The following is a 43,856-nucleotide window of genomic DNA, read 5'->3' as shown; positions in this document are numbered from 1 at the left end:
ACTACTGCTATAATCACAACTTGTAAGACTTACAGGACATCCATAGGCGTTTACTGTGGTGCCCAAGGCTGTGTTAGGACACAAATCCTTGTCATCAGTCACGCCATCCCCATCCGTATCTGGAGCTACTGCTTGTGCATAAAGCCTTAATGATAAAGTCATTATCATTAAAACTGGCAACCAGAACTTCAATATTTTATAATTAATTATCATCAAATTAATATTTATGAGGCTGCCCTCTATTGCCATTAACTATAACAAACAGATTGCAATTCTTAACTGTATTTTAGGGTTTTGATAACTCCGGTGCTGTAATGTTACATGGATTACACTGGGTACCTGTATTATTATAATTTGATTGATAATATTCTACTCCTGCTCCGGCTTCTAACGAATTTTTAAAATCACTTCCACTCATACCTGCTGCGGATGACGATGGGTCTGTATTATTAATAAATAATCTTACTCCATCAGCGCATGTACCTCCGGGTAAAGTGAAAGTAAATAATAAGGTCTCTACCCCACTTGTAAAATTGATACCCGCACCTGCACTAGTAATTGGATGGAAATCATTTGCAGGTTGAGCAGCCGGAGCATATACTGGTACTCCTTCTTCTGACCAAGTTCCTCCTGCTATTGGTGTGACAGTTAGTTTTGAGTCTGCCACGGAACTGGGTACAACTATTGAAATTTGTGATGCTCCCAAGTTAAAGTTACTTTGTGTAAAACTTGGTTTTGCATAAACTTCATATTGGCTATTTGTTGAATTCCATTTCACGGTAAGCTGAACATTTGACTGCCCAAAACTTGTTAAACCAATCATTATTAATACAATAAACAATATATTCTTTTTCATCTTTTTTAAAGTTTTTATCTGAATAACTGATTTTTTACAACTTAATTAATACAGTATTAGGTCATGGAATTTGCTCTAAAAACAAGTCATAATTATACGCTTTGGCTATGTTAAGCCCTACATATAGATTTATTACGTTGTTTAAAATAAAATTAGCATCGTTACCAGAGCCTCTATATTTTACTTTTGCATCCATATTAATATCTCCTAATGAATACACTGGTGTAGCCAAATCATAATTATATGTTTGTGCAGAATTGGCCGGATATGTCAAAACTTGATTTAATATGAGACTCTGGTCGTTACCACTGCCAGTATATTTGACTTTAGTATTTGCATTTGCATTTCCTGCCCATAGTGCCTTCTTGCCATTTACGTCTACTTGTTCATATCCGTCATATGAAGCACTGTTATATAATTGTGTTGAGCTCATAGTTGTGAAATCAATAGTAGTAACTGTTGAAGTCATCGATATTGCATTTGCAGTCATTACACCTAAGTGATTACGATGTTTGATTGCTACATAATAACTTTTACCTGCTTCTCCTATGAAAGACAATGGAGAAACACCGTCTATTGCCTCCACAACATCACCATCTCGTTGTACTAATGCAGCTTTTGTAACCATAATTACTGTCGGATTAGTGGCATCTCTCAACTCTACCAAAACCCAATCAACAATCGCATCATTACCCGTTACATTTAATACGCCTGCTCCCACTACTTCATTACCTGTATGATTTAGCCGAGGATATGTTGCTCCCAAGTTGGTATATGGCTGCGTATTAGGAATTACTCCTGTTGCTCTTAAATCGTCTCTCATGATTGTACCAGTCGTTCCAAATAAAGCTCCTTGAAGTAATACTTTTACACCCAATTTTGCATTTGCTGTAGCATCTCCTCTGGTATTGGGTAATCCATCTACCGGAGTTAATATCCCATCTCCATCCGGATCACAATTACTGACACAATCCACTCTCCCATCTCCATTAGCATCCAGTGAACTCGATATGCCCCCTTCTGCCAAATCACTTGTCCCATCATTATCACTATCTAAGTCATAGGGGTCTGAACCGCCTGTACCATCCGTATTAGGTGGGGTCAATCCATTCCCTGCCGTAGAAGCAATACCTGCCGAATTTACAGCACCATCAGCCATACCATCTCCGTTCGTGTCTGTTCCATGTGCCTCTATTACATCATTGATCCCATCATTATCAGAATCTAAATCCAACGAATTCGGTACCCCGTCACCATCACAATCCGAATTCGACGTGGTTGACCCTGTTATACCCGTACAACTCGCTGAAATCTCTACAGTGTCTAAAATACCATCGTTGTCATCGTCCAAATCTATGCTATCTGCTATCCCATCTCCGTCTGTGTCTGTAGCATCTCCTCTGGTATTGGGTAATCCATCTACCGGAGTTAATATCCCATCTCCATCCGGATCACAATTACTGACACAATCCACTCTCCCATCTCCATTAGCATCCAGTGAACTCGATATGCCCCCTTCTGCCAAATCACTTGTCCCATCATTATCACTATCTAAGTCATAGGGGTCTGAACCGCCTGTACCATCCGTATTAGGTGGGGTCAATCCATTCCCTGCCGTAGAAGCAATACCTGCCGAATTTACAGCACCATCAGCCATACCATCTCCGTTCGTGTCTGTTCCATGTGCCTCTATTACATCATTGATCCCATCATTATCAGAATCTAAATCCAACGAATTCGGTACCCCGTCACCATCACAATCCGAATTCGACGTGGTTGACCCTGTTATACCCGTACAACTCGCTGAAATCTCTACAGTGTCTAAAATACCATCGTTGTCATCGTCCAAATCTATGCTATCTGCTATCCCATCTCCGTCTGTGTCTGTAGTATTACAATTATTAATCGTAACTTTCACAGGGGTTGATGTTGGACTATAACAGTTATTAGTCGCATCAAAATATGCAGCATAATATGTTCCTGCTCCTACTGATGATGGATTTGATACTTTATTGGATGCGGTAGCTGGTGTACCTGTGTGCCAAGTAATAGTTGTTCCGTTCGGAGCTGTACTTGTGCTATGCGTTGTTAAATCAACCGTTGTAGCCGAACAAGCATTTTGTGCACATACTGCTACATACACAGGTTGAGATGTCGGACTATAACAATTATTAGTTGCATCAAAATATGCAGCGTAATAAGTACCCGGACCTACGGAGGCCGGATTGAGTACTTTATTAGCCGAGGTTGCGGTACTTCCTGTATGCCATGTAACCGTTGTCCCGCTTGGAGGAGTTCCAGAGCTATGTGTTACAAGGCTTGCAGTACCTGAAGGACAGGAATCTACAATTACCTGCCCGAAAGTACTCCAACTATAACAAAATAGTAAAAGTATCCCCCAAAGTACTCTTCGATATTTGTATAAATATTTATTCATTTTAAAATCGGTTTATTAACTTAACCAGCTAAGATTTAATGCCTATTTGCTATTCTTCGCTGAGTTTTTCGGCACAATTAAAACCCTTGTTTTGATAAGAACTTAATTCACGCTTGGCGGTGTAGTTCCTGCTGCACAACTACTTGTTGCCCCTAATACATATAGGTAGTAATTGTTTGATTGTACAGTACAAGAACTTGTAACAATACTAACATTGTAAATACCACCCGTAGATGTGGAGTAAGAAGCCGATGTGGCTCCGCCTATAGGTGTAGCTGTACCGCTTGTTGCATTATTCCATTGATATGATGTACCAGAGGTATTACTTGCATTAAGCGTTACGCTTGTGCCTGAGCTAACAACAACCGATTGCGGTGTTTGTGTATTACAGGTTCCGTTGTTAAATGCTGCGTAGTATGTTCCCGGAGTACTGGTTGTATACGTGTTTGATGTTGCGCCAGAAATGGCAGCCCCATCTTTATACCACTGATAATTAGTACCCCCAGAAGCAGCTTGTAATACTACTGAGCTCCCCCCACTGAATTGCGCAAAGCTTGTTACAGAGAGCAGAAAAAATGTTATTAGTAAAAAGAATCTTTCCATGTTTATAAATGCGTTTATTTGTCTATAACTAAAGATTATTATATATAAATTTGTGTTATATTCTTCATTGATGTACCTCCAACCATTTTTTCAACTCCTCTACACTCTTGGGCTTTGCTACTATATTCATGGCTTCATCAACCAAGAAAAACGTAGGTGTGCCGTATACATAATAACTTTCTGTGGTTGGTGCTTTCCAGTTTCGTCCTACGTAATGGCTAATCCAAGGATTGGTACTTGCTATAAGCTTATGTATATCTGCGTTATCCTCCATTCCCATAGCTACCACTTCTACATCCTGTTTCTTTAATTGGGAATAATATGCTTTTAGCTGGGGGATTTCTTGCTTACAATGGTCACACCAGCTACCCCAAAAAACAATAAGCTTATATTTGCTATTTATATCACTTATAAATTTGCCATTATCCAGCAGTTGGTCAGGCGCAGGGCTTCCTATACGCATAATGCTTAGTTGTTGCATTTGGCGTTTTATTCTTCCTGAAATACCATCACCATTTTCCTGAAAATCATCGCATTCTTCTATGGTGGCCAAGGCTTTTTGACTAAAATATTCTGCTATATCTGGCCTCCCTGAAATATTTTGCAGAACAGTTATAATTTCCTCAATATATTCGTTTCGGAATGGGCTATTTGATAACCGGCTAACTATAAAATCAGTTGAGTGCTGGTGCCCCCCTGGTAAAACATTCGACAGGCTATAGTAGCTATAAAAAAATCTATGTATGATACCCCAATGCATAAGAATATCTGTTTGCAAGTCAATACTCTTTTCCATCTCTTTTTGAGCAACTCTTAGTTGCTCCTGAGAAGGGGGGCTTTGTACTTGCAACAGGGCGTTTGTGGATTCTAACGCTGTTTCTGCTCGTAAATAAGTGCGAGCCATGTCAGGGTAAGTTTCCATAGTAGCATAAAATTTATTTTTTTCTACCTGCAATTTGCCTAGTTCGGATAATACCGATTTTTTGAAACTACTACTATCCGCATAAAACTCTTTCAGTTTTACTAAGCTTTGTTCTTGCTCATTATACAAGCCACTAACCTGTTTATAAAAATTATAAAAACTGGTTGGACTGTTTTTAGTAAAGGAGATTCTATTTTGTTCTATACTCACATATAAACTATCTCCTTGTAGTAATAGGGGAATCTCTTGGGGTTGACCTTGCTGTTGATATTTTATCCAACCTAAACCTCTATACCCAGTCGGGTATTTAAGAGCAATTTCATTGTTTATATCCGATACACTTGCTGTATCAAAAGTTTGAGTATTATGCCCATTATATCCACCTAATACTACCTCCTTGAGGCCTTTTATATACACTTGTGCATAGCTACTGATTGTTACTTGTAAAATAAGCGCTATTACAAAGACACCCCTTTTCATATCTTTTCTAATTTTATAATTTACAAACCCTTAGATCTGTCACGTATGCTGGTGTTGTGTAGACATTACGACCCGTTATATAGAAAGTCGACGATGTAAACCCTGCAGGAATAGACAAATTTATCGTAAAAAGACTCCAAGTATCTGCAGTTAATGACAGTGGGTCTGATACACTAACCGCTTGACCAAAAGGATTGTTGTTCTTTGGATCATCACTTGGTGTTGGTGCTAATACTTGTCCAAAAGCTGCCCAAAGCTGAACTCCTGCGCCTGACCCTCTACCATAAAATGAAACTTGATAATTGACTGAGACAGTACCTGAATTTGTAATAACAATTGGTTGGGCAACTACCATCTGTGTGGGTACATTAGATGAAGATGGTATGCCATTCCAAATAAATTTTATAGGGGTCGTAGCACCTATTAAGCCTGAGTATTTTGTACCGCTAGGAGGTGGTGGTACTCCAACTGAAGAAAGCAAAACACCCTTATACATCATAACCAAGCCAGTCATGCTATAGTTAGTTCCTGATAATGTGTACCAATCAGGGGTAAAAGTATTTGTGCCTGTTGTGTAGGTTAGAAATTTAGGATTACATATTAGGTTATCGCCCGAGGCACAAGTTCCGTCACTTGCCTGACAACTATACGTTCCATTAGCGATAAGTGCATTGTTTTTTACCTCTGTACCTGAACCCGCCGGAAAGGCTCCTGTGGAACTAATTGCTGTAAATGTGCCGTCTGTTACGAACTGACAACTGTTACTCGCTTTGGTTGACCCACTCGCACTATTGGCTATTACTGTCCAGTAATAAAAAGTACTGGCTTTCAGAGCATTGCTTGGTATGCTTAGGCTCGTGCCAGTAACTGTTGTTGTGGCTAAATTCTGTGTGAAGTTAGCATCAGTAGCTATCATAATTGTGTAGCTAGTAGCACCCGTAGCAGCTGCCCAAGATAAAGTTAGCGGTGAGGTTACCTGCCCACCGCCACAAGTAGGCGATGAGATAGTAAAACTACCTGGCCCATTACAGGTTGAACATGGTATGGTTGGTAAGGTTACCGTTGTTTGGCCCATTGTGTATATTCCAAAACACAATGTCAAGAAACTTATTAATGATAATCGTAGAAAAATATTTTTCATACTTATTTGTAATAATGCTTTGTAAATAAATCGCTTACCTAATTAACCTGCCGGCAGGCTATCTTAACTTTATAATTTACAAACCCTCAAATCTGTAATATATATATCTGCGCTAGCGTTTGGACTATATAAGAAAAAAGCTGAGGTTGTAAACCCTGCAGGAAAACTAATTGTAGTTGTAGCCAGAGACCAAGAAGATGTTGAAGTTGTAACTGCACTAGAGGATGTACCTCGTTGGGTATATCCAGCGGTTTGTGTTGGTGTTGCATAAAAATAATCTATTGAAGGCAGATTACCTGTTATAGCTACTACACGGCTAACAAAACCTCCTATGACAGAACCACCGCCTTTTCCGTAAAAGGAAAGTTGATAATTATCAGCAACTGCTTTTGAATTTGTAAGAACCATAGGTTGTGTAAGTACTCTTACTGCATATACGGGGGCGCTTAGAACGTAGCTAGGCCATATATAATTCATTGCAGGGGTAATAGCAGTTTGAGTGGAATTATTCCCCTGTATTATTCCTGCTGATTGAGTACCACTTGGAGGGGGCCCTTGCGCTAGTGCAGATAAACTCGACCCACAACACGCAATTGATATGCCCCAAAAACCATTCTGACCAGTAGCACCTGACGTCCAATAAGGAGTATAAGTTCCGCCCCCTTGTATATAGGTACTAAATTTAGGATTACATACTAGATTATCTCCTGAGGCACAGGTACCGTCTCCTTTTTGGCATGACATAGACCCGCTTGCAAGAAAATCAGTAATCCCCTTTTCGTCTGGAGAACCTGCAGGAAATCCGCCTGTCGGTGTGGTTGACGTAAAAGTGGCATCTGTCACGAACTGGCAATTACTACTCGCTTTGGTTGAACCACTCGCACTGTTGGCTATTACTGTCCAATAATAAAAAGTACTGGCTTTCAAGGCAACACTTGGTATGCTCAGGCTCGTGCCAGTAACACTTGTTATGGCAAGGTTTTGAGTAAAATTAGCATCGGTAGCTATCATAACTGTATAACTACTGGCACCCGTAGCTGCTGCCCATGACAGTGTTAATGGGGAGGTTACCTGCCCACCCCCACAAGTAGGCGATGAGATAGTAAAACTACCTGGCCCATTACAGGTTGAACACGGTATGGTTGGTAAGGTTACCGTTGTTTGGCCCATTGTGTATATTCCAAAACATAGTGTCAAGAAACTAATTAATGACAATCGTAGAAAAACTTTTTCCATATTTATAAATTTTATGAATTATTACTATTAATCTTAAATAAATGGCAAGTTGTATGAGTTCTTATAACAATGTGTGAATAGAGAGAATACTAGGGATATAATGTTCAAAACCCAAGTTTTTTACGTATAGGGGCATATAATGCTGATAGCAATACCAACACCTCCTAAAAGTAGGATAAGAAAGTTTTTTTTTCTTTTTGGGTTTGTCTGTTAAAAAATACTCTTAACAAGTATTAGATAACTAACTTAAGACGAGCAAATGTATGCCCGAACATTTTGCAAAAAAGACATAAGTACAAACCAATAAGACCAAAGGAGGAAAACAGCAAGTAAAAAGAACCTACAATATGGCACACACCCAATTAAAAAGTAGCTTGAAACATATTTTGAAGCATATCAACTAAAGAACGAGAGAAGGGAGGGCAACCGACAAAGAATCTGCCAAAAAGACAAAAAAGTCTTTTCTGAGAAAGGTTTTGCCCGATACGATTTTTCGGTTTTTTCGCAAAAACTATACCATATTATATAAAAAGAGCGAAATATCCGCTCTTTTATATCGTTCTGATCCCTAATTCCATTAAATCTAAATGGACGTTTTGAAGTTCTTAAGTAAACCAATAAATTGGGATCTAATACAGGTGAAATACAAACTTTTAATTTAAATGCCTATGTATGTACTTACATATTTACTTTGCACGGCTTTTTCATATACTGCTTGCTTCTTTTAAAGAGGAGTACATGGTAATAACCAACATTTATTGACTGTTTTGGAGGCGTTTATTGTAAAAGCTTACAAAATCTTCACAAAGCCTTTACAATATTTTTAGTTATCGCATCAATTTTCTTAAATTAAGAAAGAGATTTTATTTATCTCTTGAAAAGGTGCTATTATCACCTGCGAAAATTATCTGTAAAACTTTTGGGCATATAGCAGATTCACGTATGGAGGGATACTCTATAAGAGTGTATTATGAGAATCCCCCATACATTAGTTGTTATGGATATGCAGCCCCGCGTTACTATTTACTATCAATTATACCCCATTACTATTTGTTGCAAAGCTATGGAGCATACACTAAAAAAAAAGACATTTAAACACTTAAAAAAGACATATTTTATTAGCATGGGATGTTTTATCATTCACGAATGAATAGAAATATCACCCTAATTAACAAACGAGTAGGTATTCAGGAGTTATCAAAGAAGCGTGTATTATTTTATGAATTTTGGGTAATCTGTTTTAAAAAAAGAGCTATATAGGGAATCTTATTTTGCTACACCATCATTTAAGTTCAGTATTCCTTTTATAGAATTTCATAACTACCCGAATTTTTTCTTCTGGCATTAATTCCATTTTAAGCATAGTATTATTTTTATTAGCGTAAGTTTTCATTAAGATTACGCCTAAACCAATGCCATATTGGCCAACAACAGTATCGAGTTGGTTATTAAATATCTTATTTATTAAATCTACCTTTAAATTATCTATGGTTTTGTAGTTGTTTTCGACTATTACTTCAGCCATATTCTCATCACTAGATTCAACGATTACTTTTATAGATGATGCTTCTTTTGAGTGTTTTTTCGCATTTGTAAGAGCATTTCTAAAAACTACTTCAAAACACTTCTGGCTTGTATTAATAAAGGTTTCTTGGGCACCTTTCTCAAAAGAAATTGTGTTATTTTTTTTCTTTAATGCAGGTTTGATTTCTTCTATTATACCCTGAATTTCTTCAGTAATATTAACTATGCTAGGAGTTGTATCAATATTATAACCATTGTTAACTCCCCAGTCAAGCACATTATTAACTAGTTGGCTAGCATGGCAAGAAAGCCACCCTATTTGATTTGTAATTTTGGTTATCTCTTGAGGTTCGTTTTTAATAATTAAATAATTTAGTACCGTACTTGCTTTTAAGAGGGAGTCTATCGAGCCTCTAATATCATGTGTAAAAATAGTATAGAATTGATCTCTAAACAGATTCAGCTCCATAATTTTACGATTTGTTCTCCGTATCTTAAATAATAGTAGTAATAGTAATGAGATTAGAAAAATAGTTATTATTAAAAAAAATAAAAGCCTTTGTTTCTTGGTTGAAAGATTTTTGATTTCCAGTTCACTTTTTTCATAGTTATACTTAGCTCTCATTTCTATCAATGATTTATCCTTCGTGTCTTTAGCATCTAAAGTTTTATAATAAATAATACTGTCCGAAAGAGCTGTGGCTAATTTATAATCTTGTGTATTCTTAGCAAAGTTTCTGAAATTATTAAAAATATTTAGTATACGTTCATATCGAGTGATATTGGCATGATGCGATTCAAAGTCTTTGGGGATCTGGTAATAGTAATTCAAAGAGTTAGTAAAAGATTTTAACGCTAATTCATTTTCTTTTAGTTTTTCATATCCTGTTCCCATAAGGTTATAAACATAACTTAACAGGTATGGATTTTTTTTATCAATTTCTTTAATTAAATCTTCACCTAAAGCTACGGCTTGTAAATATTTATTGGTAATTATTAAATATTCCATCTTATAAAGATCAATCCAAACCTTCGCATAATGTAGTTCTGGAAACTTTTTAGTTAATAACTCCATATCATTTAATAATGTAGCTAATTTATCTTGATTGATATGGCTTTGACGAATAACTAACATTGTTTTCATCATAAGTAATGCTATCTTATCATGTGGGTTATTTGAGGTTTTAAGTAGTTTTTCTGCATAATCTATATATTTATTAGAAATTGAATTATCCTCAAGTGACCTTGAATTGAAGAAAACTAAGCTTTGATATAACGCTACATAATATTGTGTATGGAAATCATCAAATTCAGAAAGTAGTAGTTGCGCTTTTGCAAAATATTTTTGTCCTTCTTCTACTTTCAAAGCATTATTAAAGAGAAGTGCTTTTATATAATAATAGAAAATCTGTCCACTTTTGTTGTTTAGCTTGATGCTTAATTGGCCAATTTCCTCAATAACATTATTGGGATACGATTGCCAAATATATGTTTTTTGTAGTATAATCAGGTTTTTTAGTCGCTGTGGAGTAGGTTTTATATTATTATGTAGCCATAGTTTAATGCTATCTATATTATTAGTTGGGTTTGTATCCTTAAATAAATTTTCCTGAGCTATTGAGCTATTTAAAGAAAGACAAAAAACAAAATAAGAAGTTAATAGTGGCTTGCTTTTTCCCTTTAACAAATATAACATTTTAGATTGAGGATTTAATTTCTGATTAAAATAGTTGATTCAAGTAAAATAAAAAAAGATTCGTAAAAGTTCAATTTTGTAGCTTTCTTACCTTACTTCCTACAACAAACAAACATCATACTAACCCTGAGCAAAGATAGTACAAAAAGACATACAGTCCCATACCCATAAATAAAAAACGAGTTTATACCCTCATTTTTAATCTATACGTACAAAAACGTTGGCATGTTGCTATAAATGTGTTGGTAAGTAAATATTAAATTTAAGAGTATGTAATATGGTACTCTCTGAAGATGAAGACCTTGAGCGAATTATTAATGAAGTAAGCAAAATATCACTAACATACTTGCCTATTATAGTAGTAAAATATACGTAATTATTTATTAGAAGACTTTTGTTTAATCTGTAACTAAAAAACACTTCTAGCTAAGAATGCGATTAAAAATCTGGCTACTTTATTTAATACTGAATCGTTTTTTTATACTCAATAATCATTTTTATTAATTTATCACAATCATCAATAGTATTCATTGATTTTGCAAAACTGATTATTTTTTCTTTCGTTTTATTAGTACTATTTTCTCTTTTCTCTGTCAATTTTTCTTCTTTATCTACTTTATTCAAAATGTCTTTAGCAACTTCCTCTGCTCTTTTTTCATCTTTGAGTTTTCCTATTTCGATTATATCAGTTTTATTAAAATTTGCTTTGCCTTGTAGTACTTTATTTTTTAAATCGGTCGGTAATAAATCAAGGCCTCTGGCAAAGTCAGCATCTCTTCTAATGGTTTTTTCTCCTACATTAAATTGTTCAGCCAATTTTTCAGAAAGAGATATTTTTCTTACCGAGTGGTCATTTTGACCATCCGGTAATTGCACACTACTTCCAGTTAAATTCTCCGGTTGGTCATTTTGACCACTCGGTAAATTTTCGGATTGAAACTTTCCACTTTTATCTCGTTGAACATTATTTTTTTTCAAGGAATTATACTTTAATCCTCGTAAATATGACATTTGCTCTGGAGAAAGGTTTCTACGCCCTAACTGGTGGTCAATCATGAAATCATGTACCTTATCAAGGTTTTCAAACTCAACTACACTTATCTTAAAATCGACCTTGAATTTTTGGCAAATTTCATACCGGTTATGACCATCTATTAGTATATAAAGCAGCTCTTCCGAATCCTGAGAGGTAGCATCTATTACGCCTTTATTAGTTTCCCAAATAATAATCGGGTCTTTGCACCCAAACTCTAAAATATTTTGCTCTAGCTGTTTTTTTTCTTCTGGTAAAAGAGGCGGAATAAACTTTTTTATACTTTCCAGTATTGTTATATTTTTTTTAACTCTTTCCGTTTGTGAATATGTAGGTTGTGGCGTAGAGGCTTTTGTTTCTATCATCGCCGACATAAAATTCTTTCCCATTGCTATTTAATAATTCTAGATATTGAAAAACTCTTTAGCTAATTCGGTGTATTGTTGCGCCGCCGATGACTTAGGAGCGTAAGTAAAGATGTCTTTTTGTGCTACTTGTGACTGCTGTATTATTGTAGTCCTTTCAATAAATACATTAAAAATCGGAATATGCTTATACTCTTTTTTCACATAGTCAATAATTTGCCGGTGAACCAACGTGTTTTCTGTAACCATTGTAAATAAAATACCTTTCACAATCAATGAAGGGTTAGATTCTTCTCTTACCTCGTAGATTCTATTGAATAAACTGTCTACTCCATACAATGCGGAGACTTCAGGCTGGAGAGGAATAATACAAATATCTGATGCGACAAGCGCATTTGTAGTAAATATATTTAAGGCTGGGGGGCAATCAATGATAATAAAGTCAAACTGGTCACTTACTTTCTGAAGTCTATTTTTGAGTCTCTTTTCATTACCTATTGAATTAATCAACTCAAGCTCTCTGTATGCCATTTTAATATTTGAAGGAGCCAAGTATAAATTATCCTCTAACATTTGTATAGCTAACTCCTCTTTTCCCAGCATAGCGTCAATTACCTGAACCTCTGGATTATGCACACCACAGCATTGTGAAGTATTTCCTTGTGAATCAAAATCTACTAATAAAACTTTAAATCCTGACAAGGCAAGTGCCTTACCAAGATTAATTGTAGTAGTAGTTTTTCCTACTCCACCTTTATGATTAACGATTGAAAGAATCTTTGCTTTAGAAAATAAAATATCAGCGTAACCATATTCTCGTAATACAGGTTCTAATAACTGGCAGTGTTTTTCGTTTAATTTTAAAGTACCACTAACCGCTTTATGCAACGTACGAGATGGTAAACCTGACTCTTTTTCAATCTGCGAAAGATTTAGAGCAGATTTCTGTTTTAGAAATTTAAGGGCTTTTTCAGGAGTTATCATTTTAGGAATACTTTTACACAAAAGTATAAAAAATATCCTAAATATTTTTTTTTGTACAAATTTTATCTTGTCTTTTTCCTTCCTTTCTCACTAAAACCTAAACTTTTCGCAATGTATGCCGTTGGGTTATCAACATCCTTTCTAAGTCCATTATAGATTTCACTATCAATTTTCAAAAATAAAGACCATTTTTCAGGATCCGCCATGATTTCAGCCTGCTGTTGACGGGTGAAAGAATACTCATTCAATAATCGCATAATATAGTCTTTTTGTTGCATCGGAGTTGCTTGCTTGAAAGTCTCGGCTTCAGTAGTAATAGCTTCAAGTGCAAGTTCAAGTTCTGATTTTACTTCAAACAATAATTCAACAATTCGCTTCCCTTCTTTTTTTGAGGGTTTATAAGTAAATATAATCCCTGCTTTTTCTCTGAGTTCCTTCTGTGAAGAATCTAAAGCCCAACGCCTTATTTCGTTGAAAGTATAACTATCTGGGCAGTTAAACATAAATTTTAATTTATTAACCGAATAATTGAACTTTCTTTGTTTACGACCAATATGTAGCATTATTATCTCATACATACGCTGTGCATATATTGAGCCTAATGATAACATTATATCAATGCTATATTTTGTAAAATGCTTCCCTAATTCAATAAAAAATGGCACAACTGAACTATTCATTACTACTTCTAAAAAATCTTTTTTATTAATTTTTCTAAGAAGTACTTCTGTAAAAGGGACTATTAAATGATAATATGTTTCATCAGACGATGAGGACGCTTTATCTATCAAAGTAATTCTTTTAGTAAGAATTGATTGAGCTGCCTTTTTTACTTTTGCATGATTGGTTTCAGTTAGCTCAGTAAATGGAATTACAAAATGAATATTATGCCCATTCCATGTTTTAGCAACATTCCCTAGCTGATTAATTACATTTACTACAATCTTTTTCTCAATTTCACTGAACTCCTGACGGCTTTCAGTAATTGGATTAGGCTGGTAATTATCGGGACGTTTAGTAAAATGTATTATTGGCGCTTTGATTATTTTCATTCCTTTAAATTTATTTAATAGTTATTCCAAATCTCCGTTTTTGTAAGTTTTCAGACTTAATATTTTACTTTAAAACACTGAGTTTTGGGGCCTATTTGTTTAATTTTAAATCAATATGGGTATTTATTTTTTTTCTTATTCTAAATCTCCGTTTTACATACTTAATATTTCACTTTATACATGCGATTATTAATCGCCTAAGAGCCTTAAAATGCAATATATTCACAAAAACGGAGAAAAAAAATCAACATCTCCGTTTTTAAATAATAAAATATATTCCAAACCTCCGTTTTCTCTATTCCAAACCTCCGTTTTAATCAATACATATCTTATTCCAAATCTCCGTTTGTATTATTCCAAATCTCCGTTTTCCCTTTATAACTCACTAATTATTAAGTAGTTACAGGCCTCCTAAATCATCAAATTATTTTATATTGATAAATAATCTAAATCTTGATGGTAATGTATTTAAGGTAAAAAAGGTATAAATTTTTAGAGTTATCCACAGATTTTCAAAAAAACAACACAAGTTCTACAACATCAAAAAAGGGGAGGGGGGCCGGGGCGCACCTAGAGCTAACCCTCTTTTCAACCCTCATAATTTATAAACTAATGGCTAATAGGTTATTGCTAAACTTTTTTTTAGCTCTTTTACATAGCTTCTTCCAATATCAATTCGAATATCATTAGACAAAACAATATGATGGCTAGATAAGGCCTTTATATGAAAGCTATTAACCAAAAAACTTTTATGAACTCTAATAAAAGCTTCATTCAGGTTTTCTTGAAAACTTGCCAAAGATTTCTTCAATGCCAGCTTCCTTTTTCTGGTATATAAAAAAGTATAATTTCTTTCGACTTCTATGTATAGGACATCATCCAAAAAGATTTTCTCGTATACGTTTTCAAAATTCTTTATTAAAATATATGGCTTATTATACTTACTCGCTTTATTATTTTCAATGTCATAAAAAATATTCTCAATGGAAGAAATTAGAGACAACGCCTGAAATGGCTTTACCAAATAATTTACCTGTTGAATACTATTAATTTTCTTATACAACTCTTTATCTTTCGAGTTAGTAATGATAATAATTGGGATATTATAGCCCTGTAACTTTTTCACTAAGTCAATACCTGTAAGTTTTCCTTCCAAGAAAATATCAGAAATTATTAAATCAGGTGGGGCAGTGGCACACTCATTTAGTGCATCTTCAACAGTTTTTACACTTGAGAAATTAAGGAAAGACGCTTCTTCTAATACAATTTTTATCCATATCGTATAGATATCATCGTCCTCCACAAGTAAGATTTTTTTAGCAGTTAATGACATAGCCTTAGCAATAGTTAATAATCTCAGCTGTTTTTTGACTATTGATACTCATTGCTTAAATTTTTGAGGATCAGAACCACAAAATTAAATTGGCTCAACCTCTAACAATTGTATCAAATAACTTTTTTGTTTCTCTTTGAAAATTAAAAACTTCCATTCATCGCCAATTTTAGGCACTTCATCCCCAAATTAGGTGCGAACGTATTTATTATTTAGACCAAAAAAACAAAATTTGCCCTTATCAAAATGGACAAATAATATATCAAAAAGAACATTATCTATCCTATGGAACATCTTAATATAAGCTTTATAAATAATACGTGCGAAATATTTTCTGAGCATCAGAAAATACCTTTTAACATTATTACAACGGGGATTCTTGGTTCTTTTTCTTATACGAATGAACCATTTATACAGAGTATAAGCTCTGATAGCTCTGGGTTTGGAAATACATTATTAATACAAATTAGTAAAATAATTGGGAAGAAATATTCCCCTTTAAATTCAACAGAAAAGAAACATTATTTGAACTTACGTTTGGCATTAAACGAATCCTTTTTCAATCAAACTATATCAGAAGTCTTCAAGTTTGACACAAAAACTACTTCATTTAGTTTTGAAACATTAAAAGAAAATAAAAAACAACTAGAAAAGTTAGTTGTCGATACGCTAAACAATAGGCTTTCCGATATTGAAATTACACTAACTAACATTAGGCTAAAGGACGCTTTTTTCAAATTATGGTGTACTCAGTTTACCTACGACCTAATTAATGAATCGGTTGATTACTTTATGCCAGAAATAAGTGCTAATTATAGTTTCAAAATAGAAGACATCCAAAATATAAAAAAATTGGAAAAAGAACTAAGGGGACCTACCAATAAATCTATTCCAACAATTTCGGAAATGTCTGAAATTGTTGGAATGAGTTCAACGAAATTTAAAAAGATTTTTAAATGTGTACTAGGTTACAGCCCTCACCAATATGTTTTAGAAGTAAGAGCAAAGAGAGCAAAAGAGTTATTAGAACTAAACCAATTTACGATTACAGAAATAGCTTATAAAGTAGGATTTAACTATCCATCAGGATTAACGCGGTTGATTAAAAATAAATATAGAGTATCTCCACAAGAAATCGTGAAACGAAGAAGTATTGAAAAAACTAAATAAATGAGATACTGCCATTAAACGGTTTACCTAACTATGCTCAAGGTGCATAAACTAAAAAAAGCAAATTAGGTTTTATTAAGTCATGCGTTTATAGGTATACGTTTTTTGCAAAACGTAGTGGATATTCTCATTTTAAAGTTATAACCTATAACTAGTAACTTCTTGGAAAGGATAATACTAAATCAGGATACAAACATAAAATTGTGATAAAAATAAGATTTGGTTTTACAAACAAACTATCCTAATACTTAATCTAGCTTTCAACTATGTCAGTTTTTATCTATGATTTCTTAGCAACAAAGAATATGAGAAAAATTATTATAAAGTTTCTCAAGCAATTAGCCAAGTTACTCCTCTTAGCTATTATAGCCCCTATAAGATTCACATATAGATTTATAATAAGGTATCTCAAACAATTTGCTTGGTTAATCCTTTTACTTATAATTGGGACTGCGTTACTGGGTTTGTAAAATACTGTGCTAAAGCCAATCTTATTTAATGCAATTTATCGGCTTTATTAGCAAAAAATAAGCCTTTTTTGTTAATAATTAATTGTTCCATATAAAATAACTTTGTATACAAAGTAAATCTTCGCCCATTATAAAATTGGTAGAAGAGCACTCAATTTGTAACAGGTGAAATCTGTCTATTATTGATGGTAAAGAGCAATATATTAGAAATTTATATTGCTCTATTCCCTTTATTTACCGAATTGATTTTAACCATCTTTATTTCAATTTCGAAGGGTTTGCTACACCATTATTATATCTACTTTAAAGCAATTTACACTCTTTTAATAATGAATCTATGCTTTACTAATTTATATAAAGTTTAGTAAAGTTTTTGATACCGAGATTACACAACAACCCATCAATACAAGAAATTTATTAACATAAAATATTCTTAAGAAAAGTAAAAAATGAAAAAAAACATACTAACCAGTTATATTTTTCTAGTTTTGAATCTTCTAACTTATAACTCAATTGCACAAAAAATTTCCTTAGAGAATTTGTTAGATAGTACTATTACACTCTCTAAAAATGGGAATAATATACCATTAACAGAGACAATGAAATCAGCTAGTACCACACTTAAAGTCTGGGCTCATACCAGAGGTTTTGATATGCAAGACAAACTTTTATATCAAGTTGAATTACTAAATGGGCTTATTCCTATAGCTGAAGCAGGTAATCTTAAAACAGAGGAGCTAAACAAGGTAGTAAATACTATTAAATTATTAGTAGGAATTAATCAGATAAATAATTTACTGAGTGAAGGTAAAAATGCTTTATTAGGGAATGCCAAGAGTATTACAAGTAGTATCAATTTATTGCAACTAGGAAAAGTTATATTAGATAGCAGGCAGCAGAACAGATTAGGAAGTTTATTAGACATAGCTTCTAAAACGGTCAAAAAACTAGATGAAAAGGATGCAGGTGCTAAAATGGCTGCATCATCTATTAAAAATACTTTAGAAAAAATAGTTAGTTTAGTAAAAGATGCTACAAAAGTTCAATAAATACTTTATAACTTTTAAATCTTATTTTTAAGCTAGCCTAAATACCTATTTTGTTGTTATTAGAATCTATATCTCTAAATATAGGAAGAAGTAATGGAAATTTTTTTCGAGAAACCTGAATTATCTGGGTATCTTTTAGTATAATAGTTTTACTATGAAAATTAATAGATTGGATAAAATCAGTACGGATGATAAAGGATCTATTAGGTCTAATAAATCCTTTATCTGATAAAATATTTTCATAATGCTTTAATGTTATGGCAGCTATGGTTTTCTGATTAGCCATAAGATTGAAAATAGTATAGTTTTCGGACGCTTGTAAATAAAGTACCTCAGTAATAGGAATCGATTTATTTCGAGCAATTTTAAGTTCAATATTGGTGTCCATGTTCGGTAGAATTCAATGACAAAACGCAACAGGAAATAGGGGAGACCTAGGAGAACATTATGCTTTATTTAGTTACAACCGCCTACTTCGGCTTTAAAGACTGTTCCAGAGTCAGCTTTAAAACCATTGTCTAACAAAATACTCTTAGCCTGATAAGTTACGACCGTACCCACACCAGTTATCTTATTAGTAGCCGAGATATTTGCGTTCGGAGCTACTGAAACAGTTGCAGAGGCTTGTTTCGTAATGTTACCGCTTGAATAATCATCTGCAGTGCTTGTTAATGTTAAACTGGATACACAATTGCTAATAATTAGGCTATAGTCTTCAATTTGCCCCGATTTATACGTTGGGTTTCCTACAATGTTACAAGAGCTAGAAGATGACGATACATCTGCTAAGACCCTAACTCTTAATAAAGTATTTGAAACGGCCGTGTTTGGAATAGTTATATTACCACTTAGTATATTTCCGCCTGTAGAGCCACTTGTATTTCCCGTAAGAACAGTTTCTCCGGTATCCGTAAATATTCCATTATTATTATAGTCTATATAAACTTTTACAGCATGAACATTGGTAAAATACCCACCTACACTAATCGAATATGTGTTATTTGCCTGAACAGTAGTTGTAGTATAGCAAGATTTATCTATATAAGTATTTCCGTCTTGGCTTGATGTCCCTGATGATGAATTAATAGAATTAAAAGTAAAATTAATTATTCCAAAATACCCGCCTACTCCATTTGACGCAGTAGGGGTACAAGCAACTATCGGAGATGTTGTAACATTAACGGTCGTTGTTGTACTAGTTGCTACGCAGGTACCCTCGGTACAACTGACAGTATAACTAGTAGTGGTTACAGGACTAACTGTTTTTGTTGAACCTGTTCCTAACCCATTAGACCAATCGTAAGTGCCGCTACAATTTCCCGCGGTAAGTGTTACCGAAGACCCTGCACAATTTGGAGTAGAGGCGTCGTTAGTTGCTGTTGGTTTTGTAGAAACGGTATTACTAATTGTTACGGATTGAGAGTAAGTACAATCATTTTTATCGGTAACTGTAACAGTATAGGTGCCTGGAGCCAAATTAGTAATTGTCTGTGTTGTAGCCCCATTACTCCATAAATAACCTTTAGCTCCTTTAGGAAAGTTCGCTGTAGCAGTCGCATTATTCATTCCTTGTCCACAGTTCGGATTCGAAGAAGTAATGGTTAATGTAGCATCTGTGGTAGCATCGGTAGCAATTATATTATATACATAAGGACTTTGTGTAACTCCACCGATTTTAACTCCGGTAACTGTTACTTTGTAGAGCACATCCGCACTACCTGAAAAGGTAGGAGCATTAGTTAAATCCCATACTATGGCATTATCTCCGTACCCATTGGCCAAGGTATTTACGGTTAAACCCACTGAATTATTATTTTCATCTAAAACAGAAACTATCGCAGCTGAGAAATCGGCGTTTGGAATACTAAAAGACCATCTTTGCGGGATTAAATTTCTGGGCATGTAACCGGCTACTGGCCAAGCTATAAATGCTGGAAGGTTTGTAGGTGTTCCAGTAGCTCCATTAACCCACAGGGCATCGCTATTATCTGTACTCCCATGACCAAAAGTTAATGCCCTTGAGTAAAGTACCCACCTTCTGTGTCCGGCCATATAATTTCCTGAACCAGCATCCGTCATGTAACCATCAATAGCCCCAGAAGCATATGCTCCTAGCGAAAGATTCGAATTTCCGGCTCCATTATAGCCATTAGTTGTATAACAAGTCCAGGTATTAGGAGGGTAGTGATTAAGACTGTTATTGGCTTTCATCATTAAAGCGGCTTCTTGAGTTTGAACATCATAGCTATTAGTGTATGTTATATTTGCCAGCCCCACTAAATTTCTATAATAATTAATTCTTTGGATTGTTTTATCTTGGGCAGTAGCTGATATAGATCCCGCAATACAACCAGTTACATTCCCGGTCCAACCCAAGGTAGATAGATTTACAGTTGAACCAAGATAGTCATTATTATAGTTATTAACGACTGTTGTACGATTGCAAGTACTATTAATATTCGTAACTCTAGCTTTTATATTAAGATTGTTTTCCTCAATATTTTCCAATTTTAGCAAGGGTGGTTCACCAAGAGTTTGCGCAATAATTGATATCCGTGATACAAATATTATTAATACTGTGATAGAGAATATAAAATATTTCATGATGTTTTAAGCAGTTTTTAGAGTTATAAATAAAATTGTTCAGTGTTTAGAGCTTGAATTTTATTCAATAAGCGATTTATATTGAGAAGCTTAAAGATTTCTTCTGTTGAGGTATTTGTATATTTAGAGCGGGTAGAAAATAAAATATATATAAATGTAAAATTTTAATTTTTTAAAAGTCAAGACTACTTAACTACTTAAGTCTGTTTTACTAACAAACCTGCCTTTTTGAGAAACATATTCTTAAAACAGATGCCTCAACAGTATATTTTATGTTATAAATGTAAGTGTTAGGCTAAACTTAAAGATTTACATCTTTCATCCTTCAGACATTTGATTAGACATATTATACTCTAAAGAAAATGTCTAAACTATAATCTATATACGTATTTGTTTGATGATTAATGCAATTTGTCATCCTTTTTTTGTTGTTTGTCACCTTTGTTTGGTTTATATAAGTGACAAAACTTTTAATACCACTAATATTACGCTTCATCTGGTCATTATAAATATGACTTTTCTATAGCCCAACCTTAAAGTTACGTACTGATACCCTTTTTTATAAATGTTCCATTTCTTAGTTAAAAAAGATAACTTTTCTTTTTTTAAAAATATTCAAGTTGATATGCACTCTCATTTAGTTCCAGCTATAGATGATGGGTGTCAGAATATATCAGAAAGTATCTCCTTAATTAAGAAAATGACAGATTTAGGGTATCGTAAAATAATAACAACTCCACATATCATTTCAGACTTATATCCTAATAGCAGAGACTCTATTCTTGCCGCCTTTAAAGAGTTAGAACAAATAATAATATCTGAAAAAATACCTATCACACTTAATGTTGCTGCCGAATACTTTTTAGATAATTATTTTAATCAATGTTTAAGCCAAAAAGAAATACTGTCTTTCGGAGATACTAAATATCTATTATGTGAAATCTCCATTGCGGCTCCTCCGTCAAATCTTAAGGAAACTATTTTTAATATTTTAACGCAAGGGTATAGACCTATACTAGCTCACCTAGAGCGTTATTTATATTGGATAAATGATAAGTATATAATTCCTTCATTGATAGAAATGGGCTGTTTGATGCAAGTAAATATTTCTTCATTACTTGGCTATTATGGAAAAACCGTAGAAGATTATTCATATAAGCTAATTAAAAATAATTATGTAAGTTTTTTAGGAACAGATATTCATAATAAGAAGCATTTAGAGTTTTATATTAATCAAAGGAACAATCTTAAGATTTATAACATCATTGAGAAGTATCAATTCTTAAACATCTCTTTATTATAAATTAACTAAAGAACATTATTGGCTAAAAGGAGAATAGATTGAAAAATATATACAAAGCTAAGGCGTAAAATCTAAATAAAATATATATGTATACTAACCTATTGAAAAGCATTATAGTTGCATTTTTATTTTTTGGAACTATTTCTTGTATAAGTAATAAGAATATAAAGTATTTTCAATCAGCAGATACTTCGAAGATAATATCTCTAAAAAATATTATACCTAAAAATCCTAAGATTCAGCCTAATGATATTTTAGCGGTCATTGTAAGTACATATAACAAGGAGTCAAACGAGATTTTAAATTTCGCTAATATTAGCACACTATCATTAAGTGTATTTTCTGGAAGTAATGTTATGTCTCAGGGAAGACAACCACTAGGATATAGAGTAGATTCAACAGGGTTTATATCGATGCCATTTATAGGTAAACAAAAGGTGGCTGAACTGACTCTTGAGCAAGCAGAGAGCCAGCTAAAGGTAGAAATAGAGAAGGTGTTAAAAGACCCTTCGGTTAGTATTCGTTTTTTGAATCATAAGTTTACGGTATTGGGCGAGGTTAACAAAGTGGGTACATATAACTTAGTAGATAATAAGACGACACTGATAGAGGCTCTGAGCAGCGCAGGCGATTTAACCGTTTATGGAGATAGAACAAATGTTATGGTAATTAGAAATAATAATGGTATAAAAGAAACAGCAAAACTAAATCTTTTGACTTACGAAATTTTTAATTCGCCTTATTTCTATGTACAAAATGAAGATATAATCTATATTGAACCTACTCGAGGTAAGGTAACTTTTACAGATCAACGTATACAACTAATTCCTATTATTACCGGTGTTGCAACAACTTTTGTGCTATTGTTAAACTTTTTGTTTAAATAACTAAAAACCTATTCATGCACTCAGGGTAATAGAAAAAAATAAAAGTATTCTTCTAGTATTCTATAATTAAATCAAGCAGAGAAGGCGTAGGTTATGGGCGTTCATAGCGTTCTTTAATATTCCATCCGGCTAACGTATAATCTTAGTAAGACAAATAAAATTTAGCAATTATAATTTTAACATATTTTTAAAAGCGAAGAGAGATGCTAAATAAAGAATTGAATGTTGGCCAAGAAACTGAGGAAGGGATCAACATTGGCTTTTTTTTAAAAAAGTGTATGCAACATAAGTATTGGTTTTTATTATCTTTAATTATTACCGAGCTTATTTGTTTTTTATATTTAAGATACACTACACCTATTTATACAATAAATGCATCTATTTTGATAAAAGATGAAAACAAGGGTGTAAAAAGTGATATAGAGGCTTTAAAAGACTTGGATTTAACAGGTGGAAATAAGTTAGTAGAAAATGAAATAGAAGTATTTAAAAGCAGAGGCTTAGCCGAAAAGGTTGTTGATAAACTAAATCTAACGGTTTCGTATTGGAATGAAGATGGCCCTATTGATAAAGAATTATTTATTGAACCTGAAATATCAATAAACGTAAGTGAATATTCGCAAAAAGGATACAATGAGCCTTTCTATATTTTGCCTGAAAAATTAGGTAAGTTCCAAATATTAGATAAAAAAAAGAAAGTTTTAGGCGTTTTTAATTACGGAACAAGTATAACTACCCCTTATGGTCGTTTAAGAGTTTTTACAAAGAAGACATCTTTACATATTTCCGAAAAGCCAATAAAAATACGATTATATAATAAAGAAGCCTTAATTACACATCTTATTGGCGACCTGAATATACGGTTAGTAAACCCTAGAACTACTGTAATTGCATTTAGTTTTAATCACCACTTACCCGAGAAAGGAAAAGCTATATTAAGTAGCATTTTAGAAGAATATTCATTTTTATCCATTGAAGATAAAAATAGAGAAGCAGTCAATATCTTACGTTTTATAGAAGACCGTTTAAAATTAGTAACAAACGAGTTAGGTTCTGTTGAGCAAGATGTAGAAAACTACCGTACCTCAAGAGGAATTACAGATTTAAGTACGGAGTCTAATATTTTTTTAGAAAAAGCTAAAGAAATAGACACAAAACTTAATGAAACAGAAATTCAACTTAAAGTTTTAGATAGTATAGAGCGTTATTTACAGGGAGACCAAATAAAAAACATATCGCCTTCTACTCTTATGGTTAATGACCCTGTAATTATAGGGTATTTAAATCAGTTGTCTAATTTAGAATTAGAAAGAGAAAAGATGGCTCTTACTGTGCAATCTGGTAATCCTTATCTGGAAACTATTATAACTCAGATGAAAAATGTTAAGCTAGCGATTCGGGAAACTATCGCTAATCAGAAAAAGAGCATCTTATTATCACGTACTGAGCTATTAACCTTAAATAATAGATTAAGTGCTTCTATCAATAGTATTCCAAAAAAAGAGAAAGAATATGTAGAAATAAAACGTCAGGCAAGTATTAAAGAAAGCCTGTATTTATTATTACTAAAAAAACGTGAAGAAACAGCTCTTTCTTATGCTTCGACAGTAACAGATAGCCGTATGATTGATAAGCCATTTAGTAGCGCAACCCCAATATCGCCTAATAGGAGTCGTATTATTTTGTTAGGTTTTTTATTGGGTTTTGTCATTCCAGCGGTAGTTATTGGTATCAAAGGGTTTTTGACAAAAACAATACAAAGTAAAGATGAAATTGAGAAAGCAACAGGGTTAACCATATTTGAAGAAATCGGGAAAAAAACAAAAAAAGACCTTGGGGATATTATTAGCATTAAAAGTAGAAGTCTTGTGGCTGAACAATTTAGGATGTTAAGGTCAAATATTCAATATTTATTTGCTAATACTCAATCTGAAAAGTCCAAGGTTATTGCTGTTACCTCTTCAATTTCTGGTGAGGGTAAAAGCTTTATAACAGCCAATTTAGCATCAACGTTAGGGATGCTTGATAAAAAGATATTAATCATTGGATTAGATTTACGTAAACCTAAAATACAGGAGTATCTTAATGTTGTTGCTTCAAAAGGTATTAGTAATTACTTGATAGATAAAGCAACAATAGATGAAATTCTATATAAAACAGATGTAAAAAATGTATATTTAATACCTGCGGGGCATATTCCACCTAATCCTTCTGAGCTTATTGCTAATGGTAGAATAAAATTGCTTTTAGAAGAAGTAAAAAAAGATTTTGATTATATAATAATAGATACTCCTCCGTTAGGTTTAGTAACTGATGCGGCACTTTTAGGTTCTTATATTGATACTTGTTTGTATATAGTAAGGCACGAGTATACTCCTAGAGTGTTTTTATCAAACCTGAAAGAAATAAACTATAAGAAAGTTTTCCCATCTATATATATCATATTTAATGGTGTTAGTTATGCTAACTCATCTTACTATGGGTATGGATATGGTTATTACGAAGAAAAAGGTCAGAGTGATAATTTGATAAAAAAAATAAAGAAATTAATTGAAAAAGTCTTTCCGAAATTGAAATTACCCAATTTCAATTGAAATGAAAAAAATAGAATATTCGACTGTACTTCAACAGTATTGTCTAGTGTAAGATACTTAAAATCTAATAAGAAGGACTAGAAACTATAAGTTTTTGGTCCTTCTTGTTGTAATATACGGATAACTTTTACTTATTAAGGAATAAGGATTCCCCTTTCTTTGGATACATTCAAATTATTATATAATTTTGAATGTATTAACTCTGGTTTGGCTTATAAAAGCCTCTAGGTCTTTCTCCTAAGTAAATAAACTGCTGATATAAAAGAGAACAAACAATTTTATAAACTGAAATTTGTAAAGTTTCTCTAATACTTGGAGGGTTAGACCTGTAAAAGTTCTTAATTGTTAAACCTTAATACCCAATTCTTCGCCCACACTTCATTTGCGAAAGTTGGAACAAAATCTTAAATATACAAAATACGCTTTCCATAATTGTATTGTTTATTTGGCAATACAACGTTACCTGCTATTCTACGAGAAACCCTATAACATTGAAATAAATGCGAAATAACAGCAAACTATTGTTAGCGTTGAAAGCTGAAAAATCGAATGTTGAAATTCATAAACATTCCGCTTTCCAAATTGTATTTACAGTGGATAACCCTTTTGATACAACAATTGAAAAAGAGAAGCATACAGGTATTTTTGGGTTTGTAATAAAACCTCAAGTGGCACATTCATGTGTGTGTAATCACAGTAATCTTATTATTTTAAACATCGAGCCATATTCATTTTTGGGAAAACTCATATTTACGAAATTAGGCCAGAAAAATGCTAAAATTTTTTATGATAATAATGAATTTCAACAGTTTTTTGAAATTTCGCAAAATGAATTTTCAATTTATAATATGGTTAATTCAAATAGCCAAAATCAAGTTATGCAACTCATAGATGAAAGAATACAGCAATCAATAGCTTTCATTAATGAAAATTTTAAAGTAGATAATATTTCAACGCAGGATGTTGCTGAGCATATCTTTTTATCACCTTCTCGATTAGCTACATTGTTTAAGCAACAAATTGGAAGTAGTATCAGCAAGTACCTTTTATGGACAAGATTAAGAAATGCCATTTTTCTCATTCTAACTGAAAAGGATAAATCCTTAACTACTATTGCCTTGGAAAGTGGATTTTATGACTCTTCTCAAATGAACAAATATATGTATCAGCTGTTTGGAATCTCTCCCTCAAAGCTGAAACAAAAAAGTGATTTGATACAATTTTTAGATGTTGAGCCAAATTAATTTTGCGGCTCTAATTCTTAAAAATTTAAGCAATGAGTATCAATAATCAAATAATTGAGGAAAATAGAGCCTTATATGACAGTGTAGGAGATTTTTATCCAACCCACGAAGCCGTAGCCATCACAAAAGAAACCATTAACAACATCGTTTGTCATTGGTTTACACCTACTAACTCCAAACCAAATGAATTGGTTATTTACGTGCATGGCGGTGGTTATGCCATTGGGTCTTTCCAATCGCATAAAGCTATGGTTTCTCATTTTGCCAAAGGTTTAGAAAGAACTATTCTTTTTGTGGAATATTCGTTAGCTCCCGAAAAACCATACCCAAATGGTTTGAATGATGTATTGAGCATTTATAAATGGGCTACTCAAATGTTTACGGATTATAATTTCTATTTAATGGGCGACAGTGCAGGTGGTGGTTTGGTGATTGCGTCTGTATTTGAAATATACCAACATAAATTGACCCCGCCTCAAGCCGTGGCTTTAATTTCGCCTTGGTACAATTTGGCAACAAATAATCCTTCCTTAGAAAGCCGTCAACATTTAGACCAAATTTTGAACAAAGAAATGGTTCAGAATTTTGCTTATGCTTATGCTGGAGCCAACATCTCAAAAGCAGACCCAAGCCAGTTACATTTTGAAAACTTTCCGCCTGTTTTTGTTGGCGTTGGAACGAATGAAGTTTTATTTGACGATGCTATTAATTTTTTTGATATGGTTTATAAAATTCAAGAAAATTCACAACTAAAAATTTATGGTGGACAAGGACACGTTTTAACGCAGTTGGATATTTCGACTAAATCCGCACAAGACTTAATTATTAATATCAATCTTTTTTTTACTAACACACACAATGCTTAGAATTTTAGTTTTCATCACCTTATCTGATAACGGGATAGAAACGATAAAATCAAATCCCGAACTACCAAAAAAAGAAACGGAATTTGTGAATCTTTGGAAAGGAGAGAACATTTTGGAAAATTTTTATATTTCCGTTTCAAAAAAAAGTGCGGTTTTAATTTTTAAAGACATAGATGAAGCCAAATGTAAGGAATTAATAGGGATTTTGCCTTACTTTCCATATATGTCTAAAATTGAATACCATGACTTGAACAAGCAATTTTAACTAAAAGTTTTTGTTCACATTGCGCATTAAATACTTTTATAAAGTACAGCATATAACAAGGTAAGGTATTGTCAAAAGCGGGGTTGAAGTTTTTGGCAATACCTTTTTCAGTTAATTTTCTAAAGAACAAGTTTCTTTTTTAATTCTTCATTTTCTGCAATATAATGTTGCACCTGTCCTTTGAGAAAAGCTACTTGAGAAAGTAAAGCGTCAACAGTACGTTGTTCTTCATTCCAAGGTGCAGCCTGATTAAGATTTTTAGCTTGATTAGCGTACCCTCGGCAAGTTGAAGAACAATATTTAGCAGTTGAGCGGTTAGCGTAATAAGGGGTTCCGCAGTACAAACAAGTTTTTTCAAAGACCTTAGCATTGTATTTATATTTGCTTCTATCTAACGATGGCATTTCTTTGATTTTGTTGTATACAAAGTAATGTAGAAGATTTTAATTTTCCAATATTATAACGCAATTATTACGTTATAATATTGGAAAAAAATTTCTACCAAATACTATTGCAATAAATCTTATATCTATCTTAAAATTTCAGAGTATATAATCCGTAACTTCTAACAATTCAGTCTCCAGATATTTACTAGCTCATGAAATTGTACAAGCATTTCTAGCACTAAAGCCCAATCACTTATCAGTTCAGACCGTTTCTGAGACCTTCGTCACTTTTTAAAGTCTACACTCTGATATCTTTATTTTATATTAATCAATAATCATAGTTATGAAAAAAACATTAAATTTATTGTGGTTTTTTTTGGTTTTTTTGCTATCCTGCAAGGACGATTCTATGGAGAAAGCCCAGAGTGAATCTAAGCAAATTAACCATTCTAATGCTCGCACGAGTGCTGCTTCTTCTCCAATCGTATTAGGTTATTTTCCCTCATGGAGCGATACATGGGCAAGTACCAGTAATGTTTCAAGCAGTAAGTTGGCTTCATTACCATCACATATTACGCATGTTTTTTTATCTTTTGCTAAACCTAATTTAAGTTATCAAAAAGGGTCTTATGACATTTCCCAAACGGGTATTCAAGTTCCTTATGATGGACCAACACTAAAGGCCGTTATTAGTTACCTCAAGCAAAAAGGCACAAATGTCATCGTTTCATTAGGTGGAGAGACTTACTGGGGAGATGCCAGTGCCTATAACATAAATTATCAACAAATAAAAGACTTTGTTGATGACTTTGGTTTTGCTGGAATAGATTGGGATTTTGAACCTAATGGTGGGTTTGCTGAGATTGGAAACGCAACTAATGTGCAAAGATTTATTGATTTTATTAATAAGTCTCGTGCTTTAATGCCAAAATCAGCAGGATATATAATAGCTTGTGCTCCTGCAGGGTGTGGAGCATTAGGCGGATTAAACAACGACGATCCTACATCTAAATATTCCTATAGCAAACGTAATACCCTTACCGGTGATACAGATAGTTTTCTTTATAATTTTTCAGATCCTAACCACAGTATTTCTCTTTTTGGCTTTGCATCATCAGGGCACATGATTCCTGTTTTTAAAGCTGCTGGTAGTAACATAGATATAGTTGCATTCCAAGGTTACAATGTTGGAGCGGCAAAAGATAGAACATTAATGTTTGACTCTTATGCTTACTATGCAAATATATATGGTTTTAGAGTTGCTGCCGGAACTCATGTGCCAAATGAGCCTTGGGGCCCTTATTACACTTACTCAGCCCAAGTATCAGCAAATTTAGCTTATTATATTTATGGGGGCGGAAGAGAAACTCGTACAGGAAAAGGTGATGGTATTATGATTTGGCAATTACTGGCAACTACGTCAGTTGATGCTAATTATACTGGTATTACCTACCTGAATGTTGTTTCAAAAGTTTTAAACGGGAAGTCTACCTCTGAAGCTATTAGCCAAGCTTTCGATTACCTCAATGCTGTTTCAGCACCAGCAGTAAGTAAAACAACAGGAACAGTTAACACACCTATTACAGGTACTGTCGCATCTACGGGTACACTCTTAATTTTCAAAGATGGTGCACAAGTATCTACTCAAACGTTAACTTCTACTAGTTGGAGCTATACGCCTACCGCAGCTGGTAGTTATACATTTAAATTACAAACCACGGCTGGTACATCTGCTAGCTCTCAAATAGTAACCGTAACTACTGGCACAACAACGGCACCGGCAGCACCAACAGTAAGTAAAACAACAGGAACAGTTAACACGCCTATTACGGGTACTGTCGCATCTACGGGTACACTCTTAATTTTCAAAGATGGTGTACAAGTATCTACCCAAACACTAACTTCTACTAGTTGGAGCTATACGCCTACCGCGGCTGGTAATTATACATTTAAATTACAAACTACGGCTGGTACATCTGATAGCTCTCAAACAGTAACCGTAACAAGTGGGACTACTACCAATGGTTGTGGGTATCCAGCTTATGATGCAACAAAATCGTACCCAACTGCTGGAACAAGAGTTTACTACAATGGAAATATCTATGAAAATAAATGGTGGATAAATCCTGGTGATGCGCCTACAAATGACACTTATGGAGGCTGGAAATTTATTCAAGCCTGTACAACGACGAATGCACCGGCAGCACCAACAGTAAGTAAAACAACAGGAACAGTTAACACGCCTATTACAGGTACTGTCGCATCTACGGGTACACTCTTAATTTTCAAAGATGGTGCACAAGTATCTACTCAAACGTTAACTTCTACTAGTTGGAGCTATACGCCTACCGCAGCTGGTAGTTATACATTTAAATTACAAACCACGGCTGGTACATCTGCTAGCTCTCAAATAGTAACCGTAACTACTGGCACAACAACGGCACCGGCAGCACCAACAGTAAGTAAAACAACAGGAACAGTTAACACGCCTATTACGGGTACTGTCGCATCTACGGGTACACTCTTAATTTTCAAAGATGGTGTACAAGTATCTACCCAAACACTAACTTCTACTAGTTGGAGCTATACGCCTACCGCGGCTGGTAATTATACATTTAAATTACAAACTACGGCTGGTACATCTGATAGCTCTCAAACAGTAACCGTAACAAGTGGGACTACTACCAATGGTTGTGGGTATCCAACTTATGATGCAACAAAATCGTACCCAACTGCTGGAACAAGAGTTTACTACAATGGAAGTATCTATGAAAGTAAATGGTGGATAAACCCTGGTGAAGCTCCTACAAATGACCCTTACGGAGCTTGGAAATTTATTCAAAAATGTAATTAAAAACTTTATGTACTCCTATAAACTAAGATTATGGAAGTACTAGTTTTTTCTAAAAATCGGTATCGAGATTTTTCGGTGCCGATTTTTAACTTTATAGACCTCATTTTGAGTTGCTACTTATAAATAGTGTTGTTCATATCTGAAACCACGGCAAATCAAAGATACAATACTAACATGAATCGTTGAGAATCCTAACGAATCACGAACGAATCCTTAGACAGGACAATGCTTACAGCTCTAACGAATCCTGCATGAATCGTTGAGAATTCTAACGAATCACGAACGAATCCTTAGACAGGACAACGCTTACAGCTCTAACGAATCCTGCATGAATCGTTGAGAATCCTAACGAATCACGAACGAATCCTTAGACAGGACAACGCTTACAACTCTAACGAATCCTGCATGAATCGTTGAGAATCTTAACGAATCACGAACGAATCCTTAGACAGGACAACGCTTACAGCTCTAACGAATCCTGCATGAATCGTTGAGAATCCTAACGAATCACGAACGAATCCTTAGACAGGACAACGCTTACAACTCTAACGAATCCTGCATGAATCGTTAAGAATCCTAACGAATCACGAACGAATCCTTAGACAGGACAACGCTTACAGTTCTAACGAATCCTTAACAAGTCATATAATTCTCTAAACCCTGCTGGCCGCTAATTTTTTATACTCTTGAAGCACTAAAAGGTTTATCAGTAAAAAATTGTTTTGTGCTTAAACTTGTTTTATTCTTTTATAAAGTCTACTAACTGAAATAGGATTAAATAACTTACCTTGTGAAGTTTTAAAACCGTTTTGATTTAATTCATCTGCAATTTCTTGTAAGGTCTTGTTTTCTCTTTTACATTTCTCAATCAAAGCAGTAGCTACCCTATTATATGAATTCCTTTTGGCTTTTGCCTTTATTGCTTCTACTCCTTTTCTTCTGGCTTCTGCAGTTAAATTCTCAGGCTTACCAAGTTTAACACCTTGCTTTTTTTTAGCTTCCAGAGCAAGTTTAGTACGTATGCTTATTATTTCTCTCTCTCTCTGCGCTAATCCTGCAAATACAGATAAAGTAAGTGCATCTGTTACTGGCAAATCACAACTTTTAAACTTATCTCCTAATCTTTTATGAATATTAAAGATATGTTCAACATCTCGGCTCAATCTATCGAGTTTTGCTACAACTAAAATCGTATTATGCTTTAAACAGTAATTAATTGCCTCGTTTAGTTTAGGACGGTTCTCAATTTCTTTTCCACTTTCAGTTTCAATAAACGTATCTATTACAATAGCATTTTCAATATCAGCATAATAGTTAATTATTGCCTTCTGTGCTTCGAGACCTAAGCCGGAGCGCTCTTGACCTTTGGTCGACACTCTAATATATGCTAGATATTTCTTCATTTATGAACTCTTACAATCTTCCGACAATCTTCAAACTAGAATTACAAATAAATCATTTTTGTTCTTGATACCGCGTTAATTCTTTTTCTATATCCTCAATACTTGGTAAACTGCCTTTAAGATTTTCCGGTATTGATTCTGCAATTTTATATGCAGAAACACCAATAGGCTTATTAATATCTTTAAGTGCATATTCTGCCACAACCTTATTCTTATCTTGGCATAAGAGCAAACCTATACTCTCTTGGTCGTAGTCTCCTCTTAATATAGCATCTACCGCTGATAGGTAAAAATTCAACTTTCCTGCATACTCAGGCTTGAACTCCCCCTTCTTGAGTTCGATGACGATATAAGAATGTAATTTGATGTTATAAAATAATAAGTCTATATAGAAGTCTTGGCCTCCTATTGATATAGGGTATTGTTTCCCTACATAAGCAAATCCTGCTCCCAGTTCTAACAGAAATTTTGTAATATGGTCTGTTAAAGCATTTTCAAGGTCTTTTTCCTGATAATCTTCCGTTAAGGTCAAGAAATCAAAAATATATGGGTCTTTAAATGTTTGTTGAACTAAATCCGAATTATTAGTTATTGTTTTCGAAAAGTTACTAATGCTCTTACCTTGTCTACTATGTAGGTTCGACTTTATTTGTAGCGAAAGTATATCACGAGACCACCCATTTTCTATTGTCTTATTTATATAAAAGATGGCTGTTTCTGTATCTTTCACTTTGTCTATTAATAGTATGTGATGCCCCCAAGGAATTTGTGCAGCAAACTGCTGCATAAATTCTTTATCTGTATATCTTTCAGCAAAACGACGCATATACTGGAGATTTCTTTGTGAAAAACCTTGCATATCAGGAAATTCACTACGTAAATCAATAGCTAATTTTTCAAGCGTTTTACTACCCCAATTCGCTTGTTTTATTTGTCGGGAAATTATATCCCCAATAGTCCAGTACAGAGAAAGTAATTCGGCATTTACAGATAACAAAGCTTTATGCCGGCTATTTCTAACGGTAGCTTTTAAATCATTTAAAACTTGTATATAATTTTCCCCTTCTTTAAACAACATTATTTTTAAAATAAGAATAAAAAAAATTAAAGAATTATTACAAATCGCATTCGTTGTATAAGCATTTATGTTAACATACCAACTTAAAAATAGCGACTGAAAGTTTTGTTTATAAAACTAAAGAATTCTCCCTGTGATGAATCAATAACTATTCTTTTACCCTCGACATCTTTCAGGATTCCATTCAATGGCTTCTGGCCTCAAAACTGTTTCATGAGTAAAGTAAGACATAGCTAACTTTAGACTTGTAACCATCAAAAATACAAAACAAAGTAAATATTTCATAATCATAAACGCTCGTTTATGATTTGATAAATCAAACAAAAATCTATAACACATACGAGTGTCTTATAATTTTTTAAAATTTTTCTATTTTCAGATTAATGAAAATGGTGGGAGAACCTCTAAATAAAAATACCCGTCAAGTGGCGGGTATTTTTATTTTAAACGTTTGCTTTTCTAAAGCGAGATGAGGGTATAAATATAAATGTATTAAAAACGGCTAGCAAAAAAATGGCGTTTTTTGGACTTTTACATAATAAATATACCCTTTTAAGAAAATACTCACGCTTTTTAAACTTGAGTAAAAATGCCTACATCATTAGTTAAAATAACTAATGATTTTTTCAAAATAAAATACTATAAAGCATAAAATTTAAACAAGTTTTATAGTATTTAACTATTACCATCTTTTGATAACTGAAACAAAAGAACCAAAATTATCATTAATAAGGTCGCCGTGGTCAACGGCTATATTTATTTTCAAATCAGCTTTTAATCTACTTAAAGGAATAATAGTATTGATACTGTAAGAAATTTGCGTAACCGGACTAATAGGCTTACCGATTACATCATACGAACCAAAATTTTTACTGAATGATATTCTATTGGTGAAGTTAATAATGCCAATCTGGTTTATTAATCCTAAATAACAAACCCAAACTCGATTATTATTAACAAAAATGTAGCCATTATCAACTTGCTTTTCAGACCTGAGGTTTTCTTCAGCTGTCAAAAATGGTGTACCAATTGTACTTCGGTTATAAGACCATCCATCAAGATATTGCTGATGATTAAACAAAAAGTTTTCTTCATTCGGATGTCTATCAGGTAAGCCTAAGAGCCTACCGAAGCCAGAGACATAGTGCCCTTGGTTTTTAGTATACAGATACTCAAAGACTATTTTTTTAAAGACTGATTTAGCAGGCGTAAAGCTTATTCCATATAAACCGTCATCGGTATTTGTCAACCCAAAAAGTTGACCATCTTCAAAGATAAACTGTTTATATAATAGTAGTTTGCTTCTTTTTATGGTTATTTCGGCACCAGCATCTAATGAGCCTAAATGATTTCCGAAACGGTTGCCTAATTCAAATTTATTATAATTTTGATATTTAGGTATTTCGCCCCATAATTTTTTAAATGGAAGAACCACATTTCCATAAACGAACCAATCCTCTGGAAATTTACCATTATACAAGCGGTCATCTCCTTCAGGAAGTTTAACTTTTGGCGAGCCGCCCCATTGAACGTTATGTACAATACCTCCATACAATTTCAACTTGGCTGTTGGAGTACCAATCCTTAAAAAGAAGGATTTCTGATGCAGATAATATCCTTTTGCAAAGGTTTGATCTCCAAACCACCCATGCGCGAAAGTTCCCTTGATACTCAACCATTTGAAAAATAGTTTAGTGTAGTTTGGAATACTTATCTGAACTCTGGGAATAGGAAGTGCATTCCCTGACCATGAAATTGAACCTGAGCTTAACGTGGTATCTACTAAACCATATATTTCCTTTTTACGCCCTGCGTATACCTGAAAAACCCCTACTTTGGCAGCAATAAAGCCTTCAGGAACAATTAATTGAGGTTTTTTTCCAAGAAGAGTTACCAATTCAATTCCATAGTTGAATCGGAAAAATTTATTGAGAGTATCTATTTTATTTCTTAATACTTGGCGACAGAGAAAGGCTGGAAGCTCTTTAGGAATACTTCCGTATTGATTAGTGGCTTGCCAGAAGGGTAGCTTATTAGTCAGTGAGAAATAGCCTCCAATCTCAAATTCATAATCGAATTTGTTTTTAAACTGCTTTTCTTGACCAAATACAGAAGTAATAATTAGGAAAGTAAGTATGGTAATACAAAATTTCATTACAGCATTTTTGAGAGTATTTTTGAGGTCATGTAATCATAAATTATTTGAATTTTTGCGCTTATGTACATACTTCAGGATTTTACGAGAACTAAGCAAGAAAAAATAAATATCTAGCCCATATATTTTGTAAGATTATAGTCTATTTTCATATTTTTGTTTGTTCCATACTATCCGCAAATCGGGCACCCTTCTTCTGGATATCGGTACAACAGTATTGTCTTTTAGAACAATATTTTTATTTCTAAAGTTAATATTCCTGATAAAATCTTGCCGAACAATGAAAGACTTATGCGATCTTACAAAATGTGTCTTTGGCAATATAGATTCAATTTTTTTAAGGGGATATGCTATTAACATTAACTTTCCTGAAAAACCATGTAGGATTGTATAATTAACCTTTGCTTGAAAAAAAGAAATTTCATTAATAGCAATCTGTTGTTTTTGAGACAGTTGGATATGAGAGGTTTCGTTCATAAATACTTATATTCTTTTGGGTTATGTTGTTATTTTTTTCGGGTATTTTCTTACAGTAGAAAATGGAATGCAGGCTTCTTACGGATGACAACTCCCTCTTGATATTTTTAAACAACCTAGCAAAATAGTAAATCATACTACTGCCTCTCGTCTTAAAATATCTCAATAACTCAGGGAATATGGTTAAGGAAGGTGATTGCTTTATAGATAACCCACGAAACCTTCATTGGCCGAAGCAAAATGCCATCAATACATATAATTTGAATCCATGACACCCTTCTATCGGAATAACATAAGCTTTCCAAATTTCTGATATCTAAATCCATTCTTATCTGTCAGAGTAACTTTATAGGCATAAGCACCCGGAGTTGCATATTCTCCATTTACTTTTCCGTCCCAAGAATTTCCAAGGTCATCGCTCTCAAACAATATATTTCCCCATTGATTGAATATATATATATGGTACTCTAGTACATACATATCTGATATCTTTATAACAAACAAATCATTAACTCTATCGTCATTTGGAGTAAAGGCATCAGGAATATATATATATGTAGTGTCGGCCACATGTGTCACATTCCATTTTCCACTTTTTATATCTTTCCAGCTTTTAAATTGATTTAAGTATCGACAATTGTTTTGTCTTGTTCTATCTGAATTCCATTTACTATTAACATTTTTCTCAATAACAGTACGTGTTAACTTCTCTATTGAGTTCTGAAAAAAAAAACAACTCAAAGACTCATTTAACAGATATGCACCCCGAGCATTAATGGTCACACTGAAACTTTCAGTTACTTTGCAATCATTAGAAACACCCAAGCAAATATCCGGTGATAAGAAAGTATAATTCAGAAGTATAAAAAAAATCCCAAAAGCCCGCATTTTCATTTCCTTAACCTTGTAATATAAGTTAACTATATCTACTTAGTTTATCTCTTTAGTGTAATAAAACCTACTCGTGGTTTTGATTCACCAGCAATTTTTATTGAATAATAATAAGTCCCATCAGGTACAGAATTATTCTTAGGATTTACCAAAATACCTACGTTTGCAACCCCATTCCATCCTTCAGTGAAAAGCATGTTTTTGTCATCTTTAAAGATGAGGAAACCCCATCTATTATAGATTTCACTATATTCTATCTTCACACCATCAGGAGCCTTAGCTATTAATACATCATTTTTGCCATCACCATTTGGAGAGAATGCTTCAGGAATAAATAAAACTCCGCTTGTATTCAATGGCAATGTCAATATGGTTGGAGATGTTAAATTAGGCTTCACTTCCATACCTGCATTTGACTTATCTGAAACAAACTGGTTATTTCCTATGGCTTTTGCATAAGCATAGCTTTCATAAGGCCCTTTATGACCATTATGGAACACTTTCACTGTATAGAATATTGAATCTAGTTTGCCTACTGCCAATTGACTGGTTGTATCGGCTATCAATAGATTAACATCTTCTTTTCCATCAAAGTTAGGATTAACCTTCAAGGTAGAGTTCAACCCTACTGCTGGCTTACCAACCATTACGTAGCTCGTACTATCAGCAAATGTTTTGCTTAAACTATCAGATACTTGCACATTAGCTAGTCTAGTTCTTCCAACATTTTTTACAAGTGCCAAATAAGTGACTGAATAAGTTGTTTCGTCCAATTTCGTAGAATCTGTTATCGCTAGCGATATACCAATCGCCGGCTCTGTCGGATTCATATCAATTTGCACTTCAATCGGTGTTGGGTCATTATTATTAGTAGGGTCTCCGTCATTATCTGGATCAGGATCTACGCCATCTGTTGATTCTTCTTTTTTCTGTCCATTTACATATAACTCTGCTTTGTTATAGTACATGTCTGCTGTCGCTTCAGAGAAGTCGACTTTTACTTTAAAGGTAAGTTTTGAAGTCGTACCCTTTTTAATACTACTTAATGAATCAATCAACATATTTTTGTTAGCTCCACGACCAGTATAACTCGGGTTTACTACTAGGCCAAAATCAGCTGTTACCTTCACTGTATCATTCAGAATTTTGGCACCACTACCAAAGGCTTTTTCTAAATCGTCAACTACCTGTACACTTGTTACATCTTCATTACCCATATTTTTCACATAGATGGTAAACGGTATTGTATAGGTTTTTCCGCTCACTAACAAAGGCTCACCTGATATTTTACTCATTCCTAACAAGCTTGTTTCTTGTCCTGGGTCATTGATAGTATATTCGCTTACATTGTTCTCAGTTATATTATCAACTTCATTTACTTTAGACAACTCAGCCTTATTGATAATCTTACCTCCTGCTACTACTCTTGTTTTATAAGTAAATGCCACACTATCTCCTGCGCTCAAGCTATCAAGTTTTAGTTTAACAATACCATTTATATAAGTAGCATTCGCGCTAGCAGAAATAAAGCTTAGTTTATATGGTAATATATCCCTTACTTCAATTCCAGTTGCTTTTTGTGTACCCACATTTTTAACGGATACTTTGTATTCAACTTCCTGATCTATCGCTACTTTGTTTGCCGAAGCTGTTTTCTTCACAGCAAGGTCGACAATTGGTGTACTCGGCGTTACTCCGCCGTCACAAGTTGTAATCACTACTTTAATCACCGAACCTGCCGAGTAGCACCCTGCTGATGTACGTTCAAATACATAATAAGTCCCTGCACCTACGGCGGCTGGATTCGCAATAATTGGTGATGACGATGAGTTAGCCGTATGGAATTCAAACTGACCTCCTACTGTTGATATATCTGTCAGAATAGCTGTATTTAGGTCTGCGGTATTGAATGGGCAAACATTCCTGATTTCAGCAATTACAGTCGGAGCAATGGCTGCTTTACCTACTGTTACAGTTACCTCATTTGAACGTGGACTTTCACACTTACCACTCAACGACTGACATTTAGCCCAATAAGTAGTAAACTCTTGGGTTGGTGTCACAGTCAATACAGCTCCTGTGGCTCCGGTCGACCAAACTACTAGGCCTGTACATCCTGTGGCTGTCATCACTGTACTTTCACCGGGACATATCTGTTTTTTGCAGTGTATAAATGGTTTATTCGGACTTCCGTATGGTATCATTACTGGTTCAGTTACACCGCTTTCACATTCTCCAACTTTACATTTTGCAGTATATTTCACAGTACTATCAGGAACTAATGTAAGGGTTTCACCTATTTCTCCCGTCGACCAGACTACTACACCTTCGCAACCACTAGCCTTAATAGTTACTGATTCGCCAGTACAAACAAAATCTGTTAAACAAACTAAACTTGGCAAAGTAACATTAGCCATTTTTATTTGTACTGCATTTGATAAACCACTGCTACATACATTAGACTCTTTACAAACTGCAGTATAGATTGATGTAGCTGTTGGCTTCACCGTTATCGAACTGCCTATCTGACCTGATGACCAAATAACTAAGCCTTCACCGCACCCTATTGCTGTAAGAGTTACATTTTCTGGCTTACAAATACTTGTTTTATTAGCTGATATTACTGGATTCACCACATTGCAAATACTACAATCTGTTTTAGAAATGATAACAATTTCATTTGATACCACACTTGTGCCACAATTAGTTGTACAAGTAGCCGTATAAATACCTGACTGCGTAACTACTAGTGGGTTTGTGTTGCTGTCTGGTGCTCCATTCAATAACCAATTTATCGTTCCACTACAATTGGCTGCTGTTAAAGTTGCTGACTCTCCAGCACACAAGCTCGTCTTGTCCGCTGTAATAGTCGGTGCATTTGGAATGCCGCCTGTGTTGATTTGAATACTGTTGGATGCCACACTTGTGCCACAACTAGTTGTACAAGTAGCCGTATAAACTCCTGACTGCGTAACTACTAATGGGTTTGTGTTGCTGTTTGGTGCTCCATTCAATAACCAATTTATAGTTCCACTACAATTGGCTGCTGTTAAAGTCGCTGACTCACCAGCACACAAGCTCGTCTTGTCGGCTGTAATCGTTGGTGCATTTGGAATGCCGCCTGTACTAATTTGAATACTGTTACTAGCCACACTTGTCCCACAACTAGTTGTACAAGTAGCCGTATAAACGCCTGACTGAGTAACTACTAAAGGGTTTGTGTTGCTGTCTGGTGCTCCATTCAATAACCAATTTATCGTTCCACTACAATTGGCCGCTGTTAAAGTTGCTGATTCGCCAGCACACAAGCTCGTCTTGTCGGCTGTAATCACTGGCGCATCTGGAAGGCCGCCTGTATTGATTTGAATGTTGTTGGATGCCACACTCGTGCCACAGCTAGTTGTACAAGTAGCCGTATAAACGCCTGACTGAGTAACTACTAGTGGGTTTGTGTTGCTGTCTGGTGCTCCATTCAATAACCAATTTATCGTTCCACTACAATTGGCTGCTGTTAAAGTTGCTGACTCACCAGCACACAAGCTCGTCTTGTCCGCTGTAATCGTTGGTGCATTTGGAATGCCTCCTGTGTTGATTTGAATGCTATTAGATGACACACTTGTGCCACAGCTAGTTGTACAAGTAGCTGTATAAACGCCTGACTGAGTAACTACTAGTGGGTTTGTGTTGCTGTTTGGTGCTCCATTCAATAACCAATTTATCGTTCCACTACAATTAGCTGCTGTTAAAGTCGCCGATTCTCCAGCACACAAGTTCGTCTTGTCGGCTGTAATCACTGGCGCATCTGGAAGGCCGCCTGTGTTGATTTGAATGCTATTAGATGCCACACTTGTGCCACAACTCGTCGTACAAGTAGCCGTATAAACTCCTGACTGCGTAACTACTAATGGGTTTGTGTTGCTGTTTGGCACTCCATTCAATAACCAATTTATCGTTCCACTACAATTGTCTGCTGTTAAAGTTGCTGACTCGCCAGCACACAAGTTCGTCTTGTCGGCTGTTATCACTGGCGCATCTGGAAGGCCGCCTGTGTTGATTTGAATGCTGTTAGATGCCACACTGGTCCCACAACTAGTCGTACAAGTAGCTGTATAAATACCTGACTGAGTCACCACTAGTGGGTTTGTGTTGCTGCTTGGTGCTCCATTCAATAACCAATTTATCGTTCCACTGCAATTGGCCGCCGTTAAAGTTGCTGATTCCCCAGCACACAAGTTCGTCTTGTCGGCTGTAATCACTGGCGCATCTGGAAGGCCGCCTGTGTTGATTTGAATGCTATTAGATGCCACACTTGTGCCACAACTTGTTGTACAAGTAGCTGTATAAACGCCTGACTGAGTCACTACTAGTGGGTTTGTGTTGCTGTTTGGTGCTCCATTCAATAACCAATTTATCGTTCCACTACAATTGGCTGCTGTTAAAGTTGCTGACTCTCCAGCACACAAGCTCGTCTTGTCCGCTGTAATAGTCGGTGCATTTGGAATGCCGCCTGTGTTGATTTGAATACTGTTGGATGCCACACTTGTGCCACAACTAGTTGTACAAGTAGCTGTATATACGCCTGACTGCGTAACTACTAAAGGGTTTGTGTTGCTGCTTGGTGCTCCATTCAATAACCAATTTATCGTTCCACTACAATTGGCCGCCGTTAAAGTTGCTGATTCCCCAGCACACAAGTTCGTCTTGTCCGCTGTTATCACTGGCGCATCTGGAAGGCCGCCTGTGTTGATTTGAATGCTGTTAGATGCCACACTGGTCCCACAACTAGTCGTACAAGTAGCTGTATAAATACCTGACTGAGTCACCACTAGTGGGTTTGTGTTGCTGCTTGGTGCTCCATTCAATAACCAATTTATCGTTCCACTGCAATTGGCCGCCGTTAAAGTTGCTGATTCCCCAGCACACAAGTTCGTCTTGTCGGCTGTAATCACTGGCGCATCTGGAAGGCCGCCTGTGTTGATTTGAATGCTATTAGATGCCACACTTGTGCCACAGCTAGTTGTACAAGTAGCCGTATAAACGCCTGACTGAGTCACTACTAGTGGGTTTGTGTTGCTGCTTGGTGCTCCATTCAATAACCAATTTATCGTTCCACCACAATTGGCCGCTGTTAAAGTAGCCGATTCCCCTGCACACAAGCTCGTCTTGTCGGCTGTAATTGTCGGTGCATTCGGTATACCGCCAGTACTGATTTGAATACTGTTAGAAGCCACACTGGTGCCACAACTAGTTGTACAAGTAGCGGTATAAACGCCTGATTGAGCCACCACCGCCGGATTTGAATAAGTCACTGATTGACCATCCTTACGCCAGCTTAAAGTACCACTACAATTGGCTGCTGTTAAAGTTGCTGATTCCCCTGCACATAAGCTCGTCTTGTCCGCTGTTATCACTGGCGCATCTGGAATGCCGCCTGTGTTGATTTGAATACTGTTAGAAGCCACACTTGTGCCACAACTAGTTGTACAAGTAGCGGTATAAACACCTGACTGCGTAACGACTAGTGGGTTTGTGTTGCTGTTTGGTGCTCCATTCAATAACCAATTTATCGTTCCATTACAATTAGCTGCTGTTAAAGTTGCTGACTCGCCAGCACACAAGCTCGTCTTGTCGGCTGTTATCACTGGCGCATCTGGAATGCCGCCTGTGTTGATTTGAATGCTATTAGATGCCACACTTGTGCCACAGCTAGTCGTACAAGTAGCTGTATAAACGCCTGACTGCGTAACTACTAGTGGGTTTGTGTTGCTGCTTGGCACTCCATTCAATAACCAATTTATCGTTCCACTGCAATTGGCTGCTGTTAAAGTTGCCGATTCGCCAGCACACAAGCTCGTCTTGTCAGCTGTAATTGTCGGTGCATTTGGAATGCCTCCAGTACTGATTTGAATACTGTTACTAGCCACACTTGTCCCACAACTCGTCGTACAAGTAGCCGTATAAACGCCTGACTGGGTCACCACCGCTGGATTCGAATAAGTCTCTGACTGACCATCCTTACGCCAGCTCAAGGTACCACTGCAATTAGCTGCTGTCAAAGTAGCTGATTCCCCAGCACACAAGCTCGTCTTGTCCGCTGTAATTGTTGGCGCATTCGGTATACCACCTGTTGTAATGGTCACTGAATTGCTAGCTACGCTTGTCCCACAATTTGTCGTACAAGTAGCCGTATAAACGCCTGATTGATTTACCAATGTAGGATTAGCACTGGTTAATAAATTTCCATTTAATAACCATTTCACTGTCCCACTGCAATTGGCTGCTGTCAAAGTAGCTGATTCGCCAGCACACAAGCTCGTCTTGTTCGCTGTAATTGTCGGTGCATTTGGTATACCTCCTGTTGTAATTTGAATACTGTTACTAGCCACACTTGTCCCACAACTAGTCGTACAAGTGGCTGTATAAACGCCTGACTGAGTCACTACCGCCGGATTCGAATAAGTCACTGATTGACCATCCTTACGCCAGCTTAAGGTACCA

At 34.9% G+C, this 43,856-nt stretch carries 30 protein-coding genes; 9 read left to right on the top strand and 21 right to left on the bottom strand.

Annotated features, from left to right (window positions below):
* The 12 genes from WAA15_RS23180 to WAA15_RS23125 form a co-directional block, all read right to left on the bottom strand.
* The coding region (locus tag WAA15_RS23180; protein WP_337045237.1) for a hypothetical protein at positions 1–213 on the bottom strand (213 nt) is incomplete at its 3' end.
* Between the two features lie 73 nt (positions 214–286).
* A complete protein-coding gene (locus tag WAA15_RS23175) occupies positions 287–856 on the bottom strand; it encodes a hypothetical protein (RefSeq protein ID WP_337045236.1) in 570 nt (189 codons plus the stop codon).
* Between the two features lie 61 nt (positions 857–917).
* Entirely contained in the window at positions 918–3,293 is a 2,376-nt protein-coding gene (locus tag WAA15_RS23170) for a hypothetical protein (RefSeq protein ID WP_337045235.1), read from the bottom strand.
* 102 nt (positions 3,294–3,395) lie between these two features.
* The gene (locus WAA15_RS23165; RefSeq protein WP_337045234.1) at positions 3,396–3,896 is read right to left on the bottom strand and encodes a hypothetical protein; all 501 of its coding nucleotides are present in this window, start codon (positions 3,894–3,896) and stop codon (positions 3,396–3,398) included.
* A 64-nt stretch (positions 3,897–3,960) separates the two neighbouring features.
* Entirely contained in the window at positions 3,961–5,298 is a 1,338-nt protein-coding gene (locus WAA15_RS23160; RefSeq protein WP_337045233.1) for a TlpA family protein disulfide reductase, read from the bottom strand.
* Positions 5,299–5,311: 13 nt separating this feature from the next.
* Entirely contained in the window at positions 5,312–6,373 is a 1,062-nt protein-coding gene (locus WAA15_RS23155; protein ID WP_337045232.1) for a hypothetical protein, read from the bottom strand.
* A gap of 135 nt (positions 6,374–6,508) precedes the next feature.
* Positions 6,509–7,675, bottom strand: a complete 1,167-nt coding sequence (locus tag WAA15_RS23150) for a hypothetical protein (protein WP_337045231.1) — start codon at positions 7,673–7,675, stop codon at positions 6,509–6,511.
* A gap of 1,282 nt (positions 7,676–8,957) precedes the next feature.
* The gene (locus tag WAA15_RS23145; protein WP_337045230.1) at positions 8,958–10,895 is read right to left on the bottom strand and encodes an ATP-binding protein; all 1,938 of its coding nucleotides are present in this window, start codon (positions 10,893–10,895) and stop codon (positions 8,958–8,960) included.
* A 459-nt stretch (positions 10,896–11,354) separates the two neighbouring features.
* Positions 11,355–12,317: a hypothetical protein gene (locus WAA15_RS23140; protein WP_337045229.1), complete on the bottom strand. Its 963-nt coding sequence runs from the start codon at positions 12,315–12,317 to the stop codon at positions 11,355–11,357.
* A gap of 15 nt (positions 12,318–12,332) precedes the next feature.
* Positions 12,333–13,277 carry a ParA family protein gene (locus WAA15_RS23135; RefSeq protein ID WP_337045228.1) on the bottom strand — a complete coding sequence of 315 codons (945 nt, stop codon included), beginning with the start codon at positions 13,275–13,277 and terminating at the stop codon, positions 12,333–12,335.
* A gap of 62 nt (positions 13,278–13,339) precedes the next feature.
* On the bottom strand, positions 13,340–14,329 hold the full coding sequence (locus WAA15_RS23130; protein ID WP_337045227.1) for a replication initiation protein: 990 nt from the start codon (positions 14,327–14,329) through the stop codon (positions 13,340–13,342).
* 616 nt (positions 14,330–14,945) lie between these two features.
* Positions 14,946–15,662, bottom strand: a complete 717-nt coding sequence (locus tag WAA15_RS23125; protein ID WP_337045226.1) for a LytR/AlgR family response regulator transcription factor — start codon at positions 15,660–15,662, stop codon at positions 14,946–14,948.
* Positions 15,663–15,947: 285 nt separating this feature from the next.
* Here WAA15_RS23125 and WAA15_RS23120 point away from each other — a divergent pair, with 285 nt between their 5' ends.
* Positions 15,948–16,832: a helix-turn-helix domain-containing protein gene (locus WAA15_RS23120; protein ID WP_337045225.1), complete on the top strand. Its 885-nt coding sequence runs from the start codon at positions 15,948–15,950 to the stop codon at positions 16,830–16,832.
* A 919-nt stretch (positions 16,833–17,751) separates the two neighbouring features.
* A complete protein-coding gene (locus WAA15_RS23115) occupies positions 17,752–18,351 on the top strand; it encodes a hypothetical protein (protein ID WP_337045224.1) in 600 nt (199 codons plus the stop codon).
* Positions 18,352–18,388: 37 nt separating this feature from the next.
* Here the strand turns inward: WAA15_RS23115 and WAA15_RS23110 are convergent, their stop codons facing one another.
* Both WAA15_RS23110 and WAA15_RS23105 read right to left on the bottom strand, forming a co-directional pair.
* A complete protein-coding gene (locus WAA15_RS23110) occupies positions 18,389–18,739 on the bottom strand; it encodes a LytR/AlgR family response regulator transcription factor (RefSeq protein ID WP_337045223.1) in 351 nt (116 codons plus the stop codon).
* Positions 18,740–18,807: 68 nt separating this feature from the next.
* On the bottom strand, positions 18,808–20,955 hold the full coding sequence (locus WAA15_RS23105; protein WP_337045222.1) for a CAP domain-containing protein: 2,148 nt from the start codon (positions 20,953–20,955) through the stop codon (positions 18,808–18,810).
* A 565-nt stretch (positions 20,956–21,520) separates the two neighbouring features.
* Here WAA15_RS23105 and WAA15_RS23100 point away from each other — a divergent pair.
* The 6 genes from WAA15_RS23100 (at position 21,521) to WAA15_RS23075 (ending at position 28,114) form a co-directional block, all read left to right on the top strand.
* Positions 21,521–22,258, top strand: coding sequence for a tyrosine-protein phosphatase (locus tag WAA15_RS23100; protein WP_337045221.1), 738 nt, complete (start codon positions 21,521–21,523; stop codon positions 22,256–22,258).
* Between the two features lie 86 nt (positions 22,259–22,344).
* Complete coding sequence (locus WAA15_RS23095) at positions 22,345–23,145, top strand: polysaccharide biosynthesis/export family protein (protein WP_337045220.1); 801 nt, start codon at positions 22,345–22,347, stop codon at positions 23,143–23,145.
* Between the two features lie 203 nt (positions 23,146–23,348).
* Positions 23,349–25,739 carry a GumC family protein gene (locus WAA15_RS23090; protein ID WP_337045219.1) on the top strand — a complete coding sequence of 797 codons (2,391 nt, stop codon included), beginning with the start codon at positions 23,349–23,351 and terminating at the stop codon, positions 25,737–25,739.
* A 500-nt stretch (positions 25,740–26,239) separates the two neighbouring features.
* Entirely contained in the window at positions 26,240–26,983 is a 744-nt protein-coding gene (locus tag WAA15_RS23085; protein ID WP_337045218.1) for a helix-turn-helix domain-containing protein, read from the top strand.
* A 32-nt stretch (positions 26,984–27,015) separates the two neighbouring features.
* Positions 27,016–27,849, top strand: coding sequence for an alpha/beta hydrolase fold domain-containing protein (locus tag WAA15_RS23080; RefSeq protein ID WP_337045217.1), 834 nt, complete (start codon positions 27,016–27,018; stop codon positions 27,847–27,849).
* Positions 27,842–28,114 (top strand): hypothetical protein, encoded by a 273-nt coding sequence (locus WAA15_RS23075; RefSeq protein WP_337045216.1) that lies wholly within the window; start codon positions 27,842–27,844, stop codon positions 28,112–28,114. Before WAA15_RS23080 ends, WAA15_RS23075 begins: the two co-directional genes overlap by 8 nt.
* Before the next feature lie 119 nt (positions 28,115–28,233).
* On the opposite strand, the gene WAA15_RS23070 is transcribed toward WAA15_RS23075, so the two are convergent.
* Positions 28,234–28,518: a hypothetical protein gene (locus WAA15_RS23070; RefSeq protein ID WP_337045215.1), complete on the bottom strand. Its 285-nt coding sequence runs from the start codon at positions 28,516–28,518 to the stop codon at positions 28,234–28,236.
* 367 nt (positions 28,519–28,885) lie between these two features.
* Between WAA15_RS23070 and WAA15_RS23065 the strand changes: the two genes are divergently transcribed.
* The gene (locus tag WAA15_RS23065) at positions 28,886–31,354 is read left to right on the top strand and encodes a hypothetical protein (protein ID WP_337045214.1); all 2,469 of its coding nucleotides are present in this window, start codon (positions 28,886–28,888) and stop codon (positions 31,352–31,354) included.
* Positions 31,355–32,082: 728 nt separating this feature from the next.
* On the opposite strand, the gene WAA15_RS23060 is transcribed toward WAA15_RS23065, so the two are convergent.
* From WAA15_RS23060 to WAA15_RS23035, 6 genes are all read right to left on the bottom strand, one after another.
* Positions 32,083–32,757 carry a recombinase family protein gene (locus WAA15_RS23060; RefSeq protein WP_337045213.1) on the bottom strand — a complete coding sequence of 225 codons (675 nt, stop codon included), beginning with the start codon at positions 32,755–32,757 and terminating at the stop codon, positions 32,083–32,085.
* A 52-nt stretch (positions 32,758–32,809) separates the two neighbouring features.
* On the bottom strand, positions 32,810–33,835 hold the full coding sequence (locus tag WAA15_RS23055) for a PDDEXK nuclease domain-containing protein (protein WP_337045212.1): 1,026 nt from the start codon (positions 33,833–33,835) through the stop codon (positions 32,810–32,812).
* A gap of 682 nt (positions 33,836–34,517) precedes the next feature.
* Positions 34,518–35,990: a capsule assembly Wzi family protein gene (locus tag WAA15_RS23050; protein ID WP_337045211.1), complete on the bottom strand. Its 1,473-nt coding sequence runs from the start codon at positions 35,988–35,990 to the stop codon at positions 34,518–34,520.
* A gap of 135 nt (positions 35,991–36,125) precedes the next feature.
* Positions 36,126–36,467: a LytR/AlgR family response regulator transcription factor gene (locus tag WAA15_RS23045; protein WP_337045210.1), complete on the bottom strand. Its 342-nt coding sequence runs from the start codon at positions 36,465–36,467 to the stop codon at positions 36,126–36,128.
* Between the two features lie 279 nt (positions 36,468–36,746).
* Positions 36,747–37,361: a gliding motility-associated C-terminal domain-containing protein gene (locus tag WAA15_RS23040; protein ID WP_337045209.1), complete on the bottom strand. Its 615-nt coding sequence runs from the start codon at positions 37,359–37,361 to the stop codon at positions 36,747–36,749.
* A 41-nt stretch (positions 37,362–37,402) separates the two neighbouring features.
* Complete coding sequence (locus WAA15_RS23035) at positions 37,403–43,822, bottom strand: gliding motility-associated C-terminal domain-containing protein (protein ID WP_337045208.1); 6,420 nt, start codon at positions 43,820–43,822, stop codon at positions 37,403–37,405.
* Between the last annotated feature and the right edge of the window lie 34 nt (positions 43,823–43,856).

The sequence above is a fragment of the Emticicia sp. 17c genome, assembly GCF_037153985.1.
Lineage (GTDB): Bacteria > Bacteroidota > Bacteroidia > Cytophagales > Spirosomataceae > Emticicia.
The sequence above is the reverse complement of the archived record's forward strand: the minus strand, read 5'-3'. Positions and strand labels throughout refer to the sequence as shown.

Coding starts and splice junctions, on each gene's coding strand:
- WAA15_RS23175 (WP_337045236.1), bottom strand. CDS start 856: ATGAAAAAGAATATATTGTTTATTGTATTAATAATGATTGGTTTAACA.
- WAA15_RS23170 (WP_337045235.1), bottom strand. CDS start 3,293: ATGAATAAATATTTATACAAATATCGAAGAGTACTTTGGGGGATACTT.
- WAA15_RS23165 (WP_337045234.1), bottom strand. CDS start 3,896: ATGGAAAGATTCTTTTTACTAATAACATTTTTTCTGCTCTCTGTAACA.
- WAA15_RS23160 (WP_337045233.1), bottom strand. CDS start 5,298: ATGAAAAGGGGTGTCTTTGTAATAGCGCTTATTTTACAAGTAACAATC.
- WAA15_RS23155 (WP_337045232.1), bottom strand. CDS start 6,373: ATGGGCCAAACAACGGTAACCTTACCAACCATACCATGTTCAACCTGT.
- WAA15_RS23150 (WP_337045231.1), bottom strand. CDS start 7,675: ATGGAAAAAGTTTTTCTACGATTGTCATTAATTAGTTTCTTGACACTA.
- WAA15_RS23145 (WP_337045230.1), bottom strand. CDS start 10,895: ATGTTATATTTGTTAAAGGGAAAAAGCAAGCCACTATTAACTTCTTAT.
- WAA15_RS23140 (WP_337045229.1), bottom strand. CDS start 12,317: ATGGGAAAGAATTTTATGTCGGCGATGATAGAAACAAAAGCCTCTACG.
- WAA15_RS23135 (WP_337045228.1), bottom strand. CDS start 13,277: ATGATAACTCCTGAAAAAGCCCTTAAATTTCTAAAACAGAAATCTGCT.
- WAA15_RS23130 (WP_337045227.1), bottom strand. CDS start 14,329: ATGAAAATAATCAAAGCGCCAATAATACATTTTACTAAACGTCCCGAT.
- WAA15_RS23125 (WP_337045226.1), bottom strand. CDS start 15,662: ATGTCATTAACTGCTAAAAAAATCTTACTTGTGGAGGACGATGATATC.
- WAA15_RS23120 (WP_337045225.1), top strand. CDS start 15,948: ATGGAACATCTTAATATAAGCTTTATAAATAATACGTGCGAAATATTT.
- WAA15_RS23115 (WP_337045224.1), top strand. CDS start 17,752: ATGAAAAAAAACATACTAACCAGTTATATTTTTCTAGTTTTGAATCTT.
- WAA15_RS23110 (WP_337045223.1), bottom strand. CDS start 18,739: ATGGACACCAATATTGAACTTAAAATTGCTCGAAATAAATCGATTCCT.
- WAA15_RS23105 (WP_337045222.1), bottom strand. CDS start 20,955: ATGAAATATTTTATATTCTCTATCACAGTATTAATAATATTTGTATCA.
- WAA15_RS23100 (WP_337045221.1), top strand. CDS start 21,521: ATGTTCCATTTCTTAGTTAAAAAAGATAACTTTTCTTTTTTTAAAAAT.
- WAA15_RS23095 (WP_337045220.1), top strand. CDS start 22,345: ATGTATACTAACCTATTGAAAAGCATTATAGTTGCATTTTTATTTTTT.
- WAA15_RS23090 (WP_337045219.1), top strand. CDS start 23,349: ATGCTAAATAAAGAATTGAATGTTGGCCAAGAAACTGAGGAAGGGATC.
- WAA15_RS23085 (WP_337045218.1), top strand. CDS start 26,240: ATGCGAAATAACAGCAAACTATTGTTAGCGTTGAAAGCTGAAAAATCG.
- WAA15_RS23080 (WP_337045217.1), top strand. CDS start 27,016: ATGAGTATCAATAATCAAATAATTGAGGAAAATAGAGCCTTATATGAC.
- WAA15_RS23075 (WP_337045216.1), top strand. CDS start 27,842: ATGCTTAGAATTTTAGTTTTCATCACCTTATCTGATAACGGGATAGAA.
- WAA15_RS23070 (WP_337045215.1), bottom strand. CDS start 28,518: ATGCCATCGTTAGATAGAAGCAAATATAAATACAATGCTAAGGTCTTT.
- WAA15_RS23060 (WP_337045213.1), bottom strand. CDS start 32,757: ATGAAGAAATATCTAGCATATATTAGAGTGTCGACCAAAGGTCAAGAG.
- WAA15_RS23055 (WP_337045212.1), bottom strand. CDS start 33,835: ATGTTGTTTAAAGAAGGGGAAAATTATATACAAGTTTTAAATGATTTA.
- WAA15_RS23050 (WP_337045211.1), bottom strand. CDS start 35,990: ATGAAATTTTGTATTACCATACTTACTTTCCTAATTATTACTTCTGTA.
- WAA15_RS23045 (WP_337045210.1), bottom strand. CDS start 36,467: ATGAACGAAACCTCTCATATCCAACTGTCTCAAAAACAACAGATTGCT.
- WAA15_RS23040 (WP_337045209.1), bottom strand. CDS start 37,361: ATGAAAATGCGGGCTTTTGGGATTTTTTTTATACTTCTGAATTATACT.